Source organism: Maricaulis maris (genome assembly GCF_049116555.1).
GTDB classification, from domain to species: Bacteria; Pseudomonadota; Alphaproteobacteria; order Caulobacterales; family Maricaulaceae; genus Maricaulis; species Maricaulis maris_C.
In genome coordinates this window covers 282,081-339,751 of sequence record NZ_JAGDYT010000004.1, presented here as the reverse complement: position 1 = coordinate 339,751, position 57,671 = coordinate 282,081, and the positions used below count along the sequence as shown (strand labels likewise).

Here is a 57,671-nt window from a genome sequence, read left to right as displayed (position 1 = left end):
GTCCGAGTTCACCAAGTCGGCGATGGAAAACTACCTCGCCGAGGTCAATAAGAGCTCTGAGCTCTTCTCGGACATGTTCAAGAATTCCGTGAAGCCGCTGAACGATCGCGTCGCGGCCGCCATGGAGCTCGCACAAGCTCAGCGCTGAGCGCGTGTGATCTGACGAAATTCAGAATTTTCCTCCCCGACTGGGCCCGGTGATTTGTCACCGGGCCCTTTTTTTGTCGGCGTCGCCTCGTTGAGGCGGGGTGGCCTTGTGGCCGTCTTGGGGCGCACGGCGCGAGCACCGTGCGGCCTGTTGCGTTTCGGCGCCGGTTTTCCGGCTGCATGCGAAACGCTGGTGTCCTCCCCGACCGGGCCCGTGATTGATACGGGGCCATTCCGGCGGCACCCCGTCGCGAGACGGGGACCGCCTTTCTAGGCCGAACGCGGTGAAACGGGAAGCATGAATTTTCGGGGCGTGCTATTCTATTGCCTCGACGGTGCTGTTCACCGTCCCTTTCCAAGTCCGGTACGGATTCCTATCTGTCCCGATGAGTAGCGAAGTAATATTCGAGCACGTTTAAAATATGACCGAACGAAAACAAGATGATACCGGCGTAGAAGAGGAAACTGGCCTCGCGACAAAGACACGCCCGGCAACCAAGAAACCTTCGCTTTACCGTGTTTTGCTACTCAATGATGACTACACGCCAATGGAATTTGTGGTCGAGATTCTCGTCCGTATTTTCCGGAAGTCTCCCGAGGATGCAGCGCGAATCATGCTGCATGTACATCAGAACGGCGTCGGGATGTGTGGCGTGTATACGTATGAGGTTGCCGAGACGAAGGTAGCCCAGGTCATGGACGCCGCACGGCGGGCCCAACACCCGCTGCAGTGCACAATGGAAAAGGAATAGAGTGGTGCCCTCATTCTCTTCAGATCTCGAAGACAGCCTGCACCGCGCTCTGGGCTACGCCAATGAGCGTGGGCATGAATTTGCCACCCTGGAGCATCTCCTTCTTGCTCTGGTTGACGACCAGGACGGCGCGGCGGTCATGAAAGCCTGCGACGTCGATCTCGACGAATTGCGCGCGACCCTTACCGAGTATGTCGACAATGAATTGTCGGAGCTCGTCGTCGATGACGAGGAAGATGCCAAGCCGACCGCCGGCTTCCAGCGGGTGATCCAGCGCGCCGTGATCCACGTCCAGAATGCCGGGCGTGAGGAAGTGACCGGCGCCAATGTGCTGGTCGCGCTTTTCGCGGAACGCGAGAGCCACGCAGCCTATTTCCTCGCCGAGCGCGACATGACCCGTTACGACGCCGTGAATTTCATCTCGCACGGAATCGGACGCAAGCCGGGCGCGACCGAAGAACGCGCCGTCCGCGGCGCCGAACCGGCTGAGGAACCTCAAAAGGATGGCGATGCGCTGACGGCCTATACCGTCAATCTCAACGAGAAGGCCCGAAATGGCGGCGTCGATCCGCTGATCGGTCGTGATGCGGAAGTCGAACGCTGCGTCCAGGTCCTGTGCCGCCGCCGGAAGAACAACCCCTTGCTGGTTGGTGATCCGGGCGTTGGCAAGACGGCCATCGCGGAAGGTATCGCCCGCAAGATCATCGAGGACCAGGTCCCGGATGTGCTGGCAGGGGCCACGATCTATTCGCTCGACATGGGTTCGTTGCTCGCGGGAACCCGCTATCGCGGTGATTTCGAGGAGCGTGTGAAGCAGGTCGTCAAGGAACTCGAGGAAAAGGACAATGCTGTCCTCTTTATCGACGAAATCCACACCGTGATCGGTGCCGGCGCAACGTCGGGCGGGGCGATGGACGCGTCCAACCTGCTCAAGCCCGCCCTGCAATCGGGTGGTCTGCGTTGCATGGGGTCGACGACCTACAAGGAATACCGTCAGCACTTCGAGAAGGACCGGGCCCTCGTTCGCCGCTTCCAGAAGATTGATGTTGCCGAGCCGTCCGTTCCGGATGCCATCAAGATCCTGCAGGGTCTGAAGACCTATTTCGAGGACTTCCATGATGTGCGCTTCACCAATGACGCGCTGAAATCGGCGGTCGAGCTGTCGTCGCGCTATATGGGCGACCGCAAACTGCCCGACAAGGCGATCGACGTTATCGACGAGGCCGGGGCGCAGATGCGGCTCCAGCCGGTATCCAAGCGCAAGAAGACGATTGGCGTGAAAGAGGTCGAGGGCGTGGTCGCCACGATGGCTCGCATCCCGCCGAAAACCGTGTCCAAGGATGACGAGCAATCGCTCCGGACGCTCGAGACCGATCTGAAGCACACCGTGTTCGGGCAGGACGAGGCGATTGACCAGCTGGCAACGGCCATCAAGCTGTCTCGAGCCGGCCTGCGCGAGCCCGACAAGCCGATCGGCTGCTATCTCTTCTCCGGCCCCACCGGTGTCGGCAAGACCGAGGTGACCAAGCAGCTGGCCGATACAATGGGTATCGAATTGCAGCGTTTCGACATGTCGGAATACATGGAGCGTCACGCCGTCTCGCGTCTGATCGGGGCGCCTCCCGGTTATGTCGGGTTCGACCAGGGCGGTCTTCTGACCGACGGGGTCGATCAGCACCCGCACTCGGTGTTGCTGCTTGACGAGATCGAGAAAGCACACCCGGACCTGTTCAATATCCTCCTGCAGGTGATGGACAATGGCACGCTCACCGATACCAATGGCAAGAAGGTCGATTTCCGCAATGTCATCCTGGTGATGACGACCAATGCGGGCGCGTCGGACGCGCAAAAGGAATCGATCGGATTTGGCCGAGGCAAGAAGACGGACGAGGCGGACAAGGCGGTCGAACGCCTGTTTACACCGGAATTCCGCAACCGGCTGGATGCGGTCATTCCGTTCGCACCGCTGTCCCCGGACTCGATCGGTCGCGTGGTCGAGAAATTCGTCCTGCAGCTGGAAGCCCAGCTCATTGATCGTGGTGTTACTTTCGAGCTGACCGCTGACGCCACCGCATGGCTGGCCGAGCGCGGCTATGACAGTCGTTTCGGTGCCCGCCCGCTGGCCCGTGTCATCCAGGAGCACATCAAGAAGCCCCTGGCGGATCAGATATTGTTCGGGGAGCTCAAGAAAGGTGGCCTGGTGAAAGTCGATGTGGATGAGGCGGATGGTGATCGCCTTGACTTCCACATCACGCCTGGCGACCGGCTCCTGCCACGCAATGCGAAGAAAAAGGACAAGAAGGAAGAGGTCTGACCCAGGCCAACTCTTTGTCCGAACGAGAAACGGCGTCCCGCGGGGCGCCGTTTTTTTGTTGGCCAGCGTTTTCCGCTGCGACCTCAGTGCCTTGTCGTTTAGATGGACATGTCTCGTAAAACAACTATAAATGGTCATCCCTGACTTGGGCTTTGGGAGGTTGTTTGTGGCTGGCGCTGATGATGGAATTGAAAACGTCCTCGTAGCACCAATCGGATCGATGATCCGGCAGGTCGGTGCGGCTGTCGCCGATGCCCAGACCTCCATGCATCGCGCTTTTCTCGAACTCCAGGAAAACCAAAGCGACGAGATGCGGGCTTTGGGTATCACGCCGTCCTGGTACGAGCTTTCGCAGATCGATGTGGAGCTGAAGCTGGCGCTCCACATGGAAACAGAGGCGCGCCCGGGCCGAACGAAGGGGTTTCGATTGCTGGCGGCCTCCCACAACGCGCAGTATCAGAACGCATTCAGCTTCAAGGCCGACGGGGCCAGCACATTGAAGATGCGCCTCTCTTCCGCGCCGCCGCCCGCCAACCTTCAGCGGGACACACAGGCGATGACAATCCGTGAGCTCCGCCGATTGCGCCAGATGAAGATCGAATCCGACAAGGTGACCGCCAAGATCGAGGCGGATGCGGCCGGAGACGACGACTAGCGTAACAGGCTTCCCCGCGTTGAAGGTCGGTCCGGAGTCAATTATTGTTCAGACCGCGCCCGGCCAGGCCGTCGCGAATCTGGTGTCACTGGAGGCGTTCGGTGGGCCCGGGTCCACGACCGAAACTGGCTCGACTATTCCGCGGCCAAATCGCAGGGCGCGGGCACCCGGTCGGCATTGTCGGCCTGGCGGCGGTATTGCCGGGGTGTCATCCCTTCACTTTCCTTGAAGGCCCGGTTGAACGGTCCGATCGAGGCGAAGCCGCTGTCGAGTGCAATGTCCAGGATACTGGTCTCACGGCAGGACGGATCACGCAGGCACGCCTTGGCGTGATCGATCCGGTAGCGATTGACGAAGCGATTGAAATTGCGTTCGCCGAGACCCGCGGTAATGGAGCGGCTGATCCGGTAATCCGGTTCACGCAGGCGCCGGGCGAGGCTGGCGACCTTGAGGTCCGGATCAAGATAGAGGGCGTCCCGCTCGACCTGGTTACGGACCCATTCGCCCAGTGCGCGTTCGTCATCACTCGGGGCAGCGGGCAGCGCGACCGCGTCTGCCGGCATTGCCGGGATGGGGTGACGTGTGCGCCAGATTACGCCGAATCCGGCGACAAAAAAGATCGAGGCGCCACACACGGCCTGCATGAGGGCGATACTGGCTTCGCTGAAACGCGTGCTGTCGCCATGGTCCAGCAGGGCCACGCAGATACTGACACAGACGCCATAAGACGTCAGGAAACCTATGCGCAACCGACGGTTTGTCCGTGACTCGGCCTGCTTCCAGCCGCGCAGGCCTTCCCAGAAAGCAAGCACGAGGACGGTCGATGAGAGCATGACCTGGAAGCTGCTGGATGCGGCGAGCGTTCCGTCCAGTCCAGACTGGCCAATGACGCGTTCCGCCGACAGCGCGGTCAGGGTCTGATTGAAGATGGCGGGGCTGAATATCCCGCCGACCAGCAAGGCGTGAGGCCAGCCAAAACCGACATCGGGGCGAAAGAGGCCGCGCGCGACCAGCCAGAAACAGCTGCAGCTGGCGCAGCCGGCGATCGCCAGGGCCGGGGTGAGGGCGCCCGTCGCGTCGCCATAGACATCGCGGATCATTACGGCGGCGAGGCCGGCGCAGAATACCGCCCAGGCGATTTGCAACCCGCTGCGCTTGTGCAGCGAGAGGATAAAAAGGATCGAGGCGATCCCGCCTGCTCCCACGATGAGCTTGATGGCGTTCGCAATGTCGAGCATCCGATGCGCCTCCCTGTGTTCCGCGTCTGCGCCTCTGAGATGGGTGTCGCATATTTCGGGCCAGGATCAACCTGCCTGAATTCGATAAAACCGGATTTGCCGATTTTGAAATCGGCAAGACGGGCATGGATCTGTGTGGTCGAGAGGTCGAGGCGGCGAGTTGAACGCGCGCCTTCAGGACTGTGAAAAGGGTTCGACCATGTCTGACACATCTGCCGCACCGGTTCGGCGACACGGCAATTTACCGCAACAATTCCTGCAGGGAAGCGGCGTCCTCTGGTTCATCATTGCGGCGATCGGCCAATGGATGTTCGTCGTTTACATCCTCGGTGCCTATATTCCGCGAACGCTGGGCGGCAGTTTCGAACGCTGGAATGAAACCGGCCTGATTGACGGTTATGTCCAGAATGATGCGCTCGGGAATTTCGGTTTTATTTCTCACGTTCTGCTCGCAGCCTTCGTCAGTGCGGCGGGCGTGATCCAGCTCTTGCCGATGATCCGGCGCAGGTTTCCGACCTTTCATCGTTGGAATGGTCGCGCCTACATGTCCGTCGCCGTCTTTCTGGCAGTCGGTGGCATCATCCTGGTCTGGGTGCGCGGCACGCGGATGAATGACTGGGCCGCGCTCGGCACGACACTGGATGGTGTTCTGATCGTGGTCACCGCCGCCTTCACGCTGCGCCATGCGATGGCGCGCCGGATTGATCTGCATCGTCGCTGGGCCATGCGCCTCTTCCTGGTGGTGAATGGAGTCTGGTTCGTCCGGGTCTTCTACATGGCCTGGGCCATTGCAAGCGGTGGGGCGGGCATGCACCGGACGATGGACGGCCCGACCGATATACTAGTGCCGTATTTGGCCTTCCTCGTACCGCTTGCCCTGCTGGAGGCCTATCAGAAAGCCCGGGAATCGCGGTCGTCAGCCTTCAAGCTGGGGGTAGCCGGTCTGATCCTGGCCGGTGCCGGCGTCACGGCCCTGGGCCTGTTCGGTGCCTGGATGATGATGTGGTCGCCGAACATCCTGATTTTCGGCTAGGGTGTTGGTGCGGACCGGCGATCGCGGACATACAGGCAGACGGCGAGGTGGAGCAGCCAGCTGGCGAGACCCAGCATGGCTGTCCCCGCCGCCAGTCGCGTGTCCGCATCAAAACGCTGGCCGAGACCAAAGACGACCGCGATCAGGCCCAGAGCCGTCAGGCCGTGCCAGCGGAGCGGCGACCAGATTGTGCGGGCCGGCGGAAGGCCGACGGCGGCAGTCGGCGCCGCAAGCCGGTTTTGCATTGCTTCGCTCGACAGGTCGAAGCTCGTCGCCAGGGCCTTCACGGCTTCCAGGCTGGCGGGGCGACCGCTCTCGATACGCTGTATCGTGCGTTCGCTGAGATCGCTGATCCGGGCCAGCTCGGCCTGTGACCAGCCCTTCGCCTGTCTGAGGGCCTTCAAACTCATCTATCTGCTCTCGGTTTCGTCGCCAGCAAGGTTCAGTTTGGCCACATGATAGCGGTCCATCCGCAACGGCACCACGACATGAGCCCGACATCGCCGGAAATTTGAGGGTGCGCATTGTATTCGGCGCATTGATACTGACGCCGAAGTCGCCCAGAACGGAGTCTTGTCACCGGGACCTCCTTCCATGTCGCAGCCGAGCCCTGCCGAGATTCTGAGCGCGACATTCGGCTTCCCCGGATTTAGACCCGGGCAGGCGGATATCGTCGACCATATCCTCGCGGGTCGCCCCACTCTTTGCGTGATGCCGACAGGGGCCGGCAAGTCGATCTGCTACCAGGTGCCGGCCCTCATCCTCGATGGGCTGACGATCGTGGTGTCCCCGCTTACGGCGCTTATGGACGACCAGGTTGCGGCGCTGCGGGCCAATGGGGTCGCGGCAGTCGCCATCCATTCCGGGCGGGATCGCGATGCCAATATCGATGACTGGCGCCGCGTGCAGTCGGGGCAGGTGCGTCTGCTCTATCTTTCGCCGGAACGATTGATGACGGGTCGCATGCTGGCGGCGCTGGAGGGTGTCGATCCCGCCATGTTTGTCGTCGATGAAGCCCATTGTATTTCCAAATGGGGCGCCAGCTTCCGGCCGGAATATGAGGAGCTCGGCTTTCTCAAGACACGTTTCCCGAAGGCGCGCCTGTCGGCCTTCACGGCGACAGCGGACGCAGCGACCCGCGCTGATATTGCTGCCAAACTCTTTGGCGAGGATGCCGAGATTGTTGTGCACGGTTTCGATCGGCCCAACCTCACCCTGTCCGTGGCAGCGAAAGACAAGTGGAAACCGCAATTGATGAATTTTCTTGAGACCCGCCGCGGCGTCTCCGGGATCGTCTATTGCCTGTCACGCAAATCAACCGAGGAAGTCGCCGGCCTGTTGTGCGAGAGCGGGTTCAAGGCGTTGCCCTATCACGCCGGTCTGGCGCCGGAGACCCGACGGGAGAACCAGGAACGCTTCATGGCGGAGGAGGGCGTTGTCATGGTCGCCACCATCGCATTCGGCATGGGGATCGACAAACCGGACATCCGCTATGTCTTCCATCTCCACATGCCCGGTTCCATGGAAGCCTATTATCAGGAAATCGGTCGGGCTGGGCGCGATGGTCAGCCGGCCGAAGCGATGATGCTCTACGGTCTCGGCGATGCCCGCATGCGTCGGCAATTCATCGACCAGGACGGTGAGGATGGTGATCACAAGCGCCGTGAACACAAACGCCTGGACAGTCTGCTTTCCTATTGCGAGGCGACCCGGTGCCGGCGCCTTTCCCTCCTGTCCTATTTTGGTGAAAGCGGCGGTGAGCCTTGCGGCAATTGCGATCTGTGCCTTGATCCGCCGACCCTGATCGATGGCACGCGCGAGGCCCAGAAGCTGTTTTCCGCGATTGCCCGGACCGGGGAAATGTTTGGGAGCGCTCATGTCATCGATGTCCTGCGGGGGGCTGATACCGACAAGATCCGTGCGCGAGGTCACGAGGCCCTTCCGACTTGGGGTGTTGGCTCTGATCAGCCCAAACCCTTCTGGCAGGGCCTGGTGCGGCAATGCGTGGCGTCGGGCCTGCTGGCGATCGATATCCAGGGATTCGGCGCGCTCAAGCTGACCCCGGCCGCTCGCGCGGTGCTGAAGGGCGAGCAGACCGTGGAAATTCGGGAAATCAAGGCGAAACCGAGTGTGGCTTCCAAGCGCAGTCGGGCGACGATCGCAGCAGCGGCCGGCGGGGTGGATGTCGAGCTTCTCGGGGCATTGAAGGCCTTGCGCCGAGAGCTGGCAGCACAGCGTAATGTCCCGGCCTATGTCGTGTTTTCCGACGCGACCCTGATCGACATGGCGCACCTCAAGCCGCAGACCCTGGAGCAAATGGCTGCCGTCAACGGGGTCGGGCCGAAAAAGCTCGAAACCTTCGGAGCAGACTTCCTGAACTTGATGAAATAACGGGGTCGGATCGTCGGCATCACGGGCAAGCCGGATGACATTCACGGCAAATCATGACGTCATGGAGTGGCCCAGCAGGAAGAGCCATGCCCCGTCGCGACGCCCCCTTTTATATCCTGATCGGCCTGCTATCTGTGCAGGTCGCCTATGGTTTGTTCTGGGCAGCCAATGACATAACGGCCCGGATGGGGCTGTGGCCCGACCCTCTGCTTGCCGCCGCTTTTGTCCAAAGCCTGACCGTGCTCCAGGAAGTTTTCTTCTTTTCACACGTGGTCATGAATGCGGTGGCGCTGGCCCTGACCTTGATGGAACGGCGCCTGGCACTTCCGGTCTTTGTCCTGTCCTTCGTGCTCGACCGGGCCGACTGGATCATCATGGGCGGCAATAACCTGTTTTCAAACATGGTGGATGCCGACGCTTGGGCACTCTTCTCCTTCACCCTGCAAGGGGGGATCATGGCGTTGCTGGTCTATCTCACTTTCGAGCGCCGCTTGCGCTGATGCCGATCCGTAACGGTCGCTCAGGGCATTTCGATCGCTGCCGCTATCCGGGCGGCCTGGTCAGCCAGTTCATCCATGTCTGCCTGGCCACCAGCATGGGCCCCCAATGCGTCGCCCTTCGTGCGTGGAATGATGTGAAAATGGACGTGGAAGACGGTCTGCCCGGCCGGCGCACCATTGAATTGTGTCAGCACGATCCCGTCAGGGGCGAGGGCGGTCTTCACGGCCAGTGCGATCCGCTTGACCCGCACCATGGCAGCCTGTAGCGCGCCATCGGTCATCTCGAGCGCATTGCGCGCCGGTTCGCGCGGTACCACGAGGACATGTCCTGGCGCCTGCGGAAAGATGTCCATGAAGGACAGGACATGCTCGTCCTCATAGACCTTCACACAGGGCAGTTCGCCGCGCAGAATCTTGGCGAAGATATTCTCGGGATCGTAGGGGCCGTCGAGGCTCATCATGTCTCTCCGCTTCGAGTGAGCTGGATAGCCTGCCTAGCCTGTTGCGCCCGGGCCCGTCCACCGACCGGCGGGATCAACGGTCCTTGTGGAGCGTCTGTCCGACCGCGGGAAGGCCTGAAAGCCAGTCGCGCAGACTGAAGGAGGAGTGAGGTGCATAACCCAGCTCCTCCACCGTGAAAGGCGCCGGTGGCTCGGCTTTGAAGGTTTTCTTGCAGCTGCCGCATCGGCGGTGACGCGAGAAAAAGGGATGAAAGGTTCCAAGCGATGCGATGATCGCCATCAAGAGCAGCCGGCGAGTCCGGCGCGTTTCGCCGCCACAGCTCGGGCAGGGAAAGATCGGCTCCGTACTCGCGGGCTCAAGGCTTTCCAGCCATGCTTGGGCCTCCCTTTGGCAGCTCGGCGGGACAAGGACACGCGGCCGGTTATACCCGAACTCCAGTGACGGTTTGATTGAGATGAAGTGCCAGTCAGCCGCCGCCGCCGGGAAACCACCTGCGCGCAATGTACAGGCGAGGACCAAGGCCTCGTTCTGCCAAGGCGGGTAGGCGTCTCGCTTGCTCAAGACGTCTTGTCCCGCCGAAACGGGCTCTCCGCGTCCTGCAGCCGGATATCGGTCCGCACGGCCGTGCGTTCCTGGTCCAGGTACTGCGCGATGGCGTCGCGAAATCCGGGATTGGCGATGTAGTGGGCGGAGCGAACCTCGCGCGGACGATAGCCGCGGGCCAGCTTGTGCTCGCCCTGGGCGCCCGCCTCGACGCGACTCAGCCCGCGCGCGATCGCGGCGTCGATGGCCTGGTGATAGCAGAGCTCGAAATGCAGGAAAGGATGATCGTCCAGCTTGCCCCAATAGCGGCCATAGAGCGCGTGGGAGCCGATCAGGTTGAGCGCCGCGGCAATATAGCGGCCCTCCTTCTTTGCCATGACCAGCAAGACACGATCAGGCATGCGCTGATGGACGAGGTCGAAGAAGGCGCGATTGAGATAGGGGTAACCCCATTTGCGCGACCCGGTTTCCTGGTAGCAGGCGTAAAAGACGTCCCAATGCTCTGGCTGCAGGGAGTCGCCGGTCAGGTGCTCGATCTCGATTCCGTCCTGCGCGGCGGCGCGCTCCTTGCGCAGGGCCTTGCGCTTGCGTGAGCTGAGGTCGGCGAGAAAGGCGTCATAATCGGCATAGTCCCGATTGGACCATATGAACTGCCGGTCGACCCGGGCCAGCAGGCCGGTCTCATCGAGCTCGCACGCGGTTTTGGTGTCGGGGAAATTGACGTGCCATCCGGAACAGCCCCAGCGTTCGGTCAGTTCGCAGGCGGTTTGTGCCAAGGCGCGGCGCATCGCGGCGCTGTCGGCCAGCACGCGTCGCCCGGTCGCCGGTGTGAAGGGAATTGCGCTCAGGAGTTTGGGATAATACTGCCCGCCGGCGCGTTCATACGCGTCGGCCCAGGCGTGATCAAAGACATATTCGCCCATCGAATGGGTCTTTGCGTAGAGCGGCAGGGCGCCGACCAATTTGCCATCCGGGCGGGTGGCCACAAGATGACGCGGCAGCCAACCGCTTTCCTCACCGACACAGCCGCTGGCTTCGAGCGCCTCGAGAAAATCCCAACTCAGGAAAGGGTCGAACTCGGCATCGGCCGGATTGGCCAGCGCGTCCCACGCGTCTCGTGACAGGGCGTTCAGGCCCTCGATCGCCTGTACGGTGACCGCCGGCGACCCGCTCTCGCCGTCATCAGCCGGTTGAGGCGCCATCCAATCCCCGGTCAGTTGCGGCGTTGCTGGCGCCGGATCTGACGCAGTTCCGCTGCGGTGGGCAGGGAAACGGCTTCGATCTCGGTCGCCCGAACCCAGGCCGGCGTACCGACTTCCAACTCGGCGCGGGCACGCGTTGCAAACTGGTGCGCACGTGGTCGATTGCCGGCGGCGTAGGACTGTTCGGCGATCGCCAGTTGGGCCAGAGCCGTGTCGCCATTGCGCTCGTGGATGATCGAGAGCTGATACCAGGCAAAGCCATTATCCGGTTCAATATCGAGCGCGACGCGCAAGTGCCGGGCCGCCTCATCCTGATAGGCCGCGTCCTCGGTCGCGATCATCGCGATGGCCAGATTGACCCGCAGCAAGGGCGCCGTGGGCTCAAGGTCGACAGATTGCCGGTGGGGTATGATCGCGTCTTCCGCGTGGCCGCTTTCGAACAGCATCTGCCCGTGCAATTCGTGGAAATACGGGTTGTCCGGTTCTTCCTCGAGCAGGCTCAGAATCTCCTCGAGCGCGCGGTCGAGCCGTGCGTCATGGTAGTAGGCCACCGCCCGCGCATATCGCGCCGGCAGCGACTGATCGCTTTCGGGATAACGGTAGAAAACGAATTGGGGTTCGGCGAGGAAGCCGTAGATCTTGGCCTGGATCCGGGCCAGGCGAGCCATTTCCCCGGCGCTGTCCTCAGTCTCGTAATAAGGCGACTCGGTCGCGCCACCCCGCAGATTGGCAATCCGCTCCGATGACAGCGGATGGGAGCGGAAATAGGGGAAGCGCCGGGCATTCGACATCACTTCCTGGTAGCGGAAGCGTTCGAAGAATTGCACGAGACCTTCGGCTGATTGACCGCTGGCTTCGAGGAATTGCAGCCCGGCCTGATCGGCGGACGCTTCCTGGGCACGGCTATAGGTCATGAAGGAGAGGGCGCCAAACTGTTGTGAGGACGCCAGCAGGGCACCGGCTGCGCCGCCTTCACCTGCCAGGGCAGCGAGGACGCCCAGACCGAGACTGATGAACATTGGCGCCTGGGCTGCGGTAATGCCATCGCCAATTCGCGCCAGATGAGCACCGGAAATATGTCCGGCCTCGTGGGCAATGACACCAATCAGCTGGTTCGGTGTCTCGGATTCCAGAATGATTCCGGTGTGCAGAAATATGTTCTGACCCCCGGTGACAAAGGCGTTCAGCGAGGGGTCCGCAACGATGTAAAGATCAACATCGGCCGGCTCCAAGCCGGCAGCATCAAGTATCGGGTCAGCATAATCGCGCAACATGTGCTCGATTTCGGTGTCCCGGATCAGAGACTGACCCAGGCTCGGCGCATGTGCGGCCACAGCAAGCATGCAGGCTGTAGCGACGGTTTTCAGGACAGACATCCTGCCTCCACTGATCGGCCCCCGCTCGGCCTATGATAGCAGCATCACCCCATGACACCACAAGATCCAAGATGGGTTGCCCGGACACGCCGGGCAACCCTTATCCTGGTCAGTTCCCGAACAAGCCCGTCCGGTTCCACCAGCCACGACGCTTCGGCTTGCCGTCATCACTCTCGGCAGTGCCGGCGTCGGCAGCTTCGGTTTCACGCGGTGCAGCGTCGGATTCCGTCGCTGCCTTCTTGGGTTTTGCAGCAGCGGCCGGTTTTGCGGCAGCCTTAGGGGCAGCTTTGGAGGCTGCCTTCGGGGCTGGCTTGGGGGCAGGTTCTGCTGCCTCCGCTTCTGGCTCGTCCGCTTTCTTGCGCCGTGTACGCCGCTTCGGCTTCGGCGCTTCGTCCTCGACCGGTTTGGCTGTTTCGGCCTCGGTCGTGTCGGTCGCGGCTTCAGCGACAGGTTCGGCAGCCTTCTTGCGCGGCCGGCGGGTGCGCTTCTTGGGCGCGTCCTCGGTCGCTGTCGGCGCCTCGTCCGGCGCCTCGTCCGGTGCGTCGGCAGTGGCGCCGGCGGTCTCTTCCGCGACAGCCTCAACAGGCGCTTCGGCCTCGGCCTTCTTGCGACGCGGGGCGCGCTTGCGCTTCGGCTTCTCTTCGGCGGGCGCCGCGTCGGCCGGTGCGTCGGCCGGTGCGTCTGCCGGTGCGTCTTTCGGAGCGTCTGCCGTGGCGTCACTCACGGCGTCCGCCGTGGTCTCTGCCGTCGCGGACTCGCCATTGTCACCGGATGCGGCGTTTTCTTCTGTCGAGGTCTCGCCTTCGGTACGACGACGTCCCCGTCCACCCCGGCGACCGCGGCGACGGCGACGGCGCGGCTGATCCTCGCCATCATCACTCTGGGCGTCGCGATTGCCGGACTCCTCACCTGAAGCCTCTGCGGCCTCATCGTCCGACCCTTCGACATTGACCACTTCCATGGCGGCGTTGCTGTCCTCGGAGGAGGGCTTGCGACGCCGGCGCCGACGACGGCGACGTCCGCCACCTTCGCGATTCTCGTCCTCGCTCTCGGCGCTTTCCTCTTCCGGCGTATCCGGGATCTCGATCTCTTCGATCGATTCCACAGACAGCGGTGCCATCGTCAATTCTTCGCCGGGCTCGCGGTTCTCGAGGGCTTCGATCGAGAATTCCGGTGCCAAGATCGAATCGTCGGCTTCCACGGAGATGCGCATGGAGAAACGCTGTTCGATCATCAGCAGATGATCCCGCTTCTCGTTGAGCAGGTAGATTGCAACCGCGGTCGGGACCGAAATACGGATCCGCTTCGCGCGACCACGCGTGCCTTCCTTCTCCAGGCCGCGCAGGGCGACGAGGGCGCTCGATTCGGTGGAGCGCAAATGGCCGGTGCCCTTACAGGTCGGACAGGTTGTGGTCGACCCTTCCAGCAGGCTGGAGCGGCGGCGCTGGCGGGAAATTTCCATCAAGCCGAATTGTGAGATCCGACCCACCTGCAGGCGGGCGCGATCGCGTTTCAGCATGTCCTTCATCTTCTTCTCGACGGCACGATTATTCTTGTTCTCGTCCATGTCGATGAAGTCGATGACAATCAGGCCGGCGAGGTCGCGCAGACGCATTTGGCGAGCCGCTTCCGCAGCGGCCTCAAGATTGGTCTTGAGCGCGGTCGCTTCAATGTTGCGTTCACGCGTCGAGCGGCCCGAATTGACGTCGATCGAGACCAGGGCTTCGGTCGGATTGATGACCAGATAACCGCCGGACTTGAGCGGAGCGACGTCGGAATAGATTGCCTCGAGCTGGGATTCGCATTGGTGACGCAGGAAGAGCGGCACGGTTTCCTTGTAGTGCTGCACCTTCTTGGCGTGGCTGGGCATCAGCATCTTCATGAAGGCTTTCGCCTCCTTGTAGGCCTCTTCTCCCTCCACCTGCACGCTGTCGATCTCCTTGTCATAGAGATCGCGGATCACGCGCTTGACCAGATTGCCTTCCTCGTAGATCAGCGATGGCGCCACTGAGTTCAGCGTCAGCTCGCGGATATTGGTCCACAGGCGCAGAAGATAGTCGGCATCGCGCTTGATCTCGGTCTTGGTCCGTGAGGCTCCGGCGGTCCGGATGATCAGACCGACTCCCTTGGGCAATTCCAGCTCGGAAACAACGGACTTGAGACGCTTGCGGTCGGACGCGTTGGAGATTTTTCGGGAGATTCCGCCACCACGCGGCGTGTTGGGCATCAGGACGCAATAGCGACCGGCCAGCGAGAGGTAGGTCGTCAGAGCCGCGCCCTTATTGCCGCGCTCTTCCTTGGCGACCTGAACCAGAAGGATCTGGCGACGCTTGATGACTTCCTGGATCTTGTAGCGGCGCAGCATCTGGCGACGGCGACGCGCGGCCTGCTGGTCGCTGATATCGTCGTCTTCGCTGTCATCACCGATGGTTTCGGGGGCTTCGGACTCACCGTCAGCGTCGCCATCCGGGTCCGCATCGCCATCCGAGGCGGCGTCGTCGGATTTCGGGGCGGCTTCGGCCTTGGTGTCTTCCGGCTCGTCCTCGTCCTCGTCAGCCGCGGAGGCTTCTTCCTCGGCGAGGGCAACGCGGTCCTCATAGGGAATCTGGTAATAGTCGGGATGAATCTCATTGAAGGCCAGGAAGCCGTGGCGATTGCCGCCATACTCCACAAAAGCGGCCTGCAAGGAGGGCTCGACCCGGGTTACCTTGGCGAGATAGATATTTCCGCGAATGGGGCGGCGGGCGGCCGCTTCGAAGTCAAAATCCTCAACTTTCGAACCGTCGAGCACGACGACGCGGGTCTCTTCTGGATGACCCGCATCGATCAACATTTTCTTGGACATTAAAGTCGTCTCCTGCGCACGCGCTCGAATATCTGCTGCTCGCCAGTCGGCGAGACAGGGACGGAAGAGGCGGCGGGGGCGAGATGGACGGGGTGCGGCCTGTTTTCAGTGCTCTAGGCATCAGGCGCTCCCCGCGCATCGGCAGTTACCATAAGCGTCCCGCACCATGATTGGGAGGACGCGGCGGTCGGGGCCCCGGAATAATCTTCGGTCGGACCGGGGCGACGATTAGCGTTTTGGCCGACAGCTTGGGTCGACCGCTTCGCGCCTCGCTTCCGCACTCGACCGGCAATCCGGTGGTGCGTCGCCAAGGCCTTGGCAACATGCAACATTCGAATGCGGATGAAAAGGCTTTCGCGCCGTCGGTGAATTGCACGGCAAAATTCCGTCCCGGCATCAACGAAACGTCAAGTTCCATGCGCTAGCGTTACGCAAAAGCCGTGGACAGAATCACGGTGTGTGCGATGGTGTAGTGATGCGGGTTCAACAGTTTTTAGTGGCGTTGACAGGCGCTTTGACGCTTTGCGGACCGGGTCTGGCCGACCAGGAAGTGCGCGATGTGCGCTTCGGCGTGGATGTCTCCACGACGCGGGTTGTCATCGAGACATCCGAGCCCGCCGACTTCCGGGCCTTCACTCTGGACGGTCTGGCCGACCGATTGGTCGTGGATCTTCCGTCGTCGCGCTGGTCTGTCGCCAATCTCGCATCGGGCGAGGGTGTCGGACATGGTCTCGTGGATGCTTTCCGCTTTTTCGACAATTCCGCATCCAGCTCTCGCGTGGTTTTCGAACTCGAACATCCTGCTGTCATCGTGAACCAGTTCGTGCTCGACCCGGCGACGCCGGGCGGCAATCACCGTTTGGTCATTGATGTCGAACGGTCCAGTTCCGACAGTTTCCAGAGCGCGTCCGGCTTCGAGCACACCCGGGCCGACTCGCTCGATTCGCTGATCGCCGAACGCGTCGAGGCTGTTTACGTGCCGCCGCAGCGCGAGCGTCGGGTCGTCGTTGTCGACCCCGGTCATGGCGGACGCGATCCCGGCTCGATCGGCCTGCATGGCACCCAGGAAGCCGATATCGCCCTGGAAGCCGCGCGCGAGTTGCGGCGCCAGCTCGAGGCGACCGGGCGTTATGACGTGCTTCTGACGCGCGATCGGGACGTCTATCCGTCCTGGGAACAGCGTGTCGGTGTGATGGCAGAATCCCGGGCGGACCTCTTTATCTCGCTGCATTCGGACTCGTCGCAGAATTCCGGTGTGCGTGGCGCGGCGGTCTATACGCTCAATGACCGGGCCGAGAACCGGGCGCGTCAGCGGGCTCGTGAGGGCGCCAACCACACCTCGCACGCTGATGTGAACAATATCCTTGTCGAGCTTGAGCTGCGCGAGAAGCGCAATCAGTCATCGGCTTTCGCGGAAGTCCTGTTGGAGCATCTCGACAGTGCCGGTCCGCTTCTGGCCAATCCCCATCGTCAGGCCAATCTTTTCGTTCTGCTCGATTCCCGGGTTCCGGCGGTTCTGGTGGAAATGGGTTTCCTGACCAATCGGGCGGATCACGGCAATCTGACATCGGCGAGTTATCGCCGTCGCCAGATGACCTCGATTGTCCGCGGCATCGACGACTATTTCGCCAATCGTGGCGATGAGATGTTTGCCGATCGTGAGACGATTGCACTTCCGGCCCGCTGACTCCCTTTAAACCCGGACCGAGCGCGGCCATAATGGTGCCTCGGAGTCATGCTCAACCAAACAGCCTGACCTGCGGGTAGAGTGGCCAGAGGGCACAATGAAGATCTTCACCTTGCGTAACGTCTTGCGGACAGCCCTTTGGGGCGGGATTGCTGCTGTCGTAGTGGCCGTCATCGGCTTCATCGCCGTGGCTGTCTATGTGGTGCGCGTCACCGATGATCTGCCGGACTACCAGCAGCTGGCCGAATACGAGCCGCCCATCATGAGCCGGGTTCATGCCGGCGATGGTCTGCTGATCGCCGAATACGCCCGTGAACACCGGGTCTTCGTGCCAATCGCGAATATCCCGCAAAATGTGGTTCACGCCTTCATTTCTGCCGAGGACAAGAATTTCTACGAGCATGGCGGGCTTGATTTTCGCGGCATCATCCGCGCCGGACTGTCCAATATCAGCAATGTGATCAACGGGCGCCGCCTCGAGGGGGCGTCGACCATTACCCAACAGGTCGCCAAGAATTTCCTGCTCTCCAGTGAGCAGCGCCTGGAACGCAAGGTGCAGGAGATGGTGTTGTCGCGCCGGATCGAGCGCGCTTTTACCAAAGACCAGATCCTCGAACTCTATCTCAACGAAATTTACCTCGGCAATCGCGCCTATGGCGTGGCCGCGGCGGCATTGAACTATTTCGGCAAGTCGCTCGACGAGCTTGACCTGCATGAAATCGCCTATCTCGCAGCCCTGCCGAAAGGTCCGGCAAATTACCACCCGGACCGGCACCATGACGCCGCGATCGAGCGTCGCAATTGGGTGCTGTCGCGCATGGCCGAGAATGGCTTTGTGACCGAGGAAGCGGCCCGCGAAGCCATGGCGCGACCTCTCGAGACGGTCGATCGGCTGTCCGGCGCGACTTACACTGCCGCCGAGTATTTCGTCGAGAATGTGCGGCGGGAAGTTTTCTCGCTCTATGGCGAGGACGAGCTTTACGACGGTGGCCTGTCGATCCGCACAACGCTGGACACGCGCATGCAGCTGGCGGCGCGGGACGCGCTGCGCGGCGGTCTGGAATCCTATGATCGCCGTCACGGTTATCGCGGGGCCTTGTCGACCATCGAGCTGGGCGAGGGCTGGGCCGAGCGCCTCGCGGAAGCAGACATTCCGCGTGATCTCGATGATGGCTGGCTGCAGGCGGTGGTCCTTGAGACCAGCGCTGGTGCGGCCCGTATCGGGTTCCTCAATGGCGAGGAAGGCTCGATCCCGATGGCGGCGCTGGAATGGGCGCGCGAGAATCTACCGGATGGCGAGATCGGGCCGGTCGTTTCGCGACCGTCAGAAGTTCTCACGGCGGGTGATGTCATTCTGGTGGAGAGCCTGGCCGACGAGGAAGGCTATGAGGATGGCCAGTACGGCCTGCGTCAGGTGCCCGCGATCAATGGCGGCATCATGGCCATGGATCCGCATACCGGCCGGGTTCTGGCAATGGTGGGCGGTTATTCCTTCCAGCACAGCCAGTTCAATCGGGCGACGCAGGCTCGCCGTCAGCCCGGCTCGGCCTTCAAGCCCTTCGTCTACGCCTCGGCGCTGGACAATGGCTATACGCCGGCCAGTTTGATCCTTGATGCTCCCTTCATTGCCACGGGCGGTCCGGATGAGCGTTTCTACATGCCGTCCAATTATTCCGAGCGGTATTACGGCATGTCGACCCTGCGTCTGGGCCTGGAGTTGTCGCGCAATGTGATGACGGTCCGCCTGGCCCAGGAAATGGGCATGGCACCGATCGTCGATTACGGCACGCGCTTTGGGATTTATGACGAGCTGGAACCGGTTCTGGCCATGTCGCTGGGTGCCGGGGAAACCACGCTTTATCGCCTGGTCTCCGCCTATGCGACGATGGTCAATGGGGGGCGCCGCGTCGAGCCGACCATTATCGACCGTGTTCAGGATCGCTCCGGTGCCACGATTTTCGCCCATGAGGTCCTGCCGTGCGAGACCTGCGATGTGACCGCGTGGGAGCGCGGCGAGGTACTGGAGCCGCTCTTCCCGGAGACCCGTGAAGAAGTGATCGATCCCGTGACGGCGTATCAGGTTGTGAACATGCTGGAAGGCGCTGTTCAGCGCGGTACCGGCACCGCCTTGCGTCCGCTTCCCTGGACGCTGGCTGGCAAGACGGGCACCACCAATGACTTCCGCGATGCGTGGTTCATGGGATTTGGCCCCGACCTCGTGGTCGGTGTCTATGTCGGCTTTGATACCCCATTCCAGTTGGGTAGCGGTGAGGCTGGCGGTCGTGTCGCGGCGCCGATTGCGCGTGATTTCCTGGCAGTGGCCCTGGAAGGGTATCCGGTCGCGCCATTCCGCGTGCCGCCGGGGGTCCGCCTGGCCCCGGTCAATCGGGTCGATGGTGAGCCCGGTGTGCTGGGTCAGTCCGGCGTCATTCTTGAAGCCTTCCGTCCGGGCACCGAGCCGTCGCGTCAGACGGATGAGGAAGAAAGCGGCCTCAGCTTTGCGCGGTCCTCGGTCAGTGATGACCCGCTCGCCTTCCTGCTCGCTGAGGAGGATGACGGGGAAGAAGAGGAAGAAGATGACGAGCTGGGTGGTCTGTACTGATCGCATCGACGCCTCGGCCTGCATGCGATGACTTGTCTCGGCAGGCCGCTCTGATTATCCCGTTTCCACGACATGCTTTTTCAAGAATCGCAGGATTGAACGCCCATGCGTGCTGACATCCAGACCCTGTCCGACGAAATCCAGCAGGCAGTTGGCCTGCTGAGGAGGCGTCTTTGACTGGGATACGGCCCAAAAACGTCTCGATGAATTGAACGCGAAGTCGGAAGATCCCGACTTCTGGAACCAGCCGCAACAGGCGCAAGCGCTGATGCGAGAGCGCAATCGGCTGGATAGCGCCATCAATACGGTCGTCGAATCCGAACAGGAACTCTCCGACAGTCTCGAAATCATCGAACTCGCCGAGATGGAAGATGACGGGGAAATGGTCGAGGAGGCGGTCGCCGGTCTCAATCGCCTTGCCGACCGCATGCGCCGGGCCCAGCTGGAGACTCTGCTCTCCGGCGAGGCTGACGGCAATGATGCCTTCGTGGAGATCCATTCCGGTGCCGGCGGGACCGAGAGCCAGGACTGGGCTGCCATGCTCGCGCGCATGTATTCGCGCTGGGCCAATGCGCATGGCCACAAGGTCGAGATCATGGAAGAGCAAGCCGGCGAGGAGGCGGGTCTCAAATCGACGACGATCCTGGTCAAGGGCGAGAATGCCTATGGCTGGCTGAAGACCGAGACCGGGGTGCATCGCCTGGTACGGATCTCACCGTTTGATTCCAGCGCCCGCCGCCATACGAGCTTCTCATCGGTCGGCGTCTATCCGCAGATCGATGATGCGATCGAAGTGGATATCGATGTCTCGAAAGTGCGCACCGATACCTATCGCGCTTCCGGCGCGGGCGGTCAGCACATCAACAAGACCGACTCAGCCGTTCGCCTGACCTACGACATGCCGGGTGAGGAAAAAGCGGTCGTCGTGCAGTGCCAGAATGACCGGTCCCAGCACAAGAACCGGTCTCAGGCCTGGGACATGCTGCGGGCCCGTGTCTACGAAATCGAGCTTCAGCGACGCGAAGCAGCGGCCCAGGCCGAGGCGGACAGCAAGAGCGAAATCGGCTGGGGGCATCAGATCCGCTCCTACGTCCTGCAGCCCTACCAGATGGTCAAGGACCTGCGCACCAATGTGGAGACCTCCAATACCGGCGGTGTCCTCGATGGTGATCTGGATGAATTCATGGCCGCGGCGCTGGCTGCCCGCGTCGGCGGAGATGACGAAGACGCCTAGCTTTCAGCTTCGCCATCCTCATCGCCCAGCTTGCCCAACAGGGCTGCCATCGCCTCCACATATCGGCGGAAGGCCGCGCGGCCGGATGCCGAGAGCCTGACACGGGTCAGGGGTTTGCGATCGAGGAAGCTTTTCTCGATCGTGACATAGCCGGCTTCTTCCAACTTCCGCAGATGAACCGAGAGATTGCCCTGGGTGGCTGCCAGGGCGGTCTTCAATTCGTTGAAGTCAGCGGCTTCGGCTTGGGCAAGATAGGTCATCACTCCGAGCCTGAGGCGCCCGTGAATGATCTCGTCAATCTGTCCGATGGGGGGCGTGCTCATTGCGAGTCGATCAATCGGCCGCGCGGGCCTGTCGCCACAGTACAAATCCCGGCAAGGCCATCAATCCCAGCAATGAGACCGACGCGACGAGATTGAATAGCGGCTGGCCCATGGTCAGGCCCAGGGCTGCGGCGGACAGGAACCAGCCCAACGCCACCGCCCCGAACCAGAGCCGCTTCTGGACCCGGGCGGCGACAAACCAGGCCGCGCCCTGCATGGCGAAGACGACCGGCACATAATAGAGCCAAAGCATGAAGTCGTTCGTTCTTAGTGCGTTGTAACCAAATACGAAAACCATGGCCAAATTCGCGAGCCCCACGGCCTGGAAAGCGGTCTCATAGGCCTTGCGCATCGCAGTGCCGGTCGGCTGGTTTCGGTCCAACCAGAGCACGATGACGAGGGTGAGGAGGAAACCGCCGGTTCCGCCGATAGCGGCTGCCATATGGATCCAGGCGGGCACAGGAATGAGTTGGCTGACACCGAGCCAGTGGATCAGGGTTTCAAGCCCGTAAAGGGAGCCTGCGGCCATCAATAACAGGCCCGTACCGGCCGAGGGCCGCGGGTCGCCTTCGGCGAGCGTGCGCAGGAAAGCAAGATCGGCTCGGGCGTTGGCCAGTTCATCGGTCATGGAGTGTCCTCGGATAAGGTCCGGCGCGCCCCGGGAGGGGCGCACCGGCATTATGCCTTGATTCATCCGGGCGTATCAGTCGTTAAACCGGGCGTGCCCTGATCGGTTTTGCCCAGTCGCCGCCCGTTCAGCCAGCCCCCAATCCAGGTATTGCGGACGATGAGGTGATAGCTGCCGAGCAGGATGGCAAAGCTGGCGGCCAGCACGATTGCGAGCTTGATTGCGCCGGGCAGGGCGACATCTGACAGGGCGACCTGGAAGGCCATCACCAGCGGCAGGTGCAGGAGATAGACCCAGTAGGAGGAATCCGCGAGATAGCGCCAGATCCTGTTCTCGCGCGTGAAGACCATGAGAGCCGCCCCGGTCAAACCGAAGGTCCAGGTCCAGATCGCCAGTGTATAGGCGGCGGCAACCGGCAAACGGTCGAGCCCGGCTGCGACCGGCATGAAGTTTGGCGTCACACCAAGCTCCATGACGAGCCAGATCGTTAGGCCGGCAGCGATCACGAGGTTGACATGCCAGGCGCGTTTCCATGCCGTTAGAACCAGGTCGCTGCAGCGATGGGCGGCCCAGCCGACCGCGAACGCGGTGCCATAGGCGATCAGGGCTCCGGTATTGGGGATGAGGCCGGTATCTGGCGTTGGAATGCCAAACCAGCTCATCCACATCGGTGTTGTCACAAACCAGGCCGCGATGGGCGCTGCCAGCAACAATGTGCCCAGCGGGGTTCGGGCCAGAAGGCCGGTCACCGCATCCATCAGACGGCCGGTTCTGTCCGACCGGTCCACGAGCCGGACCAGTGCGGCGAGGGGCAGGCTGACGGCGTAGAAGATCACCAGCAGGTAGAGGAACCACAAATGGGTCAGCGGGAAGTTCTGCGCGGTCAGGGGGGGAGTTTCCTGCTGCGGCGCTTCGCCTCCATTGGCCTTGATCGCACCCCAGATGGCCACGGTAACAATCAAGGCAAAGATCGGCATCCATAACGTGACCAGAGGCAGGGCGATGCGTTTGGCTCGGTCGAGCGCGAGCCCGAGTACGCCGCGCCTGCCAAGCGCCATGCGCGCGAAATATCCGGCGATCATGAAGAACAGCACCATCCGAAAGATATGGGGGACGAAGAAGCCAAGGCTGAAGCCGGCGCTCGCTTGGCTGTCCTGGACGATCCAGATCGGTATTCCGGGGATGAAAGACATTGATGCGTGCAGGACGACGCCGAGGAAAAGGGCTGAGGCGCGGACCGCATCAAGCGCATGGATTCGAGGTGATTGTGGAAGGGACATGAAGGGCTCCATTCGGGTGTTGCCGATCATTTAGCATAGACAAGTTTAAATTACAAACCAGTCTGTCAAAGCTCAACGTGCCGCCCAACAAGGTTTGGTTGGGCCGGGAATCCGGAATGATATCAGATTGTTGAGAGTGGGCGTTTGCGGAGCGAGCTATCGGCGAGCTTCGGGCACAAAAAAACCGACGCTCGACTGGAGCGCCGGTTTTCCTGATTGATGTCGCAGTCGACTAGAAGCCTGACTTGCTCGCGACCGGCGGCTCAAGCGAACCCAGCGGGTCCTGGCCCTTGGCCGGGGCCGGGGGTTTGCTGTCGGCCTTCGCGGACGGCTCGGACTTGGCACCGTTATCCTTCGCGGCGGCCGGCTTGCTCGATGAACCGCCATCCTTGAGCGGGTCGGACGAGTGACGGCAATGACCATCGAAGAAGGCGCCACTTTCCACCGACAGGGCGGCGTGGACGATATCGCCCTCGATACGGGCCGTTGAAGCGAGTTGAACCTGGCGAGCGCGAACGCTGCCGGTCACACGACCACGAATGACCACGGTCTCTGCCTGGACTTCGCCGGATACGGTGGCGTCTTCGCCAATAATCAGCGAGCCCGCACGCACATCGCCCTCAACCGTGCCATCCAGCTGGATTTCACCGTCGGAAACGATCGTACCGGTCAGAACGAGGTCACCGGAAAGAATGGAGGGGGCTTTCGATTTCATGGCGGTCCTTTTCGGGGCGGCGCTGAACGCACCGGTGTCGGGAGACGAAGAGTCTTTGTTACCCTTGTTGAACATATTGGCCAGCTCTCAATAAACGCTCAGGATCGATAGCCGATCCGTTATACCAGATTTCATAGTGCAGGTGCGTGGCCGTACTGCGTCCCGTGGACCCCATCCCCCCGATACGCTGACCGCGTTCGACTGTATCACCACGCCGCACGTCGATTTCATGAAGATGCCCATAGCGCGTCACGAAGCCGTAGCCATGATCAATCTCCACCGTGCGACCATAGCCGCCCCGCCAGCCGGCGTAAATGACCCGTCCCGGACCTGTCGCTTCGATCGGGGCGCGACGGTAGGCGGCGAAATCCATTCCGCGATGCGAAGTCGGCCGGCCGTTGAACGGATCAATGCGCACGCCGAAATCACTGGTTTGACGATAAGTGTCGCCAACCGGCTCGCCCAACGGGCCCGCTTCGACGAAGTCTTCCAACTCTTCAACTTCCAGCAAACGCGACGCGATGCGGGCGATGCGGCTGGAGAAGGCCTGGTCGATATTGACCGAGGACGAGGCGAAGGCGCCGGACTCGGTTATCGGAATGAACGGGCCGCCCGTTTCGGTGGTGTCACGATTGTCCGCGATCACATCTTCCAGGTTCAGCCCGGTGAGACGCAGGACCGCGCGCAAGTTTTGCAGCCGCGCTTCGGTCGCGTCCTCTGCCTGGGCCAGGACACTGTCCTGTTCTCCCATGAGGAAGGTGATCTGGTCCTCCGGCTCACCTGACGCGGTCGCGGCGATAGCGACCAGCGGGTCGCGGGCTTCACGCGGTGTCGGGTCGGCGGGGGTCGCGGCCATCAGCACCCGTCCATCGGCGAGCGCCGGCGAGGGTTCCATTTCCTGACCGGTCAATTGCTCGGCAAACTCGACGAGCTGACGCAGGGTCTCGTGGCGCATCTGGAATTCGTAGGCGGTCCGGTCAAACTCCTCCATTCGCGATTCCATCAGCGATATGGCGGTCGCCTCGGTGGCGCGTGCTTCGGCGACGAGGCGGTGCGACTCGAGGCGCTCTCGCTCAATCTCGTCTTCCTTCGCCGCCATCGCCTGGCCATGGAAGGCTACCGAAACGGTCGAGAAACAAAGCCAGCCAGCCAGTACTGACGCACTCAGAAGTGCGGAAATCTGTATGGTTGTGGAGATCGCAAAATAGCGGACCTGCCCATCGGAGCGATGGTAGATCTGTCGGTCCGGAAACCAACGCTGAGCCGTTCCCCAAACAGCTTCTTTAACTCTAGTGAACATGCAGTACGCCGCTTTGTTCCGATTGCCCCGAGCCCCAAGCCGAGCATGTGACACAAAACCGGGGCCAATATCAACAAGTGCGATGCAAGAGATGCGCCGGACTAGGTTAGGTCTTGGTAAAATTCCGGGGGCAAGTCAGCCCGCAGTCGTGCTTCTGCATTGAAGGGTGGTTTCAGACCGCTACTGAAGTGATGTCGCACAAGGGTTTTGAACCAGTCGGCCGGATCGCGTCCGGCGCGGGCGGCGACATGCCTGAACCAGCGTGCGCCGGCAGCCACATGGCCGACTTCTTCTGCATAGATGACGCGAAGACAATCGGCACTGATGGTGTCTCCGGCAGAGACCAGCCGGTTGATCATGCCGGGTGTCACATCAAGCCCGCGCGCTTCCAGCACAAGTGGGGCGACGGCGAGGCGGGCCGGTAGCGAATCGCGGGTCGCCATGGCTGCGTCCCACAGGCCACTATGGGCGGGCAGATCGCCATAGCGTGCATCAAGCTCGGCGAGCCTGTCCGTGATCAGGCGAAAATGGCGGGCCTCGTCATCGCCGACGCTGATCCAGTCATCAATGAAGGATTGCCGGGCGTCCGGCGCCAGCGCCATGTCGCAGGCAAAGCGAGCCACCATGTCGAAGGCCAGGTCGATGGCGTTGAACTCGATATGGGCGACCGCATGCAGCAAGGCGATCCGACCAGGAACCGTGTTCAGTCGACGCCGTGGCACATCGCCCGGCGCGACCAGAACCGGGTGAGCCGGCCGCGCGGGCTGATCATCTGGCGCGGGCGCCGTTTCCGGCACAGCGCTCTCACCCGCGCGCCAGTGCTGCGCAACCTCATGGGCCCGCTCGGTCTTGGCCACCGGATCGCCGGTCGCCAGGACGCTGCGGGCCAGAGCGGTGATATCGTTGGTGTCAGCCAAGAGCGCGCACGGCCTCGAGGACCTCGTCGACATGGCCTTTCACTCTCACCTTGTGCCAGATGCGAGCGAGGCGGCCGTCACGATCGATCACGAAAGTCGAGCGATCAATGCCCATATATTCGCGGCCATAGAGCTTCTTGAGTACCCAGGACCCGTAGGCTTCGATGACGGCGTTGTCCTCGTCGGAGGCGAGACGCACCTGCAACCCATGTTTGGCCTTGAAATTGTCATGCTTTTTGACGCTATCCTTGGACAGGCCGATAACAATGGCGCCGGCATCGGAAAAGGCGTCTGCCGCAGCGGTAAAATCGAGGGCCTCAGTGGTGCAACCCGGTGTATTGTCCTTGGGGTACATGTAAAGCACGACGATCTGACCGCGCAGCTCGGCCAGATCGATAGTCTCTCCGCCGTCGGCGGGCAGTTTGAAAGTCGGAGCAAGGTCGCCGGTTTTGAGTTCACTCATGTCATTTCCCCGTCTGGTTTCGACTGCAAGGCCGGTCTCGGCGTGTAATGTGCGTCTCCGGGCCGTCACGTCCAGTGCTCGGACTGCGGGAAGGCCGGTCTGAATGCTGCGCAAATCCGTCAAATGGACGTTGATCTACCTGCTAGAGGCCGTCGCGGCCTTGCTGGCGCTGTCCATTTTTGCGATCGGATTCGTCCTCTGGCGCCTATCCTCAGGGCCTGTTGAGCTCGATTTTCTGCGCGAGGATGCCCAGGCCATGTTGGCGTCGGCGTTCGAGGGCGAGGTCGTGGCCCTGGGAACGCTGGAAGCCCGCTTTGATCCCTCGGCCCGCGCCATTGTCATGATGGCGACCGATGTGACAGTGGCAGAGGCCTCGGGGGAAGTGGTAACCCGCGCGCCGCGAATCGAGGCGGGGCTGGCGGTCGACGCACTCATTTTTGGCCGGGTCGAACCGGTTGAGCTCACAATTGATGGCGGATCCGTCTCCATCGTGCGACGGGCTGATGGTGCCGTAGGTGCGGGACTGGGCGGCGTGGAGCGGGTTGCGGCGAGCGCCCGCCTGCCGGAGCGTGGCGGTGATGACAGTGCCTCGCTGTTCGAAATCCTGTCAGGTCCGGCTGCGCCCGCGCAGCTGGGACGGTTGCGGCGGGTGATTGTCTCCAATGCCGCAGTCCGTGTGGTTGATGACGTTGTTGGCCTCGCCTGGTTTGCCGATTCGGCGGGCGTAGTTTTCGAGCGTGACGATACGCGCATCCTCGCGGAGATCGAGGGTCGGCTGGCGACACCATCGGGATTTGCACCTGTCTCGCTGCGCCTGCGGGCCGGAAGCAATCTCGAAAGCCTTCTTCTGGAAGCGCGGTTCGAGGGCTTGTCTCCTGCTGGAATTCTGCCGGATAGCGGCCCGGCCAGCTCTCTTCGGGCACTGGATGCGCCGATAAATCTGAGCCTGGTTGTTGATGCGACACGTGACAGCGGCATTCGCACGGCATCTGTTCAGATGGATGTGGGACCCGGTCAAATCCTTGTGGATGGCCAGACACACGCCTTCGAGGGTGCCAATCTCTATGCCAGCTTCGACCCGGTTGAGGCGGTGATGACCCTGCATAGCGGGCGTGTCCGTTCTGACCTGTTTGCGGCCTCGGTCGAAGGTCGCCTGACAGAGATAGGGAGGTATGACGGAGTCTTGCCGACGCGGGCTCGGTTTGAACTCGCCATCGGCGAGGGCTTTATCGATATGGGGCCGGTCTTCGAGCGCGCGCCTCAGTGGGAATTGCTGGCTGCGTCGGGCGATGTCCGCCTGGACGAATTCGCCCTGACCCTCGATCGACTGGATGTCGTCGTCGACACCATTCGCGCCGAATTGAGTGGTGGTCTCCAGCTGCAGCAAGGCGAAGACGGCAGCTGGTTGCCCAACCTGCAGCTGGCCGGGCCGATCGCCGGAGACATCCAGCCGCAGACCGTACTCGCCTACTGGCCTGTGGAACTCGCGGACGGCGCCCGCGAATGGGTGAGCGAGGGCATTCTCGGCGGACGCTTCTACAATGCTCGGTTCGACCTGGATCTTCCCGCGGCCGCGATCGAGGCCGGGCGGATGGACAATGACCGCATGCGGCTCAGCTTCGATTTTGAAGACGCTCACGTGCGCTACATCTCGACCATGACGCCGATCACCGAAGGGCGCGGTTCGGCGGTCCTGCATGGCAATGCCTTCGAAGTTGCCATGGAAAGCGGGATGATCGGCGAAATCGCCCTCAGTGAGGGATTCGTCGACATGCCTCGCCTCAACCCCAAGGGCGCCATAGCGGGGTATGGTGGCGTTGCGCGCGGTGAGGCGGCGGATCTGCTCGCATTGATCGATGAGGATCCGCTCTTTCTGGTCTCCGACTATGGTCTCGATCCGACGCTGGTTGGTGGTCAGGGCGAGATGCGGTTCGAAATCCGCCGCGCCATGCTTACCGACGTCGACCCCGAGGACATACCTTTCTTCATCGAGGGGCGTTTTACCGATGCCTCGCTCGATATACCCGGTACCGACTATGCGCTGAGCGATGGTGATGTTGTCATTACTGCCAGCCAGGAGGGCCTTGAGGCGCGGGGGACAGCGCGGCTCTTCGATGCCCCGGTTCAGATCAATTGGCGCGAAACCTTTGGCCTGCCTGATGCCGAACCCTCGACACGGATCGGGCTGGAAGCGACGATCAATGCCCGCACGCTGGACCGGTTCAACATGCCGGCGCGTCGCTATCTGGACGGGTCGATCCGCATCGCGGCCGAAGCGGTTTCAGATGGTCTCGAATTCCGGTCAGTCGATATCGAGGCGGATCTGGTCGATGCTCTGATCGAGGCGCCGGGTGGTGTCTGGACGAAGGAAGCAGGCGCCCCCGGTCGGGCCACGCTCAGTCTTACCCAGGCCGATGATGGCGGTTTCGATCTCGACGCCATTCGGCTGGAGGCGGAGGGCGCGGCCCTTGAGGCCTCGGCCCGGATCGCCGCGAACGGAGCCCTGCGTGAGATTGAAGCCGACCGCATCTTCGTCGCGGACCTGATGGACATCGCCGGCCGGATCCGGCCGGCTGATGAGGTTGGCGAACCCCTCCGCATGAGTCTGACCGGCCAGTATGCCGATATCAGCACGATCGTGCCGCACCTCACCTCGATGGGCGGCGAGGGCGGGATCACGCTGCCGCTATCGCTCCAGGTCGATGTTGGACGTCTGATACTGTCGGAGAACAGCGTACTCGATCAGTTCAATCTGATCTGGCGCAGCGAGGAAGCCGGCATTCGGGCGGTTTCGATATCCGGCAATGCGACGGACGGACCCTTCCAGGCGTCCTTCGGCGCGACCGAGCCTGGCGGGCCGCGCGACTTCCGTATCGAAGCCCAGTCTCTGGAGCGCTTGTCCGCCCTTATTGGCATTGAAGGGTATGCGCGGGGCGGGCTTGTGTCAGTACTCGGCAGCGCACCGCCCCTGGGAATACAGGGCCCGTTGACGGCCCGGGTCGAGATTCGGGACCTGACGCTGGTCCAGGTGCCAGTACTGGCGCGCATCCTGGCCGCGGGGTCCTTCCAGGGGTTGGGCGCCTTGTTGAATGGCGAGGGCATCAGTTTCGACGCGGTCGATGCGGATATAGCCTGGGAATCAGGTCTGTTGACGATTGGCGATGCCCGGGCTCGGGGCAGCGCCCTGGGTGTGACCGCCTCCGGCACAGTCGATTTCGCCGGCAGTCTTGCCGCGATCGACGGCAATCTGGCACCGTCCTACGTCATCAACTCACTGTTTGGCGGTGTGCCATTGATCGGTGAGGTTCTGGTCTCGCGCCCTGGTGAAGGGGTGATCGGGATTACCTATTCGGTCGAAGGGCCCTTCGACAGCCTGACCGTCTTTGCCAATCCGCTCTCCGCCCTTGCGCCGGGCGTTTTGCGCCGGATGTTCGAGGGCACGGCCGCCGAACGGGCCGCCCGCGAGCGGGAGAATGCGCCCGTGATACCCGGACCGGAACCGGCTGAAGCGGGCCCCCCGGTAACAGTCGCGAACGAACCGCAGCTACATCTCGAACCGGTCGATGAACCCGGGGCGGATAACGACAATTAGCTGGGCTTGGCGAGGGCGTGACGCTTCTTGCCGATCGACAGCTTGATCGCCCCATCAACCAGATCGTCGGCGCTGGCCTTGGCGTAGGGATCGGTCAGCGGCTGGTCGTTGACCTTGGCTGCCCCGGCTTTCACATGGCGCCGCAACTCGCCATTCGAGGCTGCCAGCTCGGCGGCGATGAAGAGACTCATCAGTGTCACTTCACCTGTTTCCAGCCCGTCGAAGGCGATCGTTGGCAAGGCTGCACCTGCCCCACCCAGGGCGAAGGTCTGTTGAGCGGTCTGCTCGGCCGCTCGGGCAGCCTCGGCTCCATGCAGCAAGGTGGTAGCCTCATTGGCCAGACGGATTTTGGCCTGGTTGATCTCGGCGCCCTCAAGGGCTTCAAGGCGGGCGATCTCGCCCAGCTCCACATCGGTGAAAAGACGCAGGAAGCGCCCGACATCGGCGTCCTCTGTATTGCGCCAGAACTGCCAGTACTCGTACGGGCTCTTCAGATCATCATTCAGCCAGACAGCACCCTCGGCGGTCTTGCCCATCTTGGCGCCGGAAGCGGTAGTGATTAGCGGCGTCGTGAAGCCGAAAACCTCTTTCTGGTCGACCCGGCGACAGAGCTCGACGCCATTGACGATATTGCCCCACTGATCGCCCCCGCCGAGCTGCAGCGTGCAGCCATAGCGTCGATTCAGTTCGAGGAAATCAACGGCCTGGAGGAGCATGTAGTTGAATTCGAGGAAGGTCAGCGGCTGTTCGCGCTCGAGTCTCAGCTTCACCGAGTCGAACGTCATCATGCGATTGATCGTGAAATGAGGGCCGAATTTGCGCAGGAATTCCAGATAGCCGAAACCCGACAGCCATTCGTCATTGTTGACGACCAGGGCATCGGTCGGTCCGTCGCCGATCGTCATCAGCGGCCGGAAAGGCTTGAGAATGCCCTCGATATTGGCCGCGATCGCCGCATCATCCAGCATGGAACGCGTCTTGTCCTTGCCGGACGGGTCACCGATCTTTGTCGTGCCGCCCCCCATCAGGATGATCGGCTTGTGCCCCGCTTGCTGAATGCGGCGCAGCATCATGATCTGGACCAGCGATCCGACATGCAGGCTGGAGGCCGTTGCATCAAATCCGATATAAGCCGTGACAACGCCGTCCTGGGCCGCCTTGTCCAGGCCCTCCAGATTGGTCGCGTCGTTGTAATAGCCGCGCTCGACCAGCGTGCGCACGAGATCGGACTTGTAATCACTCATGAAGGTCTCTCCTGATAAGACGCTTCTAGGTCGAGTGGCGGGCGGGGAAAAGAGGGGGCTTGCATGAAACGGATCATCGGTCTGATGAGCGGGACATCGCTCGACGGGATTGATGCGGCCCTGATCGAAACCGATGGCGAGCGCGTCAATCGTTTCGGGCCGGGTGAAACCCAATCCTATTCCGCCAGTGATCGTGACGTTTTACAGGACGCTGTCGATCGCGCCCTGGCCTGGGGATTCGACGGCGCTGTACCGGATTTTGGGGCGGCGGAGCGCGTGCTTACGCTCAGGCATGGCCTGGCTGTCCAGCGGGTGCTGGATGCCGCCGGCCTTGCCAACACCGATATCGACCTGATCGGCTTTCACGGGCAGACCGTGCTGCATCGGGCACCCCAAGCCGGCTGCAACGGGCAGACGCTGCAAATCGGTGATGGGGCAGCCCTCGCGCGAGCCACCGGCATTGCCGTGGTTCACGACTTCCGGTCGGCCGATATGGCGGCAGGTGGGCAAGGCGCGCCGTTGGCCACGCTCTATCATGATGCGCTGGCCCGCCAGTCGGGCCTCGAGAGACCGCTCGCTGTCCTCAATCTGGGTGGCGTTGCGAATGTTACCTGGCTGGCGTCGGATGCGGATCCGATTGCCTTTGACACGGGGCCGGCCAATGGCCTGATCGATGCGTGGTGCCAGCGCATGATCGGCCAACCCTATGATGATGGTGGCAAACTCGCGGCGCGGGGCGCGGTAGACCAGGCAGCGCTTGAGAGATTGCTGACGCACGCTTTTTTCCAGCAGGCACCGCCAAAGTCTCTCGACCGGTGGGACTTTACGCTTGACCCAGTCCGGTCGCTCTCGGCGGCGGACGGCGCGGCGACATTGACGGCTTTCACGGCCCGGACGGTGGCCGATGCCATCAATGCCCTGGGGCGCCCGGCGCGGCTACTGGTGGGCGGTGGTGGTCGACACAACCCTGTATTGATGGCGGCGATTTGCGACGCGGCGGGTGTCATGCCCGAAGCGGTTGAGGCGGCCGGCTGGCGCGGGGATTTGCTGGAGGCAGAGGCCTTCGCCTGGCTAGCCGCAAGAGTCGCAGAAAACCTGCCGACCTCGCTGCCCTCAACCACTGGCGCGCGCGAACCGGTCTGCGGTGGCCGGATCGCCCGACCGAATTGACTCCGACGAATGAAAAAAGCCCCGACCGATTGGCCGGGGCTTTTGCTTGTCTTCGCTCTGCAGACGTCTCAGCGTTTGCCAGTGATTGTGCGCTCGGAGCGCTCCTTTTCCACCAGCGGCAGGCGGTCGTCGAGATAGGTCTCGATGTGCTTTTCCAGGATTTCCAGATGTTCGGAGAACAGGTGATTGGCGTCGGGCACGACCTCGGTCGTGATTTCGATACCCTTCTGCACGCGGACCTTTGACATCACACGCTCGACATCATCGGGCGGCACAATCTTGTCGGCCGAGCCATGAACGATGATGCCGGAAGCCGGGCAAGGCGCCAGGAAAGTGAAGTCGTACATATTCGTCGGCGGGGCGACCGAAATGAAGCCGGCGATCTCCGGACGACGCATCAAGAGTTGCATGCCCACCCAGGCCCCGAAGGAATGCCCGGCGACCCAACAAAAGCGCGCACCTTGGTTATAACCCTGAACCCAGTCCAGAACCGTGGCGGCATCGGACAACTCGCCGAGCCCCTGGTCATAGCTGCCCTGGGACCGGCCAACGCCGCGGAAATTGAAGCGCAGGGTCGCGAAGCCCCGCTTGCGGAACACGTCGTACATCATGTCCACTGAGGGGTTTTCCATATTCCCGCCACCCAGCGGATGGGCGTGCAGGATCAGGGCAATCGGGGCTGTTGCGTCTTCGCTCGGGCTATAGCGCCCTTCAAGCCGTCCGGCCGGGCCGGGAATGATCACATCAGGCATTCAGTCTCGCCTTTTTGGGTCTTGATGTCAGTGTCGTGTGAGTATGCGGCAAATCGCCCGTTGAAAGTGCACAAGAGCGCGCCCATATTCTTGACTAATTCACTCGGATATTGGACCAGCAACACTCGTATCGAGGCCGCCCCCCCTTCCGGAAAGGCGGGTCTTAGCATGATCGGCCTGCCGGATGCGAGTGTTTAAGGAGGTAAACGCATGAAGCTGAGCACAAAAGGGCGCTACGCGGTGATGGCCATGGCCGACCTGGCGGATGCCGCCGACAGCGGTCCGGTGACGCTAAGTGATATCGCGTCACGACAATCCATCTCGCTCTCCTATCTCGAACAGCTTTTTGCCAAGCTGCGCCGGGCCGACATCGTGTCCTCAGTGCGCGGGCCGGGCGGTGGCTACAAGCTGAGTCGCTTGCCGACCGAAATCCGGATCTCGGACATCATCCTGGCGGTCGACGAGCCCCTGCGCGCCACGCGGTGTTCGGAGGCCAAGGGCTGTCTCAGCGATGGCCGCCGTTGCATCACGCATGATCTTTGGGATGAGCTCGGGCGGCACATCTATCTCTTCCTGTCGTCGATCACGCTGGAAGATGTTCTTGAACGTCGCCTGTTCGGGGCGGCGTCCGGTGCCGTGGGGCGGATCGAGCGACCGGGCGGAAATCTGCGCGCTGGACGCGTCTCCAACGATATTCATGCCGCTGAATAGACATGAGCCGTATCTATCTTGATCATAATGCGACCACGACCGTGCGACCGAGCGTGGTTTCGGCGATGACCGACGTGATGACCCGTGTCGGCAATCCGTCCTCCGTGCACGCCGACGGGCAAGCTGCGCTCGCGCGTGTCGAGACGGCGCGGCGTCAGGTCGGCAAGGCGTTGTGCGCAAGGCCCGAGGATATCGTCTTCACCTCCGGCGGTACCGAGGCCCTGAACCTGGCGATCCATGCGGCCCTGAGCGCTGGCGAGATCGGGACGATCATCGTTACGGCGATCGAGCATGAAGCCGTCGCGGCGACTGCGGTGGTCACCGGCTGTTCGGTCGAGATTTGGCCGGTGAATGATCAGGGCGTCGTGGAGATGTCCTGGCTTGAGGCGCGCCTGTCGCGCTGGACGCCGGCCGACGGCAGGCCACTTCTCGCCATGATGCTTGCCAGCAATGAGATCGGCACGATCCAACCCGTTGCCGAGGCGACGGCACGGCTACGCCAGGCCGGTGGGCTGAGCGTGGTTGATGCGATCCAGGCGGTCGGCAAGATTGCCGTCGATTTCGCCGGTTTGGGCTGTGACTACATGGCGATCTCTGCCCATAAATTCGGCGGCCCCCAGGGCGTCGGCGCCTTGCTGGCCTCCTGCGACGCCCCGATGGCGCGGCATCATCATGGTGGTGGCCAGGAGAAGGGGCGTCGCGCCGGCACCCTCAATGTCGCTGGCATTGTCGGTCTTGCGATCGCGCTCGAGGAGGCGGTTTCTGACCTCGACGCCTTTGCCAGGCTGGGTGAGGCCCGTGATCGTATGGCTGCGGCTCTGAAGGCTGCGTCGCCGGACCTGATCGAGATCGGCGCGAATGTACCGCGCCTGCCCAATACGCTGGGTATGAGCCAACCCGGCTGGCCGGGCGCAACCCAGGTCATGGCGCTGGACCTCGCCGGTGTGGCGATCAGTGCGGGCTCCGCGTGTTCCTCGGGAAGCGCGAAGGGCTCGAAGGTCGGCACGGTGCTGGGCCTGCCCGAAGCGGCCTCGCAGGGCTTCGTGCGTGTAAGCCTGGGTTGGAATTCGAAACCGGATGATGCAGACGCCTTCGTCGACGCTTGGTCGGCGGCGCGCGCGCGTATTTCCCCGACACTCAAAGCAAGTGCCTGAAGAGGCGGTAGGATATCATGGCTGCGGTCAAGGAAACCATTGAAGACGTTCGCAATCTTGAGGCCGACAAGTATAAGTACGGCTTCACGACGGATATCGAGCAAGACCTCGCTCCCAAGGGGCTGAACGAGGAGACCGTGCGTCTCATCTCGGGCAAGAAGGATGAGCCGGACTGGATGCTGAAATGGCGCCTGGAAGCCCTTGAGCGCTTTATGGCCCTGAAAGAACCGGAATGGGCCAAGGTCGATTATCCCAAGATCGACTATCAGGACATTCACTATTACGCCGAGCCCAAGGCCGGCGCGAAGTATGACAGTATTGATGATGTCCCCGAGGAAATCCTTGCTGACTTTGCCAAGCTGGGTATTCCGCTCAAGGAGCAGGAGGTTCTGCTGGGCGTGAAGGGGTCGGAGAATCGCGTCGCAGTTGACGCGGTTTTCGACAGCGTGTCGGTGGTTACGACATTCAAGGCTGAACTGGCCAAGGCCGGTGTGATTTTCTGCTCGATCTCCGAAGCGCTGCGGGATCATCCCGACCTCGTGCGCAAATATCTCGGTTCGGTCGTGCCAGCATCAGACAATTATTTCGCCACGCTCAATACCGCCGTCTTCTCGGATGGCTCCTTTGTCTATGTTCCGCCGGGCGTGCGATGCCCGATGGAGCTGTCGACCTATTTCCGCATGAATGCGCAAGGCACCGGCCAGTTCGAGCGCACGCTGATCATCGCCGACAAGGGCGCCTACGTCTCCTACCTGGAAGGTTGCACGGCGCCGATGCGCGACGAGAACCAGCTCCACGCCGCCGTGGTGGAACTGGTTGCCCTCGATGACGCGGAGATCAAATACTCGACCGTCCAGAACTGGTGGCCGGGCGACGAGAACGGCAAGGGTGGGGTCTATAATTTCGTCACCAAGCGTGGCGATTGCCGCGGCAAGAATTCGAAGATTTCCTGGACCCAGGTCGAGACCGGTTCCGCCATCACCTGGAAGTATCCGTCCTGCATTCTGCGCGGCGAGAATTCGCGCGGTGAATTCTATTCGATCGCGGTCACCAATGGTCGTCAGCAGGCCGATACCGGCACCAAGATGATCCATCTGGGCAAGGGCTCGACCAGCCGTGTCATCTCCAAGGGCATTTCCGCCGGACGCTCCGACCAGACCTATCGCGGTCTGGTCTCGGTCCATGCCAAGGCCGAGGGCGCACGAAATTTCACCCAGTGCGACAGCCTGCTGATCGGTGATCAGTGCGGCGCCCACACCGTGCCCTATGTCGAGTGCAAGACGCCGAAGGCTGTTCTCGAACACGAGGCAACCACCACCAAACTCTCCGAAGACCAGCTCTTCTACGCCCGCCAGCGCGGGTTGGGCGAGGAGGCGGCGACGGCGCTGCTTGTCAATGGCTTCGTGCGAGATGTGTTGCAGCAATTGCCGATGGAATTCGCGGTCGAGGCGCAAGCCCTGCTGAAGGTCTCGCTTGAGGGGAGTGTGGGCTAGTGAAGTCCCCCGTCACCCATATCAATGACGCGCCCCTGGAAACCATGGCGCATGGCGACAAGTTCTCGGTCGATTTTGCGCGCCTCGGGCCGTTGATAGGTCTGCAGCAACTGGGCTGTTCGCTGGCCGTTGTTCCGCCGGGTAAGACGGCCTTCCCCTATCACAATCACCACGCCATCGAGGAAGCGGTCATCATACTTGAGGGCGAGGGCACTTATCGTTTTGGCGAGGATCGTCATGCCGTGCGCGCCGGACATGTCCTGGCCGCGCCAACGGGTGGCCGCGATGTCGCGCACCAATTGCTCAATACCGGCGCTACCGACCTGAAATACATCTGTGTTTCGACGATGCAGCCGGTCGATGTGGTCGAGTATCCGGATTCAAACAAGGTTGGCGCGGTGCGCTGGTCCGAGATCGATGGCGATGAGCCGACTTTCCGCCACAGAGCCTTCGCCGCCGAGCCAGTCGATTACTGGGATGGGGAGGATTGAGATGACTGTTTTTGCTAACGCCATTGCTGTTCTGGCGCTGGGCGGCTTGGCCGCCGGGATTACACTGTCGAAGTCTGGCCCCGATGGAACTCCGAGTGTCGACGAGAGCTTGCCCGAGTGTGACCAGGTGGAGTTTGACGGAGCGCATCAGAACTGTGTCTTGCCACTCGGGAATGGTCTGGTTGTCGTGCGCGTGACACCCGGCGGCATGGACGAGTGGGGCGACCCGGTTGAGCGCGCAGAGCTTGATTTCCAACGCGCCGACGGTTTTTCCCAGACGTTCGAAGACACGCTCGGGTCGAGCTTCCTGCATCCAAGTGCCGAAGACATTGATGGCGACAGTGACTTTGACCTTCTGCTGCCGCAGGAGACCGGCAATGTGAACACAAGATCCCACGTCTGGCTGCAAGGCGAAGCGGGCTTTGTGTCCGCCGGCAGCATCAACGGGATCGGTATCGATCCCGAAGGCGACGGCCTGATGTCTGTCCCCGCACGGTCCAGCGCGGCCGAGTGGGAAACGACTTACTACGTCGCCCGTGAGAACCGGTTACTGGGTGTTTTCAGTGTCTCGACCCACCTCGCTGAAAACAGCTGCTCGGTCAATGACTGGGAGGGCGGCCTGGCCTTGGTCGGACTGACCCTCGACGAAGCCACCGCGCGTTATTGCAACGCCGATTGAAAACACCTGACACGATGACAAGAAGAACGAGACGAAGATGCTGAAGATCAACGACCTAAAATGCAAAGTCGAAACCCAGGATGGCGAGGAGAAGGCCATTCTGAAGGGTCTCTCGCTCGACGTGCCGGCTGGCGAGGTCCATGCGATCATGGGGCCCAACGGGTCCGGCAAATCGACCCTGTCCTATGTCCTGACCGGTCGTGACGGCTATGAGGTCACTGGTGGCAACATGCATTTTGCCGGCGAGGACCTGGCAGCGTTGGAGCCGGAAGAACGGGCCGCCCTCGGCCTTTATCTCTCTTTCCAGTATCCCGTTGAAATTCCAGGTGTTCCGACCATCACCTTCCTCAAGGAAGCCCTCAACGCGCAGCGTGCCACGCGCGGCGAGGAAGAGGTCTCGGCGCCGGAATTCATGAAGCTGATCCGTGAGAAGGCCAAACAGCTCAACGTGTCCATGGACATGCTCAAGCGGGCCGTGAATGTCGGCTTCTCCGGGGGCGAGAAGAAGCGGATGGAGATCCTGCAGGCTCTTGTCCTGGAACCGAAATTCCTGATCCTCGACGAGACCGATAGTGGCCTTGATATCGATGCCCTCAAGATCGTGTCCGATGGCGTCAACGCGCTGCGCTCGCCCGAGCGGGGCATGTTGGTCATCACTCACTATCAGCGTCTGCTCGACCACATCACGCCAGACGTCGTCCACGTCATGGCCGATGGCCGGATCGTCAAATCCGGTGGTCCGGAACTTGCGCGCGAGCTCGAGGCTGAGGGCTATGACAAATATCTCGGCGAGGCGGCCTGAGGCATGACCGCGACGCTCACCCATACCGCGGCCGAACAGGCACTGATCGACGCGCTCGACGGCGCGACCGGCTGGCGTGCGCAATTGCGCGAGGCGACTCAGCGTGATGGCTTGCCGACACGCCGCAATGAATTCTGGAAATGGTCCGATCTGAGGCGGGCCGCGAATGATGTCAGCGGTGCCGGTCGCCTTGATGTGACCGGGCTTGATAAACTCGCCAACGTCAAGGATGGCGATCGTATCGAATTGGCGGTTGCCGCGTCGGCCGGCGCGAGTGCAGCCGATGCAGCCCTGGTAGTGCCGGCAGGCGTATCTGTGACGCTTGTGGAGAGATTGGCGGGGGCAGCCGGGTCGCTCGGCAATTGGCACATGGTCATTCGCGTTGAAGCCGGTGCCAGACTCGACCGTGTTGTGATCACGGATCATGACGCCGATGCGATCTTTGTCGGTTCCGCTGAAATCGAGCTGGCCGAAGATGCGACACTCAACCAGACGATGGTTGATACCGGCGCTCGTCTTTCGCGCAATGAGACCCATGTGACCCATCCGGGGCAGGGCGCCCGCATCGACATGGGCGGCGCCTACGTCCTCGCGGCCGGACGGCATGCGGACAGTACAACGGTTGTCCACCACGCCGGTCCGGGCTGCCAGACCCGGCAGCTCGTCAAAGGCGCTGTTGCCTCGGGCGGCCACGGGGTTTTCCAGGGCAAATTCATCGTCGACCGCATTGCCCAGCAGACCGATGCGCGGATGACCCACCGGGCCCTCATGCTCGGCGAGAAGGCCGAAATCGATGCCAAGCCGGAGCTGGAAATCTATGCCGACGATGTCCAGTGCGCGCACGGCAATGCGCTTGGTACGCTGGACGAGACCGCACTCTTCTACATGCGTCAGCGCGGTCTGCCCGAAGCCAAGGCCCGGGCCCTGCTGATCGAGAGCTACCTGGCCGAGCCTCTGGACCAGGTCAGCGATGAAACCTTGCGCGAGGAACTCAAGTCGATCCTGCGCGCCCGCCTGGGAGCCGTGTCATGACCGCCCAGACTGCCATCACGGCGCCCCTGAATATCGAGGCCATCCGGGCCGAGTTCCCGATCCTGCAGCGGGAAATCAACGGCTATCCGTTATGCTATCTCGACAATGCGGCATCGGCCCAGAAGCCGGAATTCGTGATCGAGAGCGTGGCCGGTGTCTATCGGGCCTCTTACGCCAATGTGCATCGCGGGCTCCACACCCTGGCCAATGAGACGACCGAAGAGTTCGAGAAGTCGCGCGAAGATGTCCGACGTTTTCTCAATGCGAAGCGGACCGAGGAGATTGTCTTTACCCGCGGCTCGACCGAGGCGATCAATCTGATTGCCCACTCTTTCGGCCAGATGCTGGAGGCGGGCGATGAAATCATCATCTCGCAGATGGAGCATCACTCCAATATCGTGCCTTGGCGCCTTCTATCTGATTCCAAAGGGCTTATTCTGCGGTGGGCACCTGTAAACGATTCCGGTGAGCTGGATTATCCACAACTGGCAGGTATGGTTAATGATAAGACCAAGCTGATCGCCATCACCCATATGTCCAATGTCCTGGGCACGGTGAATGACGCTGCCCGGATCATGGAGATTGCAAAAGCTCACGACGTGCCGGTCCTGCTTGATGGGTCGCAATCGGCGGTCCACCTGCCGGTGGATGTCCGAGCGCTTGATTGTGACTTCTTCGTCTTCACCGGACACAAGCTGTATGGCCCGTCCGGCATCGGGGCGCTCTATGCCAAGGGCGACTGGCTGGACCGTCTGCCGCCCTATATGGGCGGCGGCGAGATGATTGCCGACGTGTTCGAGGACCGGGTGACCTTCGCCGATGTCCCGCACAAGTTCGAGGCCGGCACGCCGGCCATTGCCGATGCGATCGGCCTAGGCGCTGCCATCCGCTGGCTTGAGCGGCATAACCGCATGGCGGTGCTGGAGCATGAGCGGACGCTGATGGACAGGGCCATGACCGGTCTGGCCGATATTGACGGCCTGAGAGTTGTCGGAACGGCCCAGGACAAGGGCGCGATCATCTCCTTCACCGTGGATGGCGCCCATCCTCATGATGTAGCTCAGATCCTCGACAAGTACGGCGTTGCGGTTCGGGCCGGGCATCATTGTGCCCAACCCCTGATGCGTCGCATGGGCGTGAGCTCAACCGCACGGGCCAGTTTCGCCATCTACAACACCATTGAAGAGGCCGATGCGTTTGTCGACGCATTGAAAAAGGCCCGCGACTTCCTCATCTAGGGATGACCATGACCGAGCAAATCAACCGTGACGTGATCGACCTGTCTGCCCCCGCCGAGCCGGTGCCCGCGAGCGCAATTACGACCGAAAGTCGCCCGGCTGACGGCACTGGTGCCATACCGGCTGACGAACTGGCGCGTATCACCGATGCCGTCGTCGAAGCGCTCAAGAGCGTCTACGATCCGGAAATCCCGGTCGATATCTACGAGCTTGGCCTGATCTACAAGGTCGATCTGGAAGATGACAGGACCTTGAAGGTCCAGATGTCGCTCACGGCGCCGGGTTGCCCGGTCGCGGGCGAGATGCCGGGCTGGGTCCAGGAAGCGGTGGAAAAGGTCGACGGCGTTGATCGTGCGCTGGTGAATCTCACTTTCGAGCCACCCTGGACGCCCGATCGCATGTCTGATGAAGCGCGCCTCGCGCTGAACATGTTCTAGGAGGCCGAAATGGCTGTACGTGAACGACCCAAGGCAGTGAGCCTGACCGAAGCGGCGGCCGAGCGTGTGAAGGGGCTGATGGCCCAGCGCGGTGCCGGCTTCCTGCGGGTCGGTGTCAAGAATGGCGGGTGTGCCGGCATGGAATACGAGATGGCCTATGTCGAGGCGCCTGGTCCGCTGGACGAGCGCGTTGAAGACCATGGCGTCGAGATTGTGCTGGAGTCGAAGGCGCTGTTATTCCTGCTCGGAACGCAGATCGACTATGAAATTACCCCGCTTCATGCGAAATTCGTTTTCAACAATCCCAACCAGACCGACGCATGTGGATGTGGGGAAAGCGTGACGATCATTCCTGTCAAGGAAGTCTGACCGACCATGAAACTCATCATCTCGACCACCTCGCCCTATTCACGCAAATGCCGCGTCATGGTGCATGAACTGGGTTTGGCGGACGAGGTGGAAGAGCTGGAATCCCATCCCTTTGACGATGATCCGGCCTTGATCCAGGCTAATCCGCTCGGCCGTGTGCCGTGTCTGGTACTGGATGACGGGCAGGCCTTCACCGAGAGCGCGCTGATTGCCGATTATCTGTGTGAGCGGGCCGGTGAGCCGTGGCCGCGGGACTGGAATGACCGTCGCCTCGAGGCGCTCGGCAATGGTTTGCTCGACCTGACCGTCGCACGCCGCGTGGAAATGGTGCGTGATGAGGGTATCCAGTCAGACTTCTGGATCCAGCGCCGCGAGCGCGGAATCATGCGCGCTATCGATGAGATCGAAACTCTGATTGGTGATCTGGACGCGCCGCTTGCCCAGGGGCCATTGACCATGGCGGTGGCGCTGTCATACATGGATTTTCGCTATCCCGAGAGCGGCTGGCGCAGCGGGCGGCCGCACCTGACGGCATTGCTGGAGGCATGGGAAGCGCGTCCCAGTTTCAAGGCCACGCCGCCACCAGCGGAGAGCTGACATGATCAGGCCGCCTCGAGAGGCGGCCTGATGCAGAATGTCGAACATGTGACTGGCGCGGGGTCAGGCGGCGCTGCGTGAACTCGCCCGTCCATCATCGACGGTCGTGCGATTACGGCCCTCGGTCTTGGAGCGGTAGAGGTTCGAGTCGGACCGCTCGATCAGATCCTCAATCGACTCGCCGTCCTGATACGTCGCGATGCCGAGCGAGACCGTGATATTGCCGAGGTCCTCATTGGTGGACTTGCGAAGCAATTTCTTGGATTCGACAGTCTTGCGGATTTTCTCGGCAACCTGTTCAGCAACATTGGGAGCGGTATTTGGCATCACAATACCGAATTCCTCGCCGCCATAGCGGGCCACGAGATGACCCTCGCCGGCATGCCGGGTCAGGCAACCCGCTACGAAACGGATGATCTGGTCGCCCGTCTGATGGCCCCAAGTATCATTGAAGCGCTTGAAGAAGTCGATGTCGCACAGGATCAGGCTGAGCGGCTGTTTCTTGGTTTCCGAGTCGCGGCGTGCACGGCGGAGGCTTTCGTCGAAGCGTTTGCGATTGGCGATACCGGTGAGAGCATCGGTCATGGCCTCCTCGCGAACCTTTTCCAGATTCGAGCGCAGCTGCGTCACTTCGTTGGAGGTCGCCTGAAGGCGATCCTCGAGCGCTTGACTGCGGCGTTGCATCCGGGCGGTGGCCGAGACCAGACTTTCAACGAGTTTCTTCATGCCCGGGGCATCCGGGCTGGCAACCAGTTCGTGGCTGGCGCCCTCAAGTGCCTTGCCATAGGCCGCGGTGTCCCGCTCGGCGGCTTGCAGCGTCTGCTGCACGGCGCCCAACTCGCGACACATCGCGCCGCCGCTCTCCAGAATCGCGTCCTGAATGGCTTTCCACTGGAAATACTGTTCGAAGAGTTCGGTATTGATCGTTTCCGAGAAGGTGTCGCCGGACTGGATGTGACCTTTCAGGGTCTCGCAAAGTTCCGGATTGGTATCACTGGCGAAACAGACCCAGACCGCATAGTTTTCGGGTGTCGGCGCGATGCCGAACTGATCCATGAGATCCAACGCCTTGAGCGCGAACTCACGACCTTCATTTCCAAGCAGTCGACCGTTCACCAGAAAGTCCTTCCCTGCCGACGCGAATGACTTCGCTCTTCGGATTGGGGTGACCCTAACCGGCAAAGGGAAAGAAGTAGTAAAAATGGCTTATAGCGTATGAGTTGCTTTTACTGATTTTGCGGCCATTCGTTGCGATTGGGTCGGCAGAGGTCAGCGATCGGCATTCATGAAGCTTGGAACGTGGTCGCCAAATCCCACCACAGACCGGTCATTGTCCTGGCTGCGATCCCGTTTGGAGCCTGACTTCCGTCCGCCTCGACGCGGTGCTTCGGGTTGCGCCTCGCGCTTTCCGGCTTCGGCCTTCTCGGTGACCACCTGTTCGGGTTGAGCCTGTTTGGCGGGTTCTTTCTGCTTTTCTTCTACCGCTGCGACGGCTTTTTGAACCGCCGATGCCGCGCTGGTGGGCGCTTCGTCGCCCGGCGCCTCGGAGCGGCGCGGCTTGCGCGAGCGTGAGCGTGTGGATTCGCTTTTGGATGACGACGAACTGCCACCACTCTTCGGCACGGACCGCCGTGATCTGCCGCTAGAGACACCGGCATCAGCCATTGCGGTGCCCATGCCGTCGAGAACCAGTTCAGGGATTTCGACCTGGATCAGCTTGAGGACGGCCGCCAGGGATTTCTCATCACCCGGCACGAAGATCGTGATCGACTCGCCGGATTTGCCCGCGCGCCCGGTCCGGCCGATGCGATGCACATAATCATCGGCATGGTGCGGCATGTCGTAATTGAAGACGTGACTGACATCGGGAATGTCCAGACCGCGCGCTGCGACATCACTGGCCACCAGGAAACGCAATTCGCCGGACTTGAAACTGGCGAGGGTTGCGGTTCGGGCCGACTGGTCCAGATCGCCGTGGATCGGAGCGGCCGAGAAGCCATGGCGTTGCAGGGAGCGGGCGACGATGTCGACGTCGCGCTTGCGATTCGAGAAAATGATGCCGTTTTTCACGCCATCACGGGACATGGCGAGGCGCAGGGCGGCGCGCTTGGCCTTGGCCGAGTTGTCACCCAGCTTGATCATGAGCTGGGTGATATTGGTGGATGCGGTCGCCGGGCGCGAAACTTCCACCCGTTCCGGGTCGCGCAGAAAGCGATCAACCAGGCTCTGGATTTCCTTTGGCATGGTGGCCGAGAAGAAGAGAGTCTGACGACGCGGTGGCGGCGGTACCAGCGAGAAGATTTTCTCGAGATCCGGGATGAAACCCATGTCGAGCATACGGTCAGCCTCGTCGACAACCAGCATCTGAACGCCGGTCATCAGCAGCTTGCCGCGCCCGAAATGGTCGAGCAGGCGACCCGGTGTGGCGATCAGGACATCCGCGCCCTTGTTGAGAATTGCCTCTTGCGGTCCAAAGGCAACGCCGCCGATCAGCAACGCCATGGAGAGTTTCTGGCCCTCGGAATAAGTCTCGAAATTCTCGGCGCACTGGGCGGCGAGCTCGCGGGTCGGGGCAATGATAAGCGAGCGCGGCATCCGGGCCTTGGCGCGGCCACGGGACAGACGCTCGATAAGGGGCAGGGTAAAGGACGCAGTTTTCCCGGTGCCCGTCTGGGCAATGCCAAGCACGTCTTTCCCGGCAAGCGCGGGAGGAATGGCACCGGCCTGGATCGGGGTCGGTTCGCTATAGCCAGCCTTCTGGATGGCTTCGAGTAGTTTTGGGCTCAGACCCAGATCTGCGAACGTCATGGCGTCCTTTGGTTTGACCTAAATACGGTACGGCCGCGCCGTAGTGGCGCGGCCGCTTGGTGAGCGCAAAATACGGGGGCGCCGCTGCGAGTCAACGCAACAAGGCTGATCCCCTAACGCCGATAGGCGAATGGCGTCTCGTCCGTGATATTGATGTAACGGTTCAGAAGGCGCGTCTGCCGCGAATCCATCTCCGTCATTTCGCCATCGATCAGGACCGCCGTCGGTGAGCTCATCACCTCCAGCGGGTCCCCGTCCCAGACGACGACATCGCCGGCATAGCCATTCGCCAGGGCGCCATAGCGGTCGCCCACGCCGTAGATTTCCGCCGGGGTAAGTGTGATCGACCGGAAGGCCTGATCCCAGGCCACGCCGTTGGCGACAGCATTGCCGGCGTGCTGGGTGATCAGGCGGGCATTGTAATACCCGTCCGAGGTCAACGTGGTGTAGGCCACGGTTACACCGGCTGCATGCAGGCGCTGAGCACCGTCTAGCGTCGCGGCGATCTCATCGAATGAGGCGGGGAGATTGCGTAGCGGGTCCAGCAGAATCGGAATTCCGGCCGCGGCCAGCTCATCCGCGACGAGCCAGGCTTCGGCACCACCCTCGATCATGATCTGGACCGGGGCGTTTTCCGCCTGGAAGCGGATCGCCCGGCGCAAATCGGCTGCTCGATCAATGTTCAGAACGAGCGGAACGCGTCCCCGCACCACAGGCAAAAAGGCCTGGGCGTCGAAGCGATTGAGTGCATCGCCCTCATGGTCGGCCGAGAACCGCCCCGGATAGCCGCGCGCATCATTGAAGGCGGCCTCCAGATAGGCCCAGGCGGCCGGGCGGGAACCGCCGGCTGTCGAGGCCCCGGACTGGCTGAGGTCTGCATAGACAAAGCTGCCACTCTCGAACACCGAGTCGGAATCACCGCTCGTACTCACCAGACCGCCCTGACCAGCAAAGATGTTGTGGCCGGTCGAGGGATAGATGGCGGCCCGGGTTACGCCGCGCATGCGGGTCGACGCGATGTGCGTTCCGGCCGGGTTAAACCCGTCGGTGACATCCAGTGCGACGGAATAGGGCGAGTCATTCGCGCCCGCATCGGTCGTGGAGCCTTCAAGAGCGACTTCAATCAAGCCGATCTGGGTGAAGGGTGCGAACAGGCCTGGCGTGATCCAGCCCCCATCGGCATCGATAACTTCGGTACCGTCCGGGATGGTCACATCAGCGCCAACCGCAACAATGCTGCCATCGCGGATCAAAACGGTGCCATCGGCGATGATGCCCTGAACCGAGTTGGTGACCACGCGGCCATTGGTGACGGCATAGGTCTGGGCGAGGCTTGGCGCCGTGCTGGCAAGGGCCAGGGCGAGCGCGGGAAGGATCGCTTTCATCATTGTTCTCCTTCACCCGGTTGGCCGAGCATGAAGTCGCGGACCGGCTGCTGGTCTTCGTCACGCCGGTCAAAACTCAGCGCGCCATCGATCCAGACCTGGTCGGCCCGTGTGTAAGTGGAATAGGGATTGCCAGACCACAGAACGACATCGGCCCGCAGACCGGTTTGCAGGCTGCCGGTTTCGTCCGCGATACCCAACGCCTGCGCGGGGTTCGAGGACAGCCAGGCCCAGGCCTCGCCATCGGAAATCTCAAGGCCGGCACGGCGACCATCGCCAAGCGCCTTGGCGACTTCCTGATTAAGGCGCTGGATACCCATATCGCTGTCCGAGTGGATCATCGCGCAGGCCCCATTGGCATGGGTCAGGGCGAGGTTCTCGCGAATGGCGTCATAGGCTTCCATCTTGAAGCCGCCCCAATCGGCCCAGACAGCGGCGCAAGCGCCGTTCTCGGCCAGAAGGTCGGGAATTTTATAAGCTTCGACAGCGTGGTGGAACGTCGTGACCTGATACCCAAACTCCTCTGACATATCGATGACTTGAGCCATCTGGTCAGCACGGTAGCAATGCATCTGAATCAGGATTTCGCCGTCCAGGACACCCATCAGGGTTTCCAGCTCGAGGTCGCGAGTCGGCGCGGTGGCATCCTCGCCATTCTCGGCCGCTTCCCAATAATCATGCCAGCTGTCGCGGTAATCGGAGGCGCGGATCCAGGCGGCGCGATAGCCGGCCATATTGCCCATATCCGTGGCCGGGGATTGGCCGCGATTGCCGTAGACGCGGGACGGATTTTCGCCACAGGCCATTTTCAGTGTGTAGGGCGCATCCGGGAATTTCATTTCCTGGACGGTACGCGCCGAAATATTGCGCAAGGTCACGCCGCGTCCGCCAAACAGATTGGCCGAGCCGGGCAGGATGTGCAGTGTGGTCACGCCGCCGGCAAGGGCAGCCTCAAAGCCGGGATCCTGTGGCCAGACGCTGTGCTCGACCCAGACTTCCGCGGTCACCGGCTGGGTGGCCTCATTGCCATCGCTGTGCGCACTGACACTTGGTGACGGATAGGCACCCAGATGGGAGTGGATATCGACCACGCCCGGCGTCACATAGCGCCCGGTGGCATCAATCACGGTCGCACCATCCGGGGCTTCCAGGCCCGTACCAACCGCGCTGATACGGCCATTTTCGATCAGGACATCACCATTTTCGATCTCGCCACCAATTCCATCGAGCACCGTGCCGCCACGAATGAGCGTGGTGCCGCTCTCCCGGGCCGTATAGGTCGATGGAAATGGATCGAGACTGTGTCGGACAATGTCCGAATCCGACGAAGCAGAGCCGGAACCGTCTGAGTCGGTGCCGGCGCTGCACGCCGCCAGGCCCATAAAGGCGGTCGCCGCCAGAGCTGGCATCCATGCCTTGCGTGTCATTGTCTATTCCCCACTTGGCGTTCGGCACTGCGGAGCCGAACGAGATTGAGCAATTGAACGCCCTCGCGCCCTTGCCGTCAAACCCCGATGCGTCGGTCGAGGGAAAGATTTGTGAATATTCAGCAGGATGCCTTACGCGGCTCGCCGAGCTCGGAGCGCTACTATTGGTGATGCAGTGAATCAATGCAATCTTGGATGGAGGGTCGGGCCGGGAAGCGCGGCCTCCAGGCTGGGAGAGCGCCATGAAACTATTCAACCCCTATGTCTTCCTGTCGGTCATCGTTCTGGCCGCTGCGTGTTCTGCCGAGATCGACGGCCCGGATGCGGACGAACCACCACGCGCAGATGCCTTCGAGGAAGTCTCCAATTTTCTCGCCTGTACCGGCAATCCATATGCGCTGTGCTACTACTCCGGGCCGGGTGACACCATCGCGACATCGGACGGGGCGAGCCAGAGCTTGCCCTGCGTGCCGGGTGACAGTGCCGACGGTGCGACCGCCAATGCGGAGTGCCAGTGTTTCGCGTTTACCGAACCGTCCGACCTGCACCAGACAATCTATAATTTTGTGGAGGTCGGCTCGATCCTGAATCCGGTCGTGCGCGATGCCACCGCGGAGGTTTGCAACGAGGATGGCTCGAATTGCCTCAACATGGCCAGCCTCCTGAGCGGTCGCTGCAACATGGATGACCCCCATATCGCCCAGGCTGAGCACTGCCAGTTTGCGCCGGTGTGCGAATATCTCGGGGATATGGAAACGGGCGAGGGTCAGACCCTCTACCCCTATTTGCCGGAAGCCACCCTGATCTCGACGTTTTCGCTCGAATACAGCCAGGATTTCGACTTTGGCTCAACGAGCTGTGAGAATACCGGGACCAATTATGCCGGCTGCATGACGGCGCCTTGCAGTGATGCTGGCGAGGATGGCCTGACCGCGTGTGTCTGCCCGGTCTATGACGGGCCTTATGATATCGGTCAGAACAATATGCGGTGCGACATCCGGCCGAATGTCTGGTCGGCGGCTCTCAACAATATGTCGCGGGATGTGCTGCGCGATAACCAGTAGGTCGCGATCGCCAATCGAATTGGCGGGCGCGAGATTTGACCTCGCGCCCGCATTTCCGGCTAGTGATGGTCCTCATCATTGTAGTCGCCAAAGGGGCGATCGATCAGAGCACCGAAGAAGATCGCATTCATGAAGGCCCGCTCAGTGCCGCGGAATGTGGCCCGGAACATCGGGTTGTCGGCGAACATCACGACGCTGCCGCGACCCAGCCGCTGAGCGATCACGGCCGGCGTGCCGCTGATTTCATCCTGGCGCATCTCAGAGGCATATCCCGACATCAGCGGATCATCCGCGTACTCAGCCACCACAGCGAAGGGGTTGCCCTCCGGCCGTTGCAGGGTGAGCGTGGTATTGCGGTGGACGGGCAGGAGGCGATCACCATAGCCGAAGCCAATCGGATGTGAGGGGTCCAGATCGGTCTGGAAGATCGCTCCGCCAATGACATGTTCAGCGTCATCGACCCCGATATCCGCGTAATTGCGGCGGTCCGGTGTCTCGCTATCCGTGTCCTCTTCAGTGTCGTCTTCCGCTTCCATATCGAAGAAGGTCGACTGTGCCATGACCGAGGCTTGGCGCATGGTGACGAGCACTCCGCCATCCTCACGAATCCACTGTTCGACCCGCTCGGCGCTGCGCGAGGGCAGGCTGGTATTGCCGCCACCGACAATCACCATATGGGTGTAGCGAGACCAATCGAGGCCACCCAGATCATTCTTGCGGCGCAAGGTGACCGGTATGTTCATGCGGTGATCGAGCTGATGCCAGACTTCGCCGGCATCATAGCTTGTCAGCCCATTGTCAAACAGGACGAGGATTTCGGGGCGGCGCACCGCACGGAAACCATTGCCGTCACCCAGGTCGGGTGAACCTGCCGCCGTCGAGCCGGATGTCACGGCGTGAACCGCAACACCATCATCTTCGGCTATCGATGCGACGAGCTGATGGATGGTCTCGCGATCCGGGTCCTGACCGACCAGTGGCACAAAGACCGCGCCCGGGCCGAACTCCGTGGCGCCCGTATGCGTCGCTATCGTTGCCGGCTCGGTGGCAACACGAACGCGGACATCGGCATCCAGCAGGCGATAGAGGGCACGCGGTGCATAATAATCCGACCAACGCAGGACATAGCCATAGCTTGACCGCGGCGGCGCCGGCTGGGCGAGCGATTCCGGACCTGTTTCCGCGCCGAGCAGATCAGTGGACCAATCGCGACCCAGAGCCGTGTAGTCGAGGTCATAGGCCAGAGGCAGGGTCCAGCCCGAAACATCGTAGAAAATGTTTTCTTCGAACTCGGTGGGTTGGTCGAACATCGACCTGATCATCGTGTATTGCGGCTGGGCCAGTTCGACGACGAAACTCTCGTCGGCGCGATAGGTGCGGCCATTGCTGCGCACATCACGGGCCAGTCGATTGACCCGGATGTCATGGCGATTGAGCAAGTCGACAAACATGTTCGCGCGGGCCGGGTCACCGTCCGCCGTAAAGACGAAGCCGCGATCGCGGTCGCGCCCGGCCTCGGTGGCCGAATTGGCAAAAAAGTCGCGCTGATAGGCGGCGATCTCGTCATGTCCGGCAATGCCGCCTTCGATCGTGGTCAACGAAGTGCGGAAATGGGTGCGAACATTGTCGCCATGACTGACCAGGCCCCGTTCGGCTTCGATCAGGCCGCCGCGGGCCGCGCCGATCTCGAACAGGATGCCAAGCGAGCCATTGACCTGCGGATAGGTCGAACCCTTGCCGACATAGAAATTGTCGAAGCCTTCCTCGGACGTATATAGCCGCGCCTCACTATCGAGGAAGTCGATGTGGTGCTGGGCGATGCCAAGGGTCAGATCGCGTGCCCGCTCCGGGATGAGGGGATTGCGGCGCAGGGGTTCGCCGGGGTGGAAATAGAAGGTGCTTTCCGTACCCATCTCGTGGAAGTCGGCGGAAACCTGCGGCTTCCATTCATGCCATTGCTCCAGCCAGGCTTGAGATTCAGGCTGGGTTTGCAACAGCCACTGGCGGTTGAGATCGAACCAGTAATGATTGGTCCGCGCGGCAGTCCACAAATTATGCTGTTGGTGATCGGGATCGGTCACCCGGACATCGCCGCCGAAGGTCTCAACATGATTGACCCGGCGCGAATGGCCATCCGGATTGAAGATGGCGGTGATCAGGATGACGCTGTCGTCCAGGGTCGACTCAATCTCGGGGCCTTGCGCAGCGGCGAGGTGGTAGAGTGTCGGGATGGATGCATCCATCCCGGCGGACTCGGCACCATGGACCCCGTAGTTCAGCCACAGGATGGCAGGGCCATCACTCACCGGCGCGCCCGGCTCGAGCGAGGCCAGGTGCTGGGCCCGGATCTCGTCGATACGCGCATGGTTTTCCGGTGAGGTGACGACAAAGAACAGGATCGGGCGCCGCTCATGGGTGTAGCCGATCGTCTCGACCGAGATACGGTCGGACCCGTTGGCAATCTCCGAAAGATAGCTCACCAGCTGGTCATGGCGTACCGGGCGGTCGCCGACCCCCCATCCGATCACATCCTCTGGCGCGGGTACGTCCGGGTCATAATCGATGCCCTCGACCTGGAAGAATTCGACCGGCTCGGCCAGGGCCATGCCGCCCAGGCCGCCGACCATCAGGCTGGCCCCAAGCAGGGCGTTCTTGAGTGCGCGTGTACAGGTCATCGGCTTCCCCTCGTGATTCTGGATAGTGCTGCGCGAGAGGCTAGCGCGGCGCGCAGACTTGTCCACTCGCCGGGCAGTATCCTGACGCAACCGCGGCGCCCATAGCCCAAGGATCGCTAGAGATCGAGTTCTTCGGTGACGAAGCTGGCATTGTCCTGGATGAACTTGAAACGCGCTTCCGGCTTCTTGCCCATCAGGGTCTCGACCAGGGCTTCCAGGCTCGGCAGATCATCCTCATCGATCACAACGCGCGCGAGCGTACGCACGGCGGGGTCCATCGTCGTCTGCTTGAGCTGGCTCGGAGTCATTTCTCCAAGGCCCTTGAATCGGCCGACATCAATCTTGCTGTTGGCCTTGAACTCGTCGCGGATCAATTGTTCGCGATGGGCGTCATCGCGGGCATACAGCGTACGCGTCCCTTGGGTCAGGCGATACAGCGGTGGCTGGGCCAGGAAGAGCCGTCCCGAATGAATGAGCTCAGGCATGGACCGGTAGAAGAAAGTGATCAGCAGCGCAGCGATATGGGCGCCATCAACATCGGCGTCGGTCATGATGACGACGCGCTCATAGCGCAATTCTTCCAGCTTGAACCGGCTCCCAGTCTGGCAGCCAAGCGCGAGCAGGAGGTCGCTGATTTCCTGGTTGGCGGAAATCTTGTCGGCCGTCGCTGACGCAACATTGAGGATCTTGCCGCGCAGCGGAAGAATGGCCTGGGTCTGGCGTGAACGGGCCTGCTTGGCAGAGCCGCCGGCCGAGTCACCCTCGACCAGGAAAAGCTCGGTCCCGTCGGCATCGGCGCGCGAACAATCCGCCAGTTTGCCTGGCAGGCGAAGGCGACGCGAGGCAGTCTGGCGCTTGACGTTCTTTTCCTTGCGCCGGCGCATCCGGTCATCGGCGCGCTCAATTGCGAATTCAACGAGCTTGGCGGCTTCCTTCGGTGAGCCGGCAAGCCAGTGGTCGAACTGGTCGCGGACCGCGGTCTCCACCAGCTTGGTCGCTTCCGGGGTCGCCAGGCGTTCCTTGGTCTGGCCCTGGAATTCAGGATCACCAATGAAGACCGACACCAGCGCGCCCGCGCCCCCCAATACGTCCTCAGCCGTTATCTGAGCCGCCTTCTTGGCATGGGTGTGCTCGGCATAGGCGCGCAAGCCCTTGGAGAGGGCCGCGCGGAGACCCTGCTCGTGGGTGCCGCCCTGTGGTGTTGGAACCGTATTGCAATAGGACTGGCAAAAGCCGTCTGCGTCGCCGCCATAGCCATTGCCGGACCAGGTGATCGCCCACTCGACGCCGCCCGCGCCATCCTCGCGCTCGACACGCCCGGTGAAGGCTTCAGCCGTGATGAGCGCGCGCTTGTCGGCCATCTCCGTCATCCGGTCAGCCAGCCCGCCCGGGAAGCAGAGGATATCGTCAGCGGGGATGTCCGTGCCTTCAACCAGGCTCGGGGCGCAGCGCCACTGGATCTTCACGCCACGGCGAAGGAAAGCTTTCGACCGCGCCATCGCATAGATGCGCGCGGGTTTGACCGACATCTTCTCGCCGAAGATCTGCCGATCAGGCAAAAAGCGGATCTTGGTGCCACGCCGGTTCGGTGCGGCGCCGGCATTGACCAGCTTGCCGAGCGGCAGGCCGCGGGAATAGGACTGGGTCCACAGCGTTTTTTCGCGCGCGACTTCGACGTCAAGAACTTCCGAGAGGGCGTTGACCACTGAAATGCCGACGCCGTGCAGGCCGCCGGAGGTCTTGTAGGCACTGTCGGAGAACTTGCCGCCGGCATGCAAGACCGTGAGAACGACTTCAAGCGCCGACTTGTCCGGATACTTGGGGTGAGGGTCGACCGGGATGCCCCGCCCATTGTCCGTCACGGTGATATAGCCGTCCTCGTCGACCGCGACCTCGATCCGGTCGGCCCAGCCGGCCACGGCTTCATCCATCGAGTTGTCGAGGATCTCGGCAAAGAGGTGATGATAGGCACGCTCATCAGTCCCGCCGATATACATGCCCGGACGTCGGCGAACGGCTTCAAGACCTTCCAGCACCTCGATATGGGCCGCCGAGTAGCCCGGGGCCGGGGCCTTGGAAGGGGTCGGCGCCGGAGCACCGCCAAACAGGTCGGAATCGGAGTTCTGGTTCGACATCGGTCCACTTTGCACGAGTCGGCGGCAGGTAGGGGAATTCTACGCAGCGAATCGGGCGCGGATAGCCTGTCTGTGCAGCCGTCGACAGAGGTTTTCAGGGTGTTCCACACAAAAAACCGGCCCGACTGCATTGCAGCGGGCCGGCTGTTTGAAACCCGGAGAGATGGATCAGAAGATCATCCGCATGACCAGGCGGGCCGTGTGGCGAATGAAGTCCTCGCGCACATCAGCGTCATAGTCGAACGAGAAGGTCGAATAGCCCGACCCGGCAGCAATACCGAAGCCCAGGATCGCGCCGGTTCCCGGCATCGCCTGTGAGCGCAGCGTGAAGGTGTCGTCAAAGTCCGAGAAGCTCGCTGTCGTCTCGGCATCGGAATCGCCGAACTCGTTGCGGAAGCCGACCCGCACTGTCGGAGCCCACCAGGAATTGTCATTCTCGAAGCGGGCACCCAATGTCATGAGGCCTGTACCCGAGAAGCTGGTGGTTTCCCGATCACCGACCGAAAGGTCGACGCCGATACCGCCACCGGTTTCGGTGTAACCGCTCTCGCTCAGGCGCAGGTAATCCACCGAGAAAGCGGGCCGGAAATACCAATTGTCGGTGAAAGCGATGTCCCGACCGATGCGGGCTGACGCTGAGGTGTGCCAGCCGGTCCATTCCGCGCTTGGCGAGGCATCAAACTCGCCGATCAGCACGCGACGATTATGCTCAAAGCTGTCATAGCCAAGGGCGGCGTAGATATCGAGGTCGAACATGTCGGTATGAGCGCCGGCATAGGCACCGATTTGAGCCGTCAGCGCACTCATCGGGTCATCGACGCCGTCCACTTCCGAGACTTCGCTGGCCGCGCCGACGAAGTTCAGACCGGCGGCATAGAAGGGGCCGACGGGGCGGTCGAAACCCACTGCGACACCAATACCGTGACCGCGATAGCCCGGACCGAAAGCGGTGCCGGCGCGATCGGCGAAGTAACCGAATTCCTGGATCCAGAGACCACCGGTCTCTTCCGGGCTGCGACGCACGGCTTCCAGGCGATTGGCGAGCGCGCCGACCGAGCTGTCATTGGCCGCGAGCGCAAACTGGATCGCGCTGGCAGCATATTCCGGGAGCAATTGGTCATAGGCCGAGAAGAATTCATCCTGGGTGAGCAGGGATGCGATCGCCTCGCCGAGAAGGTCATTGCCCTGCCAACCTTCCAGGGCTGCGGCATAGGCAGCGCCCTGATTGGCGTTCATCCCCAATTCTTCTGCCGTGCGACGACGCAGGGTCAGGATGAGCGCATTGGCATTATTGGGGTCGAATTCGAGGCTGGATTCATACAGCCAGGGAGCCTCGGTGTTCTGAAGGATGTCGAGGCTTTCCTCGATGACAAGATTATTCGCCGACACAACGACATAGGTCGCGCCGTCGCCAATCAGATTGGCCAGCGTCGCGGCGACACGAGAGCCGGACTGGAAGGTGATGTCGCCTGACGCCGTCAGGCTGGCTGCCGTACCGGCGTCGTCGTCAATCTGGAAGCGGATGACGGAGCCGTCGCCGAAGCGTGCGGTCGCAATGTCGGCGCTGGTGCTGGCGCTGAGGCTGAGACCGGCATTATCGACTTCGATCGCGAGATTGCCGTCGGAATCATTCAGGCCACCCACAACCGTGCCGCCGGTGATGATCAATTCGTCAGCGCCATCGCCGAAGCTGAGATCGCCCGTCACGGAGCCGGATTCAACTTGCAGGCGGTCGTCGCCGGATCCGAACCGGACGTCGCCGATGATCTCTTCGACGAAACCATCTTCGGCGTCATCCGCGCGGTATTGGCGCACGGTCGTTCCCACGGTGTTCGCCGAAAGATCGATCGCAACCAGATCATCAATCTGGGGGTCGGTGCCCGGGACGGTGTTGAGGTGATAGGCGCCGATTTCACCGGTATTCTCGATCATGGTGAGAGAATTGGAGACATCGGTCAGCGCGGTGCCGCCGCCACCATTGAGCGCGGTCGCATCGATGACGCCCGAATTCACGAGCATCGGAACATTCGCACCGGTATCGATATAGACGCCTTGCGCGTGAGACCCTTCGCTATTCGTCCGGATCAGGATGTTTCCGGCATTGGCAAATGTCGGGACAATCGCGCCATTGCCCATCAGGACGCCAGTGGATTGTCCGGCCCAGGCCGAGCCGCCGATATCGCCCTCATTGAGGAAACCACCGGTCAGGCTGACCGTATGCCCGTCCGTGCCATTGACGAAGAGCGAGACGGTATCGACACCGTCCAGATTGCCGGCGGACTGGATATTGCCGCGATTGACGAGCGCGTAGCCGATCAGCTCGGCAGCGACGCTTTCATCAACATCGGCCGTGTCGGGATCATCAGGAATCGCTTCCAGGACGACTTCGCCGAGGACAATGTCGCCGGAGCTCGCATTGGCCAGGATGTGCGCCGCCGGTGCAGAACCGCGAACGGAAATATTGGCTGACGGTGTGCTGGGTCGGTCCGTAGAGAAGCCGCTGAAGAAGACGCCACCGCTGACATTGCCGTTCACCAGGACAGGTGAGGCGCTATCGGCGCGATCCTCGGCCTCAAGCGTGTCGCGTACGTCTTCATTCGGCCGTCCGATGAAGCGGTAGGCCGTGGCATTGACGGTACCGCCAATGCTCAATGCGCCGTCAATGTCACTGGCAATCAGGATGCCGCCACTGCCTTCGCCATTGGCTTCATAGCGGCCGTCGAGCGTCACATCACCGGTGACCGTGCCGCGCAGCTCGACGCCGAAACTGTTGTCGCCGATCACGCGGATGAGGCCTGCGGTGCTGATATTGCCATCGAGGCCCGTCAGAAGACGCAAGCCAGCTGAATCATTGCCGATCACGGTCATCGTGCTGCCAGCGGATGCCACGATGTCGCCGGTGAAGACGGCTGCCCCGTCAACAAGGATGGCAACGCGGTTCGAGCCAATGGCGATCGGGCCATCCACAATACCGTCGGCGGGGTCATCCGTGTCGGCCGCGCGGGTCTCGGCGACAACCTGGATGGTTCCCGAATTCGTGATGTTGCCGGTATTGCCACCGATGGCGTGAATGCCGACGCCGCCATCATCATCGCCTTCGATGATGATCGAGCCGCTATTGGTCACGTCATTGTCGCTGTCGATCGTGACCGCGGTCGCGTTCGGAACGAGCGTAACGCGGCCGCCGGCCGTGATGACAATATTGTCGGCGACGCCGCCATCGCCCGCCGTGGAGGTGGCGATCGGCGTGGTGATTTCGTCGCTGATTTCGCGATCTGCGAAAGCGGCAGGAGCTGTAACGGTCAGCGTGGCAAGGGCGCTGGCGAACAAGAAACGGCGACGCATACGAACTCCTGACAGGACTTCCCCGAACGGGGTTGGTCGAATGAGACACGATTTGTAGCGAAAGCCCGCGCGCTCGTCGACCGTATCGGGTGCGCTGAGTGCAAAAGAAAGCGGCCGGACATGGGTCCGGCCGCCAACTTTAATTGGAATTTGTTCGAAACTGCTTGATTTAGCAGGAGTAATACATGTCGAACTCGACGGGGTGAGGGTGCATTTCGAAGCGCAGGACCTCTTCCATTTTGAGATCGATATAGGCGTCGATCTGGTCGTCATCCATGACGCCACCCTTCTTGAGGAAGTCGCGATCGCCATCGAGCGATTCCAGGGCCTCGCGGAGCGAGCGGCAGACGGTCGGGATGTCCTTGAGCTCTTCGGCCGGCAGGTCGTAGAGATCCTTGTCCATCGGATCGCCCGGATCGATGCGGTTTTCGATACCATCGAGGCCGGCCATCAGCAGCGAGGCG

The 57,671-nt window shown here is 61.8% G+C and carries 47 protein-coding genes (2 of these 47 cut by a window edge); 24 read left to right on the top strand and 23 right to left on the bottom strand.

Translation table 11 applies throughout. From position 1 onward, the window contains the following. The 4 genes from JXQ94_RS07460 to JXQ94_RS07445 all read left to right on the top strand — a co-directional run. On the top strand, nt 1-148 hold the 3' end of the coding sequence (locus JXQ94_RS07460) for a phasin family protein (RefSeq protein WP_421923141.1). Its footprint begins 557 nt before the window's first position; 148 of the gene's 705 nt are visible here — the last part of the coding sequence; its start codon lies off the left edge, out of view; it ends in the stop codon at nt 146-148. A 421-nt stretch (nt 149-569) separates the two neighbouring features. Further along, nucleotides 570-899, top strand: a complete 330-nt coding sequence (gene clpS, locus JXQ94_RS07455; RefSeq protein ID WP_295692544.1) for an ATP-dependent Clp protease adapter ClpS — start codon at nt 570-572, stop codon at nt 897-899. 4 nt (nt 900-903) lie between these two features. Next, nucleotides 904-3,213 (top strand): ATP-dependent Clp protease ATP-binding subunit ClpA, encoded by a 2,310-nt coding sequence (clpA, locus tag JXQ94_RS07450; protein ID WP_421923140.1) that lies wholly within the window; start codon nt 904-906, stop codon nt 3,211-3,213. Nucleotides 3,214-3,433: 220 nt separating this feature from the next. Beyond that, complete coding sequence (locus tag JXQ94_RS07445; RefSeq protein ID WP_421923139.1) at nt 3,434-3,868, top strand: hypothetical protein; 435 nt, start codon at nt 3,434-3,436, stop codon at nt 3,866-3,868. A 134-nt stretch (nt 3,869-4,002) separates the two neighbouring features. Here JXQ94_RS07445 and JXQ94_RS07440 read toward each other — a convergent pair whose 3' ends face one another. After that, nucleotides 4,003-5,106, bottom strand: a complete 1,104-nt coding sequence (locus JXQ94_RS07440) for a helix-turn-helix domain-containing protein (RefSeq protein WP_421923138.1) — start codon at nt 5,104-5,106, stop codon at nt 4,003-4,005. Nucleotides 5,107-5,305: 199 nt separating this feature from the next. Here JXQ94_RS07440 and JXQ94_RS07435 point away from each other — a divergent pair, with 199 nt between their 5' ends. Then, on the top strand, nt 5,306-6,139 hold the full coding sequence (locus tag JXQ94_RS07435; protein WP_421923137.1) for a DUF2306 domain-containing protein: 834 nt from the start codon (nt 5,306-5,308) through the stop codon (nt 6,137-6,139). On the opposite strand, the gene JXQ94_RS07430 is transcribed toward JXQ94_RS07435, so the two are convergent. Next, nucleotides 6,136-6,549 (bottom strand): helix-turn-helix transcriptional regulator, encoded by a 414-nt coding sequence (locus JXQ94_RS07430; RefSeq protein ID WP_421923136.1) that lies wholly within the window; start codon nt 6,547-6,549, stop codon nt 6,136-6,138. The genes JXQ94_RS07435 and JXQ94_RS07430 overlap by 4 nt on opposite strands. Before the next feature lie 184 nt (nt 6,550-6,733). Here JXQ94_RS07430 and recQ point away from each other — a divergent pair, with 184 nt between their 5' ends. Together recQ and JXQ94_RS07420 are read left to right on the top strand one after the other, a co-directional pair. Then, nucleotides 6,734-8,530 carry a DNA helicase RecQ gene (gene recQ / locus JXQ94_RS07425; protein ID WP_421923135.1) on the top strand — a complete coding sequence of 599 codons (1,797 nt, stop codon included), beginning with the start codon at nt 6,734-6,736 and terminating at the stop codon, nt 8,528-8,530. 86 nt (nt 8,531-8,616) lie between these two features. Continuing rightward, entirely contained in the window at nt 8,617-9,030 is a 414-nt protein-coding gene (locus tag JXQ94_RS07420; RefSeq protein ID WP_421923134.1) for a hypothetical protein, read from the top strand. Between the two features lie 20 nt (nt 9,031-9,050). Here the strand turns inward: JXQ94_RS07420 and JXQ94_RS07415 are convergent, their stop codons facing one another. The 4 genes from JXQ94_RS07415 to JXQ94_RS07400 form a co-directional block, all read right to left on the bottom strand. After that, nucleotides 9,051-9,488, bottom strand: a complete 438-nt coding sequence (locus JXQ94_RS07415) for an HIT family protein (RefSeq protein ID WP_421923133.1) — start codon at nt 9,486-9,488, stop codon at nt 9,051-9,053. Between the two features lie 561 nt (nt 9,489-10,049). Then, nucleotides 10,050-11,237, bottom strand: a complete 1,188-nt coding sequence (locus JXQ94_RS07410; protein ID WP_421923132.1) for a GNAT family N-acetyltransferase — start codon at nt 11,235-11,237, stop codon at nt 10,050-10,052. Between the two features lie 11 nt (nt 11,238-11,248). After that, a complete protein-coding gene (locus JXQ94_RS07405; protein WP_421923130.1) occupies nt 11,249-12,613 on the bottom strand; it encodes a M48 family metalloprotease in 1,365 nt (454 codons plus the stop codon). 109 nt (nt 12,614-12,722) lie between these two features. Next, nucleotides 12,723-15,458, bottom strand: a complete 2,736-nt coding sequence (locus tag JXQ94_RS07400; protein WP_421923129.1) for an Rne/Rng family ribonuclease — start codon at nt 15,456-15,458, stop codon at nt 12,723-12,725. A gap of 502 nt (nt 15,459-15,960) precedes the next feature. Between JXQ94_RS07400 and JXQ94_RS07395 the strand changes: the two genes are divergently transcribed. The 3 genes from JXQ94_RS07395 (at nt 15,961) to prfB (ending at nt 20,981) form a co-directional block, all read left to right on the top strand. Then, nucleotides 15,961-17,145, top strand: coding sequence for an N-acetylmuramoyl-L-alanine amidase (locus JXQ94_RS07395; RefSeq protein WP_421923128.1), 1,185 nt, complete (start codon nt 15,961-15,963; stop codon nt 17,143-17,145). Between the two features lie 97 nt (nt 17,146-17,242). Beyond that, complete coding sequence (locus tag JXQ94_RS07390) at nt 17,243-19,747, top strand: penicillin-binding protein 1A (protein ID WP_421923127.1); 2,505 nt, start codon at nt 17,243-17,245, stop codon at nt 19,745-19,747. 105 nt (nt 19,748-19,852) lie between these two features. Beyond that, a protein-coding gene (gene prfB, locus JXQ94_RS07385) for a peptide chain release factor 2 (RefSeq protein WP_421923126.1) occupies nt 19,853-20,981 on the top strand; the annotation gives its coding sequence in 2 pieces (ribosomal slippage) (nt 19,853-19,921 and nt 19,923-20,981; 1,128 coding nt in all). On the opposite strand, the gene JXQ94_RS07380 is transcribed toward prfB, so the two are convergent. From JXQ94_RS07380 to JXQ94_RS07350, 7 genes are all read right to left on the bottom strand, one after another. Beyond that, entirely contained in the window at nt 20,978-21,304 is a 327-nt protein-coding gene (locus tag JXQ94_RS07380) for a winged helix-turn-helix domain-containing protein (protein ID WP_421923125.1), read from the bottom strand. The genes prfB and JXQ94_RS07380 overlap by 4 nt on opposite strands. 10 nt (nt 21,305-21,314) lie before the next feature. Beyond that, nucleotides 21,315-21,932, bottom strand: coding sequence for a hypothetical protein (locus tag JXQ94_RS07375; protein ID WP_421923124.1), 618 nt, complete (start codon nt 21,930-21,932; stop codon nt 21,315-21,317). Between the two features lie 62 nt (nt 21,933-21,994). After that, on the bottom strand, nt 21,995-23,212 hold the full coding sequence (locus tag JXQ94_RS07370) for an acyltransferase family protein (RefSeq protein WP_421923123.1): 1,218 nt from the start codon (nt 23,210-23,212) through the stop codon (nt 21,995-21,997). A gap of 232 nt (nt 23,213-23,444) precedes the next feature. Beyond that, entirely contained in the window at nt 23,445-23,927 is a 483-nt protein-coding gene (locus tag JXQ94_RS07365; RefSeq protein WP_421923122.1) for a bactofilin family protein, read from the bottom strand. Between the two features lie 58 nt (nt 23,928-23,985). Then, on the bottom strand, nt 23,986-25,227 hold the full coding sequence (locus JXQ94_RS07360) for a M23 family metallopeptidase (RefSeq protein WP_421923121.1): 1,242 nt from the start codon (nt 25,225-25,227) through the stop codon (nt 23,986-23,988). A gap of 101 nt (nt 25,228-25,328) precedes the next feature. After that, on the bottom strand, nt 25,329-26,144 hold the full coding sequence (locus tag JXQ94_RS07355) for a ferritin-like domain-containing protein (RefSeq protein ID WP_421923120.1): 816 nt from the start codon (nt 26,142-26,144) through the stop codon (nt 25,329-25,331). Further along, nucleotides 26,137-26,607: a peroxiredoxin gene (locus JXQ94_RS07350; protein WP_421923119.1), complete on the bottom strand. Its 471-nt coding sequence runs from the start codon at nt 26,605-26,607 to the stop codon at nt 26,137-26,139. The genes JXQ94_RS07355 and JXQ94_RS07350 overlap by 8 nt, the downstream gene beginning before the upstream one ends. Before the next feature lie 103 nt (nt 26,608-26,710). Between JXQ94_RS07350 and JXQ94_RS07345 the strand changes: the two genes are divergently transcribed. Then, nucleotides 26,711-30,199, top strand: coding sequence for an AsmA-like C-terminal region-containing protein (locus JXQ94_RS07345; protein WP_421923118.1), 3,489 nt, complete (start codon nt 26,711-26,713; stop codon nt 30,197-30,199). Here JXQ94_RS07345 and tyrS read toward each other — a convergent pair. After that, the gene (tyrS, locus tag JXQ94_RS07340; protein ID WP_421923117.1) at nt 30,196-31,443 is read right to left on the bottom strand and encodes a tyrosine--tRNA ligase; all 1,248 of its coding nucleotides are present in this window, start codon (nt 31,441-31,443) and stop codon (nt 30,196-30,198) included. The genes JXQ94_RS07345 and tyrS overlap by 4 nt on opposite strands. A gap of 63 nt (nt 31,444-31,506) precedes the next feature. On the opposite strand from tyrS, the gene JXQ94_RS07335 reads away from it, so the two are divergent. Beyond that, nucleotides 31,507-32,613 carry an anhydro-N-acetylmuramic acid kinase gene (locus JXQ94_RS07335; RefSeq protein ID WP_421923116.1) on the top strand — a complete coding sequence of 369 codons (1,107 nt, stop codon included), beginning with the start codon at nt 31,507-31,509 and terminating at the stop codon, nt 32,611-32,613. A gap of 68 nt (nt 32,614-32,681) precedes the next feature. Here JXQ94_RS07335 and JXQ94_RS07330 read toward each other — a convergent pair whose 3' ends face one another. Then, nucleotides 32,682-33,365, bottom strand: coding sequence for an alpha/beta hydrolase (locus tag JXQ94_RS07330; protein ID WP_421923115.1), 684 nt, complete (start codon nt 33,363-33,365; stop codon nt 32,682-32,684). 210 nt (nt 33,366-33,575) lie between these two features. Here JXQ94_RS07330 and JXQ94_RS07325 point away from each other — a divergent pair, with 210 nt between their 5' ends. Genes JXQ94_RS07325 through JXQ94_RS07275 form a run of 11 tightly spaced genes read left to right on the top strand, consistent with a single transcriptional unit; the run spans nt 33,576 to nt 42,368 of the window. Continuing rightward, entirely contained in the window at nt 33,576-34,076 is a 501-nt protein-coding gene (locus JXQ94_RS07325; RefSeq protein ID WP_421923114.1) for an Rrf2 family transcriptional regulator, read from the top strand. A gap of 2 nt (nt 34,077-34,078) precedes the next feature. Continuing rightward, on the top strand, nt 34,079-35,230 hold the full coding sequence (locus JXQ94_RS07320; RefSeq protein ID WP_421923113.1) for a cysteine desulfurase family protein: 1,152 nt from the start codon (nt 34,079-34,081) through the stop codon (nt 35,228-35,230). Between the two features lie 17 nt (nt 35,231-35,247). After that, complete coding sequence (gene sufB / locus JXQ94_RS07315) at nt 35,248-36,723, top strand: Fe-S cluster assembly protein SufB (protein WP_421923112.1); 1,476 nt, start codon at nt 35,248-35,250, stop codon at nt 36,721-36,723. Then, nucleotides 36,723-37,214, top strand: a complete 492-nt coding sequence (locus tag JXQ94_RS07310) for a cupin domain-containing protein (RefSeq protein WP_421923111.1) — start codon at nt 36,723-36,725, stop codon at nt 37,212-37,214. The genes sufB and JXQ94_RS07310 overlap by 1 nt, the downstream gene beginning before the upstream one ends. Before the next feature lies 1 nt (nt 37,215). Continuing rightward, a complete protein-coding gene (locus JXQ94_RS07305; RefSeq protein ID WP_421923110.1) occupies nt 37,216-37,893 on the top strand; it encodes a hypothetical protein in 678 nt (225 codons plus the stop codon). A gap of 37 nt (nt 37,894-37,930) precedes the next feature. After that, on the top strand, nt 37,931-38,695 hold the full coding sequence (sufC, locus tag JXQ94_RS07300) for a Fe-S cluster assembly ATPase SufC (protein ID WP_421923109.1): 765 nt from the start codon (nt 37,931-37,933) through the stop codon (nt 38,693-38,695). A gap of 3 nt (nt 38,696-38,698) precedes the next feature. Beyond that, a complete protein-coding gene (gene sufD, locus JXQ94_RS07295) occupies nt 38,699-39,727 on the top strand; it encodes a Fe-S cluster assembly protein SufD (protein ID WP_421923108.1) in 1,029 nt (342 codons plus the stop codon). Then, nucleotides 39,724-40,965 carry a cysteine desulfurase gene (locus JXQ94_RS07290; protein ID WP_421923107.1) on the top strand — a complete coding sequence of 414 codons (1,242 nt, stop codon included), beginning with the start codon at nt 39,724-39,726 and terminating at the stop codon, nt 40,963-40,965. Before sufD ends, JXQ94_RS07290 begins: the two co-directional genes overlap by 4 nt. Before the next feature lie 8 nt (nt 40,966-40,973). Continuing rightward, on the top strand, nt 40,974-41,402 hold the full coding sequence (locus tag JXQ94_RS07285; protein WP_421923106.1) for an SUF system Fe-S cluster assembly protein: 429 nt from the start codon (nt 40,974-40,976) through the stop codon (nt 41,400-41,402). 9 nt (nt 41,403-41,411) lie between these two features. Then, nucleotides 41,412-41,771 carry a HesB/IscA family protein gene (locus JXQ94_RS07280; protein WP_295692453.1) on the top strand — a complete coding sequence of 120 codons (360 nt, stop codon included), beginning with the start codon at nt 41,412-41,414 and terminating at the stop codon, nt 41,769-41,771. A gap of 6 nt (nt 41,772-41,777) precedes the next feature. Further along, nucleotides 41,778-42,368: a glutathione S-transferase N-terminal domain-containing protein gene (locus JXQ94_RS07275; protein ID WP_421923105.1), complete on the top strand. Its 591-nt coding sequence runs from the start codon at nt 41,778-41,780 to the stop codon at nt 42,366-42,368. 63 nt (nt 42,369-42,431) lie between these two features. Here the strand turns inward: JXQ94_RS07275 and JXQ94_RS07270 are convergent, their stop codons facing one another. The 4 genes from JXQ94_RS07270 to JXQ94_RS07255 all read right to left on the bottom strand — a co-directional run bounded on the left by JXQ94_RS07270 (nt 42,432) and on the right by JXQ94_RS07255 (nt 47,988). After that, complete coding sequence (locus tag JXQ94_RS07270) at nt 42,432-43,484, bottom strand: GGDEF domain-containing protein (RefSeq protein WP_421923104.1); 1,053 nt, start codon at nt 43,482-43,484, stop codon at nt 42,432-42,434. A 153-nt stretch (nt 43,485-43,637) separates the two neighbouring features. Beyond that, nucleotides 43,638-45,176 (bottom strand): DEAD/DEAH box helicase, encoded by a 1,539-nt coding sequence (locus tag JXQ94_RS07265; protein ID WP_421923103.1) that lies wholly within the window; start codon nt 45,174-45,176, stop codon nt 43,638-43,640. 113 nt (nt 45,177-45,289) lie between these two features. Then, nucleotides 45,290-46,561 (bottom strand): amidohydrolase family protein, encoded by a 1,272-nt coding sequence (locus JXQ94_RS07260; RefSeq protein WP_421923102.1) that lies wholly within the window; start codon nt 46,559-46,561, stop codon nt 45,290-45,292. Continuing rightward, nucleotides 46,561-47,988, bottom strand: coding sequence for an amidohydrolase (locus JXQ94_RS07255; protein WP_421923101.1), 1,428 nt, complete (start codon nt 47,986-47,988; stop codon nt 46,561-46,563). The genes JXQ94_RS07260 and JXQ94_RS07255 overlap by 1 nt, the downstream gene beginning before the upstream one ends. Nucleotides 47,989-48,230: 242 nt before the next feature. On the opposite strand from JXQ94_RS07255, the gene JXQ94_RS07250 reads away from it, so the two are divergent. Continuing rightward, nucleotides 48,231-49,052 (top strand): hypothetical protein, encoded by an 822-nt coding sequence (locus tag JXQ94_RS07250; RefSeq protein ID WP_421923100.1) that lies wholly within the window; start codon nt 48,231-48,233, stop codon nt 49,050-49,052. Between the two features lie 59 nt (nt 49,053-49,111). On the opposite strand, the gene JXQ94_RS07245 is transcribed toward JXQ94_RS07250, so the two are convergent. The 4 genes from JXQ94_RS07245 to glnA form a co-directional block, all read right to left on the bottom strand. After that, a complete protein-coding gene (locus JXQ94_RS07245; protein ID WP_421923099.1) occupies nt 49,112-51,727 on the bottom strand; it encodes a M14 family zinc carboxypeptidase in 2,616 nt (871 codons plus the stop codon). Between the two features lie 116 nt (nt 51,728-51,843). Next, the gene (gene parE, locus JXQ94_RS07240; protein WP_421923098.1) at nt 51,844-53,862 is read right to left on the bottom strand and encodes a DNA topoisomerase IV subunit B; all 2,019 of its coding nucleotides are present in this window, start codon (nt 53,860-53,862) and stop codon (nt 51,844-51,846) included. Nucleotides 53,863-54,030: 168 nt separating this feature from the next. Beyond that, nucleotides 54,031-57,207: an autotransporter domain-containing protein gene (locus JXQ94_RS07235; protein ID WP_421923097.1), complete on the bottom strand. Its 3,177-nt coding sequence runs from the start codon at nt 57,205-57,207 to the stop codon at nt 54,031-54,033. Nucleotides 57,208-57,376: 169 nt separating this feature from the next. Further along, a protein-coding gene (gene glnA, locus JXQ94_RS07230) for a type I glutamate--ammonia ligase (RefSeq protein WP_421923096.1) crosses the window boundary here: on the bottom strand, nt 57,377-57,671 show its 3' end. The gene runs 1,109 nt beyond the window's last position; the window shows 295 of its 1,404 coding nt (coding positions 1,110-1,404); its start codon lies beyond the right edge, outside the window — the gene reads right to left on this strand; its stop codon occupies nt 57,377-57,379.

Excerpts from the sequence above, each read along its gene's own strand:
- JXQ94_RS07260 (WP_421923102.1), bottom strand. The coding sequence starts at position 46,561 with ATGAAAGCGATCCTTCCCGCGCTCGCCCTGGCCCTTGCCAGCACGGCG.
- parE (WP_421923098.1), bottom strand. The coding sequence starts at position 53,862 with ATGTCGAACCAGAACTCCGATTCCGACCTGTTTGGCGGTGCTCCGGCG.
- JXQ94_RS07410 (WP_421923132.1), bottom strand. The coding sequence starts at position 11,237 with ATGGCGCCTCAACCGGCTGATGACGGCGAGAGCGGGTCGCCGGCGGTC.
- JXQ94_RS07430 (WP_421923136.1), bottom strand. The coding sequence starts at position 6,549 with ATGAGTTTGAAGGCCCTCAGACAGGCGAAGGGCTGGTCACAGGCCGAG.
- JXQ94_RS07380 (WP_421923125.1), bottom strand. The coding sequence starts at position 21,304 with ATGAGCACGCCCCCCATCGGACAGATTGACGAGATCATTCACGGGCGC.
- JXQ94_RS07405 (WP_421923130.1), bottom strand. The coding sequence starts at position 12,613 with ATGTCTGTCCTGAAAACCGTCGCTACAGCCTGCATGCTTGCTGTGGCC.
- JXQ94_RS07440 (WP_421923138.1), bottom strand. The coding sequence starts at position 5,106 with ATGCTCGACATTGCGAACGCCATCAAGCTCATCGTGGGAGCAGGCGGG.
- JXQ94_RS07255 (WP_421923101.1), bottom strand. The coding sequence starts at position 47,988 with ATGACACGCAAGGCATGGATGCCAGCTCTGGCGGCGACCGCCTTTATG.
- JXQ94_RS07250 (WP_421923100.1), top strand. The coding sequence starts at position 48,231 with ATGAAACTATTCAACCCCTATGTCTTCCTGTCGGTCATCGTTCTGGCC.
- JXQ94_RS07435 (WP_421923137.1), top strand. The coding sequence starts at position 5,306 with ATGTCTGACACATCTGCCGCACCGGTTCGGCGACACGGCAATTTACCG.
- JXQ94_RS07280 (WP_295692453.1), top strand. The coding sequence starts at position 41,412 with ATGGCTGTACGTGAACGACCCAAGGCAGTGAGCCTGACCGAAGCGGCG.
- sufB (WP_421923112.1), top strand. The coding sequence starts at position 35,248 with ATGGCTGCGGTCAAGGAAACCATTGAAGACGTTCGCAATCTTGAGGCC.
- JXQ94_RS07420 (WP_421923134.1), top strand. The coding sequence starts at position 8,617 with ATGCCCCGTCGCGACGCCCCCTTTTATATCCTGATCGGCCTGCTATCT.
- JXQ94_RS07370 (WP_421923123.1), bottom strand. The coding sequence starts at position 23,212 with ATGTCCCTTCCACAATCACCTCGAATCCATGCGCTTGATGCGGTCCGC.
- JXQ94_RS07245 (WP_421923099.1), bottom strand. The coding sequence starts at position 51,727 with ATGACCTGTACACGCGCACTCAAGAACGCCCTGCTTGGGGCCAGCCTG.
- JXQ94_RS07445 (WP_421923139.1), top strand. The coding sequence starts at position 3,434 with ATGATCCGGCAGGTCGGTGCGGCTGTCGCCGATGCCCAGACCTCCATG.
- clpS (WP_295692544.1), top strand. The coding sequence starts at position 570 with ATGACCGAACGAAAACAAGATGATACCGGCGTAGAAGAGGAAACTGGC.
- JXQ94_RS07330 (WP_421923115.1), bottom strand. The coding sequence starts at position 33,365 with ATGCCTGATGTGATCATTCCCGGCCCGGCCGGACGGCTTGAAGGGCGC.
- JXQ94_RS07350 (WP_421923119.1), bottom strand. The coding sequence starts at position 26,607 with ATGAGTGAACTCAAAACCGGCGACCTTGCTCCGACTTTCAAACTGCCC.
- JXQ94_RS07375 (WP_421923124.1), bottom strand. The coding sequence starts at position 21,932 with ATGACCGATGAACTGGCCAACGCCCGAGCCGATCTTGCTTTCCTGCGC.
- JXQ94_RS07320 (WP_421923113.1), top strand. The coding sequence starts at position 34,079 with ATGAGCCGTATCTATCTTGATCATAATGCGACCACGACCGTGCGACCG.
- JXQ94_RS07390 (WP_421923127.1), top strand. The coding sequence starts at position 17,243 with ATGAAGATCTTCACCTTGCGTAACGTCTTGCGGACAGCCCTTTGGGGC.
- JXQ94_RS07400 (WP_421923129.1), bottom strand. The coding sequence starts at position 15,458 with ATGTCCAAGAAAATGTTGATCGATGCGGGTCATCCAGAAGAGACCCGC.
- JXQ94_RS07275 (WP_421923105.1), top strand. The coding sequence starts at position 41,778 with ATGAAACTCATCATCTCGACCACCTCGCCCTATTCACGCAAATGCCGC.
- JXQ94_RS07285 (WP_421923106.1), top strand. The coding sequence starts at position 40,974 with ATGACCGAGCAAATCAACCGTGACGTGATCGACCTGTCTGCCCCCGCC.
- JXQ94_RS07290 (WP_421923107.1), top strand. The coding sequence starts at position 39,724 with ATGACCGCCCAGACTGCCATCACGGCGCCCCTGAATATCGAGGCCATC.
- JXQ94_RS07235 (WP_421923097.1), bottom strand. The coding sequence starts at position 57,207 with ATGCGTCGCCGTTTCTTGTTCGCCAGCGCCCTTGCCACGCTGACCGTT.
- JXQ94_RS07415 (WP_421923133.1), bottom strand. The coding sequence starts at position 9,488 with ATGAGCCTCGACGGCCCCTACGATCCCGAGAATATCTTCGCCAAGATT.
- JXQ94_RS07265 (WP_421923103.1), bottom strand. The coding sequence starts at position 45,176 with ATGACGTTCGCAGATCTGGGTCTGAGCCCAAAACTACTCGAAGCCATC.
- JXQ94_RS07335 (WP_421923116.1), top strand. The coding sequence starts at position 31,507 with ATGAAACGGATCATCGGTCTGATGAGCGGGACATCGCTCGACGGGATT.
- JXQ94_RS07305 (WP_421923110.1), top strand. The coding sequence starts at position 37,216 with ATGACTGTTTTTGCTAACGCCATTGCTGTTCTGGCGCTGGGCGGCTTG.
- JXQ94_RS07365 (WP_421923122.1), bottom strand. The coding sequence starts at position 23,927 with ATGAAATCGAAAGCCCCCTCCATTCTTTCCGGTGACCTCGTTCTGACC.
- sufC (WP_421923109.1), top strand. The coding sequence starts at position 37,931 with ATGCTGAAGATCAACGACCTAAAATGCAAAGTCGAAACCCAGGATGGC.
- tyrS (WP_421923117.1), bottom strand. The coding sequence starts at position 31,443 with ATGAGTGATTACAAGTCCGATCTCGTGCGCACGCTGGTCGAGCGCGGC.
- JXQ94_RS07345 (WP_421923118.1), top strand. The coding sequence starts at position 26,711 with ATGCTGCGCAAATCCGTCAAATGGACGTTGATCTACCTGCTAGAGGCC.
- JXQ94_RS07325 (WP_421923114.1), top strand. The coding sequence starts at position 33,576 with ATGAAGCTGAGCACAAAAGGGCGCTACGCGGTGATGGCCATGGCCGAC.
- sufD (WP_421923108.1), top strand. The coding sequence starts at position 38,699 with ATGACCGCGACGCTCACCCATACCGCGGCCGAACAGGCACTGATCGAC.
- JXQ94_RS07360 (WP_421923121.1), bottom strand. The coding sequence starts at position 25,227 with ATGTTCACTAGAGTTAAAGAAGCTGTTTGGGGAACGGCTCAGCGTTGG.
- recQ (WP_421923135.1), top strand. The coding sequence starts at position 6,734 with ATGTCGCAGCCGAGCCCTGCCGAGATTCTGAGCGCGACATTCGGCTTC.